Origin of the sequence: Botrimarina sp. (assembly GCF_040219535.1) — a bacterium.
In the GTDB taxonomy this organism is placed as follows: Bacteria; Planctomycetota; Planctomycetia; order Pirellulales; family Lacipirellulaceae; genus Botrimarina.
The window spans coordinates 1-48,945 of the sequence record NZ_JAVJSH010000026.1 but is presented as its reverse complement, the minus strand read 5'-3'; the positions used below and the strand labels follow the sequence as shown (position 1 = coordinate 48,945).

General features: G+C 64.3%; 37 protein-coding genes. 13 read left to right on the top strand and 24 right to left on the bottom strand.

The features are described 5' to 3' along the window. Nucleotides 1-140: 140 nt before the first annotated feature. From RIC11_RS15860 to RIC11_RS15835, 6 genes are all read right to left on the bottom strand, one after another. Nucleotides 141-269 carry a hypothetical protein gene (locus RIC11_RS15860; protein WP_350213025.1) on the bottom strand — a complete coding sequence of 43 codons (129 nt, stop codon included), beginning with the start codon at nt 267-269 and terminating at the stop codon, nt 141-143. A 291-nt stretch (nt 270-560) separates the two neighbouring features. Then, entirely contained in the window at nt 561-1,268 is a 708-nt protein-coding gene (locus RIC11_RS15855; RefSeq protein ID WP_350213029.1) for a 3-keto-disaccharide hydrolase, read from the bottom strand. An 86-nt stretch (nt 1,269-1,354) separates the two neighbouring features. Next, the gene (locus RIC11_RS15850; RefSeq protein ID WP_350213023.1) at nt 1,355-2,374 is read right to left on the bottom strand and encodes a PEP-CTERM sorting domain-containing protein; all 1,020 of its coding nucleotides are present in this window, start codon (nt 2,372-2,374) and stop codon (nt 1,355-1,357) included. Nucleotides 2,375-2,467: 93 nt separating this feature from the next. Next, nucleotides 2,468-2,815: a hypothetical protein gene (locus tag RIC11_RS15845; protein WP_350213021.1), complete on the bottom strand. Its 348-nt coding sequence runs from the start codon at nt 2,813-2,815 to the stop codon at nt 2,468-2,470. Between the two features lie 112 nt (nt 2,816-2,927). After that, nucleotides 2,928-3,932 carry a DUF1559 family PulG-like putative transporter gene (locus tag RIC11_RS15840; protein ID WP_350213019.1) on the bottom strand — a complete coding sequence of 335 codons (1,005 nt, stop codon included), beginning with the start codon at nt 3,930-3,932 and terminating at the stop codon, nt 2,928-2,930. A gap of 39 nt (nt 3,933-3,971) precedes the next feature. After that, nucleotides 3,972-6,347 carry a hypothetical protein gene (locus tag RIC11_RS15835; protein WP_350213017.1) on the bottom strand — a complete coding sequence of 792 codons (2,376 nt, stop codon included), beginning with the start codon at nt 6,345-6,347 and terminating at the stop codon, nt 3,972-3,974. 258 nt (nt 6,348-6,605) lie between these two features. Here RIC11_RS15835 and RIC11_RS15830 point away from each other — a divergent pair, with 258 nt between their 5' ends. From RIC11_RS15830 to RIC11_RS15815, 4 genes are all read left to right on the top strand, one after another. Beyond that, complete coding sequence (locus RIC11_RS15830; RefSeq protein WP_350213015.1) at nt 6,606-7,136, top strand: sigma-70 family RNA polymerase sigma factor; 531 nt, start codon at nt 6,606-6,608, stop codon at nt 7,134-7,136. Then, nucleotides 7,133-8,614, top strand: a complete 1,482-nt coding sequence (locus tag RIC11_RS15825) for a FecR family protein (RefSeq protein WP_350213013.1) — start codon at nt 7,133-7,135, stop codon at nt 8,612-8,614. The genes RIC11_RS15830 and RIC11_RS15825 overlap by 4 nt, the downstream gene beginning before the upstream one ends. A gap of 166 nt (nt 8,615-8,780) precedes the next feature. Continuing rightward, nucleotides 8,781-10,352, top strand: coding sequence for a glycoside hydrolase family 28 protein (locus RIC11_RS15820; RefSeq protein WP_350213011.1), 1,572 nt, complete (start codon nt 8,781-8,783; stop codon nt 10,350-10,352). A 119-nt stretch (nt 10,353-10,471) separates the two neighbouring features. Beyond that, nucleotides 10,472-10,945: a hypothetical protein gene (locus tag RIC11_RS15815; RefSeq protein ID WP_350213009.1), complete on the top strand. Its 474-nt coding sequence runs from the start codon at nt 10,472-10,474 to the stop codon at nt 10,943-10,945. Here RIC11_RS15815 and RIC11_RS15810 read toward each other — a convergent pair. The 5 genes from RIC11_RS15810 to RIC11_RS15790 all read right to left on the bottom strand — a co-directional run bounded on the left by RIC11_RS15810 (nt 10,883) and on the right by RIC11_RS15790 (nt 17,259). Beyond that, nucleotides 10,883-11,836, bottom strand: a complete 954-nt coding sequence (locus tag RIC11_RS15810) for an IS5 family transposase (protein ID WP_350213007.1) — start codon at nt 11,834-11,836, stop codon at nt 10,883-10,885. The two genes, RIC11_RS15815 and RIC11_RS15810, sit on opposite strands and share 63 nt — an antisense overlap. A 338-nt stretch (nt 11,837-12,174) precedes the next feature. After that, nucleotides 12,175-13,542, bottom strand: coding sequence for a sulfatase family protein (locus tag RIC11_RS15805; RefSeq protein ID WP_350213005.1), 1,368 nt, complete (start codon nt 13,540-13,542; stop codon nt 12,175-12,177). A gap of 198 nt (nt 13,543-13,740) precedes the next feature. Further along, a complete protein-coding gene (locus RIC11_RS15800) occupies nt 13,741-14,973 on the bottom strand; it encodes a Gfo/Idh/MocA family protein (RefSeq protein ID WP_350213003.1) in 1,233 nt (410 codons plus the stop codon). Nucleotides 14,974-14,997: 24 nt separating this feature from the next. Beyond that, the gene (locus RIC11_RS15795) at nt 14,998-15,207 is read right to left on the bottom strand and encodes a hypothetical protein (protein WP_350213001.1); all 210 of its coding nucleotides are present in this window, start codon (nt 15,205-15,207) and stop codon (nt 14,998-15,000) included. A 78-nt stretch (nt 15,208-15,285) separates the two neighbouring features. Then, nucleotides 15,286-17,259 (bottom strand): hypothetical protein, encoded by a 1,974-nt coding sequence (locus tag RIC11_RS15790; RefSeq protein WP_350213000.1) that lies wholly within the window; start codon nt 17,257-17,259, stop codon nt 15,286-15,288. A 42-nt stretch (nt 17,260-17,301) separates the two neighbouring features. On the opposite strand from RIC11_RS15790, the gene RIC11_RS15785 reads away from it, so the two are divergent. Next, nucleotides 17,302-18,264 (top strand): DUF1961 family protein, encoded by a 963-nt coding sequence (locus RIC11_RS15785; protein ID WP_350212998.1) that lies wholly within the window; start codon nt 17,302-17,304, stop codon nt 18,262-18,264. Here RIC11_RS15785 and RIC11_RS15780 read toward each other — a convergent pair. From RIC11_RS15780 to RIC11_RS15720, 13 genes are all read right to left on the bottom strand, one after another. Next, on the bottom strand, nt 18,261-20,249 hold the full coding sequence (locus tag RIC11_RS15780) for a hypothetical protein (protein WP_350212996.1): 1,989 nt from the start codon (nt 20,247-20,249) through the stop codon (nt 18,261-18,263). The genes RIC11_RS15785 and RIC11_RS15780 overlap by 4 nt on opposite strands. Before the next feature lie 67 nt (nt 20,250-20,316). Next, complete coding sequence (gene rhaM, locus RIC11_RS15775; protein WP_350212994.1) at nt 20,317-20,649, bottom strand: L-rhamnose mutarotase; 333 nt, start codon at nt 20,647-20,649, stop codon at nt 20,317-20,319. A 48-nt stretch (nt 20,650-20,697) separates the two neighbouring features. Next, nucleotides 20,698-22,122 carry a sulfatase family protein gene (locus RIC11_RS15770; RefSeq protein WP_350212992.1) on the bottom strand — a complete coding sequence of 475 codons (1,425 nt, stop codon included), beginning with the start codon at nt 22,120-22,122 and terminating at the stop codon, nt 20,698-20,700. Between the two features lie 165 nt (nt 22,123-22,287). Beyond that, nucleotides 22,288-23,676: a 3-keto-alpha-glucoside-1,2-lyase-like domain-containing protein gene (locus RIC11_RS15765; RefSeq protein ID WP_350212990.1), complete on the bottom strand. Its 1,389-nt coding sequence runs from the start codon at nt 23,674-23,676 to the stop codon at nt 22,288-22,290. Continuing rightward, nucleotides 23,673-25,616: a hypothetical protein gene (locus RIC11_RS15760; RefSeq protein ID WP_350212989.1), complete on the bottom strand. Its 1,944-nt coding sequence runs from the start codon at nt 25,614-25,616 to the stop codon at nt 23,673-23,675. Before RIC11_RS15760 ends, RIC11_RS15765 begins: the two co-directional genes overlap by 4 nt. After that, entirely contained in the window at nt 25,613-27,028 is a 1,416-nt protein-coding gene (locus tag RIC11_RS15755; protein WP_350212987.1) for a sulfatase, read from the bottom strand. Before RIC11_RS15755 ends, RIC11_RS15760 begins: the two co-directional genes overlap by 4 nt. Before the next feature lie 45 nt (nt 27,029-27,073). Continuing rightward, complete coding sequence (locus RIC11_RS15750) at nt 27,074-27,853, bottom strand: alpha/beta hydrolase fold domain-containing protein (RefSeq protein WP_350212985.1); 780 nt, start codon at nt 27,851-27,853, stop codon at nt 27,074-27,076. A gap of 257 nt (nt 27,854-28,110) precedes the next feature. Further along, entirely contained in the window at nt 28,111-31,089 is a 2,979-nt protein-coding gene (locus tag RIC11_RS15745; protein WP_350212983.1) for a glycosyl hydrolase, read from the bottom strand. A 139-nt stretch (nt 31,090-31,228) separates the two neighbouring features. Beyond that, nucleotides 31,229-31,690, bottom strand: a complete 462-nt coding sequence (locus RIC11_RS15740) for a hypothetical protein (protein ID WP_350212981.1) — start codon at nt 31,688-31,690, stop codon at nt 31,229-31,231. Between the two features lie 17 nt (nt 31,691-31,707). Continuing rightward, entirely contained in the window at nt 31,708-32,718 is a 1,011-nt protein-coding gene (locus tag RIC11_RS15735) for a DUF1559 family PulG-like putative transporter (protein WP_350212979.1), read from the bottom strand. Nucleotides 32,719-32,837: 119 nt separating this feature from the next. After that, entirely contained in the window at nt 32,838-34,712 is a 1,875-nt protein-coding gene (locus tag RIC11_RS15730) for a LamG-like jellyroll fold domain-containing protein (protein WP_350212977.1), read from the bottom strand. A gap of 164 nt (nt 34,713-34,876) precedes the next feature. Then, nucleotides 34,877-36,613 (bottom strand): FecR domain-containing protein, encoded by a 1,737-nt coding sequence (locus RIC11_RS15725; protein ID WP_350212976.1) that lies wholly within the window; start codon nt 36,611-36,613, stop codon nt 34,877-34,879. Continuing rightward, the gene (locus tag RIC11_RS15720; RefSeq protein WP_350212974.1) at nt 36,610-37,116 is read right to left on the bottom strand and encodes a sigma-70 family RNA polymerase sigma factor; all 507 of its coding nucleotides are present in this window, start codon (nt 37,114-37,116) and stop codon (nt 36,610-36,612) included. Before RIC11_RS15720 ends, RIC11_RS15725 begins: the two co-directional genes overlap by 4 nt. A gap of 406 nt (nt 37,117-37,522) precedes the next feature. Here RIC11_RS15720 and RIC11_RS15715 point away from each other — a divergent pair, with 406 nt between their 5' ends. From RIC11_RS15715 to RIC11_RS15680, 8 genes are all read left to right on the top strand, one after another. Beyond that, the gene (locus RIC11_RS15715) at nt 37,523-37,693 is read left to right on the top strand and encodes a hypothetical protein (RefSeq protein ID WP_350212972.1); all 171 of its coding nucleotides are present in this window, start codon (nt 37,523-37,525) and stop codon (nt 37,691-37,693) included. 59 nt (nt 37,694-37,752) lie between these two features. Continuing rightward, a complete protein-coding gene (locus RIC11_RS15710) occupies nt 37,753-41,808 on the top strand; it encodes a DUF6807 family protein (RefSeq protein WP_350212971.1) in 4,056 nt (1,351 codons plus the stop codon). A gap of 152 nt (nt 41,809-41,960) precedes the next feature. Then, entirely contained in the window at nt 41,961-43,316 is a 1,356-nt protein-coding gene (locus RIC11_RS15705; protein ID WP_350212969.1) for a sulfatase, read from the top strand. Between the two features lie 96 nt (nt 43,317-43,412). After that, complete coding sequence (locus RIC11_RS15700) at nt 43,413-44,747, top strand: sulfatase family protein (protein WP_350213027.1); 1,335 nt, start codon at nt 43,413-43,415, stop codon at nt 44,745-44,747. Beyond that, on the top strand, nt 44,744-45,937 hold the full coding sequence (locus tag RIC11_RS15695; RefSeq protein WP_350212967.1) for a right-handed parallel beta-helix repeat-containing protein: 1,194 nt from the start codon (nt 44,744-44,746) through the stop codon (nt 45,935-45,937). Before RIC11_RS15700 ends, RIC11_RS15695 begins: the two co-directional genes overlap by 4 nt. A 108-nt stretch (nt 45,938-46,045) precedes the next feature. After that, nucleotides 46,046-47,293 (top strand): sulfatase-like hydrolase/transferase, encoded by a 1,248-nt coding sequence (locus RIC11_RS15690; RefSeq protein ID WP_350212965.1) that lies wholly within the window; start codon nt 46,046-46,048, stop codon nt 47,291-47,293. A gap of 413 nt (nt 47,294-47,706) precedes the next feature. Then, on the top strand, nt 47,707-48,150 hold the full coding sequence (locus RIC11_RS15685; RefSeq protein ID WP_350212963.1) for an excisionase family DNA-binding protein: 444 nt from the start codon (nt 47,707-47,709) through the stop codon (nt 48,148-48,150). Between the two features lie 277 nt (nt 48,151-48,427). Next, nucleotides 48,428-48,742, top strand: a complete 315-nt coding sequence (locus tag RIC11_RS15680; protein ID WP_350212961.1) for a VapC50 family PIN domain-containing toxin — start codon at nt 48,428-48,430, stop codon at nt 48,740-48,742. Nucleotides 48,743-48,945: the final 203 nt, after the last annotated feature.

The window sequence follows — 48,945 nt, the reverse complement described above, 5'->3', positions numbered from 1 at the left end:
CCAGCCGCCATTGCCGATCCGACAGGTCACTGCCATAACTCGATTCCTTGAGCATGCTGCGGTTCCTCCTTGCGTGGACGCCAATCCAAAGGGGGAACCGTAGCGGCTCTTGTCATCTGGCGCTATTCCGGGACAGCTTCTTAGTCGGTGGGGCCTCGGCCCCAGGCGAGCCACTTGGCGACGGTGCCTTGGTACTCCTTGCAGGTGCCCGACGAGAGGGTCTTGGCGTTGAGGTACTTGACGGCGACTTTCTCCAAGCTGATCGACATGCTGACGGCTCCAGGCCGTCGGCGCCTGACTCCGTCCCTGGCTCCGCCCGCCGCTAGCCTCGCTCGGCTTCCTGCAGGACCTCCTGTCACTCGGTGGTAAGATCGGCAGCCCACGCTGGCTGCGCAGATGACTCCAGACTAGTCCGCCGGCGGGCCAAGTGTGCAGTTCGGCGAGCAGCCGAACTCGCTGAGACTGAGGCGCCTTCGGCACCCTACACGAATCGGTGCGCCCGCGAGTCGATCAAGGTGGAGGCCGCGGCGAGCTCGATGGCTCTGGCAGGTCACCCGCTACTAATTTGGCGCCAGCGGTCGCACGCGTACGTTGCGATACGCGACTGGGCCGTGGTCGCCCTGTAGATAGATCGGACCAGTGGGGCGTTCCGCTCGGCGCCAGTACGCGCCGGTCGGGGCATCGACGCTCGTCATCCGCTGGACAACCTCGCCGTTCAGCCGCACCTCCTCGAACACTGCCGGACTTGTTTTCTTGCCCGTGTCGTCGAACCGCGGAGCGCGAAAGCGAATCTCGAGCGACTGCCACTCGCCCGCCGGTCTAGCGGCGTTGGCGAGGGGCCGGGTCCCGGCGTCGATATGGTAATAATGAGGCTCCCGTACGGCCCGCGGGTAGATTCCACCTGCGTGAGTTGCATCGGGCTCAGAAAAACCGTGCGAATCGAACAGCTGCACTTCATACAGCCCCTGAAGCTTGACGCCCGCGTTCGAGCCCTTCGCCAGCAGAAATTCGAGTCGCAGCTCGACGTCGTCAAAGAGATGTTCGGAGACTAGGTTGCGGTCGGCTCTGGCGCCGGTCTTCGTGCTGATGAGCACACCCTCCCCGTTCGTCCCGATTAGATTGCGCGGATCGTCAGCGTCTAGTCGGGCATCCCCCGCCTCGATCCACGAGTCGTTCGGGGCAGATACGAAAAGGCGTTCCCACCTTTCCGGCTCTTCGGCGCGAACCACCAAACCGTTCAGGGGTGAAGCGATCAGGAGTCCGACCATCGCCACCCCGCGCACTCTGAACGGCGGGGGGAAGGACGCACCACCCCTCGGGCCGCGTCGCCTCCCCCCGTTGTCGTGTTGCTCGGTCACCGTGCCGCTCGCTGTCGTGCGTAGAATCCGGCGGAGACCATCGTGAGCAGCATGAGTCCCGTACCGGGCTCGGGAACGACGCTCACCTGGTAGAAGTCGCGATCGGATCCGAAGAAGTCCGAGACGCTCACAGTGCTGACCACCAAGCCCGGACCGCTGGTTGAGAACACACCACTATCGATGTAATCCTGGATCTGAGTCAGCGGCGTATCGTTGTTGGTTGCGATTTGAAGAAGCCCTTGGTTATCGATCGTGACGACCCCGGCGAAGGAGCTAACACTCGTGAGACGAAGGGCCCGCACGATGCCGTCACCGCTGATCGCGAGCAGCGAATCGACGTCGAGCTCGTCCGCCGCCTCGACCAGCCCTCCGGAAACACGCATCTGGGCGGCCGCTCCACCTCGGACGCGGATGTTGTCGCCCGCGCGAAGCGTCCCGCTTTGAAAGTCGAACAGGAAGTCCGAGATCTGCGGCCCCTGGGCGCCAAGTTCGACTTGGTCGTTGACTTCGATTGAGACGTCCCCCGAGATGACGACTGTACTGTTGTACGCCGGGGCATCGCGATCCACGTTCAGGTCGTCTCCGATGATGATCGAGACCGGGCCATTGGAGTCGTTGATGTTCAGGGTGCCGGTGTCGTCGAAGCCGATGTCAAGGTCGTTCTCGGTTTCCAGCGAACCGCCGGTAACGTCGAGTCGGCCGGGGCCCGCCGAGCCCCCAACCTTAACGATGTAGGCCTGTTGGGCGCCCGAGGAAAAGACTGGGAAGCCGGCCACCGTAGCGATCCCAACATCGGTGTCGGCGTCGGGGGCCGCGCTGGCGGGTGCGCCCACGGGCGTCCCGATCGGGTCTTCGACAACGGTCCAGTTGGCCGCCGTCGACCAATCGGAGGAAGAGGCCCCGCTCCAGTCGAAGATCTTTGCCTGGCCGGACGCGTCACCGACAAGCAGGGTCAGTGAGAGACTCGCCGCAAGAGACAGGTGGGTGCTGGTGAAAGTCATGAGCAAGGTGTCCATCAAATGAGGAGAGGAGAAAATCCGACTGTTGTGCCTGTAGCCTACGTTTGTGTTATGTCTATGCTGGCTTGTCTCAGTATGACGCGAGCCGAGTCACTCGATCGGCCCGGGGTGGACGCTTGTCGCGGTCGCTTCTTCAAGGCTTCCTTCCAACTCGAAGAGGTGATCAGTCAAGCCTTCGGGTGGAACGTCGATCGTTAACCCCGATGACGACGCAGACGCGTACTTTGCGGGTGGGACGACGGCCCCTTCCGGGGTCGGGCCTTCATCGCTGGGGATCGGAGCGAGCATGACGGCGTGTCTGCCGACGATGGCGCCGTCGGTCTTGCTGTAGGTGCCGAGTTGAAACGAGCCGTCTGGCTCGATACTACCCGTTGCGAGTCGTCCCTTCCGGGGAGACGTGTAGATGTAGCCGCTCGTGACCGGCTCGCCGTTCAGCATGACTCTCCCCGACACCGGCGCGGTCTCGAGCTGGTAAGCCGGCCGGCCACAACCGCCAGCTAAGCATGCAGCGATCATGCTAAGGAACCCGCCGCACAACCACACCCCCCGGTCATAAGTCACTGCCATCAATCACCTCGCCGGCGTCGCGGCTTGCAAGAGCAAAGAGTATGCCGATGTCGGTGCTCTCGGTCAGAAACTGCACCGATCCATCGGCCAAGCCGAAATGCGTGCCCCCGGGATGCTGCGAGCCGAAGCCGGTGTCGTTCTTAGCGTACGGTCCCGGACGCACGCCGCTGTTGATCGGGTAAGCAACGTTGCGCGTGGTGTAGAGCGTGCCGCCAGAGAGCCCCACCCACCAGCCACGGACGTTCTGAGCCTCCGGGTCACCGTGCGCTTGCTCGCCAACCGCAAACGTTTTGGATGAGCCGTCAGTGATCTTGCGAAAGGCCACTTCGAGGTCCCGAACAATCACGCCGTTGTTTGCGACGCGACCCGACGTACCACCGCCGTGACACTCGGGAGCACGACGGCTAGAAGTCGACTCTCGCAGTTCCATCGTGTATGGGCTAAGGTCCCGCTGGCTTGGTGTGCAGAAGTCGGGGAAACCCGCCTGGAACTCGGTGTTGGCGCCCATGACTCCCATGTAGTGAGGGACGACTGCCAGCTCCGAGAACTCGGCGCTTCCCGGGGGAGCGATGTTGACCTTCTGGATCGATTCGTAGCTGGGACACTGAAACTGTGTGACGGTAGTCTCGAGCAGCAGGTTGGTCGGTTGGTTAGTCCAATCGACCTCGCGATCGAGCGCGTCGTAAAGCGGCTGCAGCTCGACGTACGGCAGCAGATGGACCAGGTACCCCCAGGTGCCGGGCGTTGTGTACTCACCGCCTAGGCGATGCGAGGCGTCGGGGAAGCGTCCCGTTGCTGAGGCGTAGTTTTGGCAGGCCAACGCGATCTGCTTAACGTTGTTTTGGCACTGCGTCCGTCGCGCCGCCTCGCGTGCCGCTTGGACGGCGGGAAGCAGCAACGAAACGAGGATGCCAATGATCGCGATGACCACCAGCAGCTCCACGAGAGTAAACGCCGGACGCATGCGTGGCGGGGGAAGCGCCTTCATCCATCGACTCCTATCTTTAATGCACTCGAGCAACTCGATTCACGTACGCCGTCCAAGAGGCCCAGCCGCCGCCGTGAGCATCGCCAAGCCGAGCCCACCCGCCGCAAGAGCCGACGGTTCGGGGACAGCAGTCGCCGATGCGGAGACGACTTCGACACGCAACGCGGTCGCCGTCGTGCTGAGCTGGAATGCCAGCCCAGCGTTCGACATGACGTTGCTCGGATCGACGACGTTCAGCGACAGCGATCCGGACAGGGCGCCGGTGATCGAGCCCTGATCACCTTCGTTGTCACGCCAGACGGTATAGTCAGCCGAGTCGACGATGCCGTCGCCGTTCCCGTCGGCCGCGAGGTCGTCGGTGGATCCGAATGCGGCAGCCCAGATCGCGTAGTCGGCGTGGTCGACGACACCGTCGCCCGAATAGTCGCCCTCGGTGGCGCCAGGTGCGATGGAGACAAGGTCGAACACATCACCAAGCGTGGGCGCGTAGACCGGGTTCTCTCCGGACGATGCGGTCGGATTTACCAGCAGGTCGAGTTGCCCAGCCAGCGACACATCCCCTTGGGCGACGATCGAATCGAACTCTCCGTCCCCGGTGCCGTTGATCTGCATGACGAGTGTGGAACCGGGCGCCATCGTGAGATCACCATCGCGATTCCCGATCCCAGTCAGCCGCAAGGCGTGTGCGAAGTGCGAGCCGTTTTCGGCGAAGCCGACGATCAGCCTGCCGCCACCGCCGACTTCGATCTCTCCGATCGAGATGCTGAACGCTGCCTCCACGGCACGGTGACCGGCCTCGATGGTCGCGTCGGCATTGGCCACGAGCCTCGCATTCGGCAGGCTGTTGTGGATCTCGAGGTCGACATGCTGCGAGCCGGAGAGCGTTCCGGAGAAGCTGTTGACCGGCAGCTCCGAGGGCTCGTCCGATTGGCCCACCTCGAACTCGTTTTCGCCGACTCCTTCGTTCGGTGCGAGAGCCGTACCCACCACAGCGATATCCCCCGAACCGGACAGACTGTCCCGGTTCCGCCATCGTAGGGGGTTGCTGCCGGTCGGCGATGTGGACAGATCGACCGAGACGCTAGCGTTGGCCACGAGGCGATCTACCGCCTGCACGCGTTCGCCGGCTGCCGCGTGCACAATCTCGCCGGGTTGATTGAACACGATCGCTTCGCTCGTGGTCCGTTCGCGCGGGTCGAAGAAGACCCGATTCGCTCCTGTCGAGTTCATTTCGAGCACGTTGAAGCCCTGTTCCTCGACAATCACGACATCGTCGCCGCTACCGTTGAAGCGGACGGTTCCGTTGTGGTCACCCGCCGCGGCGAGAAAAAGCTCTGAGCCGGCGCCATTGCTCTGGACGTCGATGTCGCCGTCGCCGGTTATGACGACGTCCAAGAAGACGTCGCGGCCGGCGGCGGGCGACAGCGCGATGTCGTCACCCAGGTTGAGCTGCATGAGCTGGTCCGCGTTGATGTCGCCTACGCCAATATCGCCACTCATCGACGCCACTAACGAGCCGCCGGCCTGCAACTCCACCGACTTCAGATCGGCGAAGCTAGTCGCTAGGTCGAGCGTTCCGCCGTCCTTGATCACGACGCCGACGCCGTCGAACGACGTGCTGTTGACCGTTACGGTGTGCGTGTCATCGACGTTGTAGACGAACCCCGCCGCAGGCGGCTGGCCCGTGTCCCAGGTCGTGCCCGACTCGAATGGCCCGGACTGAACCGAGAACGCGTCGATCGGCGGCTGCGGCGCGCCGACACTCGAAAGCACGAGGCCGTAGTCGCGGACCCCTCCCACTTTCTCCGCGGAGTTCTCGTACGCCCGACCGAACGCGTAAACGTCGTTGATGGGGTCCGTCGGGCCTGCGTTGCGGTACCAGCGGAACTCGCTGCCGACGCCTTCGACGCTCGAATCGGGGTCAAGGTCCGTGAACCTCAACGCGTAGCCTGCCGTTCCTGAGGTCGCCCCAAGCGTTAGCGCGGAATCCAACACCACCTGAGCCACAACCCGCTCGTTGTTCGAGCTGAGTGCGTCGAAGGCGCCGTCGAAGAGCAAGTCTCCGGCTGACGGGGCTGCTGGGAGCGAAGACGCGTTGACGTCGGGCACCGAGAAGATCTGCAGCCCCATGGAGGAGCCCGCCGCCAGCTTGTTGCGGTAGACGATGAAGAGGCTACTGAGATCGAATTCGCTATCAACCTGGAACGTCTGGGCGAGCGTGGACGGAGCGCTGCCGGCCCGTTCGTCCCGGTCGAACACCGTCGAATCGAGGCTGGTGAAGACCTCCCCGTCCGTGGGCCAAGTGAGCGGGGCGCCCGCTTCCTCAAGGAACATCTGCGCGGCGTCTGCACGCAGGCCCGTCAGAGCAGCCGCTGTCGCGAGCACGAACGCGAACCGCCGTACGCCATAGCCCATGTTAGAGGCCTTTTTTGGGAGGATGAGGAGCTAGCTGAGAAGGCAGAGAAGAGCAGCCCGACACGCCTTGACACGCGCCCGACGCGTGAGAGACCGTCGCGGGCTGGAGAGGAAAGGGCCAGTTGGCAGCGCTCTGGACAAGAAATTCGCACAATTATTCTCGGCTGAGGGCCGTCCAGTTCGTTCGACAAGGGCCCTTTCCTAGTTGGGCGAATGGCGCGCCGTCCGCAGCTTCGTCCCGCGCAGCAAGGAACAGCTTTGGCGAACTTGGAAGAAAGCGACCGGGAGTTTGTTCGCCTGATGGCGGCGAACCAGCACCGCATCGGGGCCTACATCTTCACACTTGTGCCGAACCGAAGTGACGCTGACGAGTTGCTGCAGGAGACCCATGTGCGACTGTGGGAAGAGCGCGACCGCTTTGAGCCAGGGACCGACTTCCGTGCCTGGGCCTTGCGAGTCGCGTACTTCGAGGTTTTGACCTGGAGGAAGCGGTCGCAGCGTCGTCCACTCATTTTCAACGACGAGCTCGTAATGCGGCTAAGCGAGTCAATGATCCAGCAAGAAACCCATGCGGACGAGCAGGAAACCGCTTTGCGTGACTGCCTCGACGAGCTCAGCGGACGCAGCCGCGAGCTGCTGCGAAGGGTCTACGCGAAGGGGGAGAAAATCAAGGACATCGCCACCGATTTGGGCACTTCGGCTGACTCCATGTACAAGACCGTTCAGCGCTTGCGGCACGGACTCCGCCAGTGCATTGAGCAGCGTCTTACCGAGGGGGGTGCTCGGTGACAACGCCCAAGCACAACGATGACGCTCTGTACGACGAGGTGCACCGCCTTGTCACCGACGTTTTGCAGAGTTGCTCGGCAAGCGCCGCTGATCGACTGTCCGCGTTCCTCGCCGATGGCGGCGACGATGCGGAGCGTTGCTACACGGCTTACATGCACGAGACGCATGCCCTGCGCTCTGCGGGGTCTGAAGCGTCTCAACTCCTTCCGCCAACCAGCCCCCGTGCGCGACAAGCTGGGAACGGACTGCGGCCTTCGTCGGCAAAGCGGTTCTACGCAGCCGGGTTAGCCACGTCCGCGGCGATCCTCGCCACGGCCGCGTGGATCTGGGATTCACAGGAGCCCGAGGTCAAGACGTCCGCCGGGGCCGAAGTGGCCCACACCGACGCGGCGAGCATCGCGACGCTGGTTCGCACCTCGCAGGTGGTGTGGCGGACTGGTGAGGAGCCGCTTCCGGACCTGTCGCGTCTGCTGCCGGGGGAAGACATTCGTATCGACAGCGGACAGGTCGAGATCCTCTTCGACACAGGCGTGGAGCTGGTGATCACCGGCCGCGCCGACGCGGCTATCGAGTCTGGCATGCGCGTGGTCGGCAAGCTGGGGACGTTCTCCGCCCGAGTGAGCGAGCGAGGGCGGGGCTTCACGCTTGAAACGCCCGCAACGGATGTCATCGACCTCGGAACGGAGTTCGGAGTCGAGATCGACTCGTCCGGCGGGACCAAAGTGGCCGTTTTCCAGGGCGAGGTCGATCTTCGGTCCGACCGGAGGCAAGAAGGTCGCTCCGCCTCCGAGGGCTCCGGGCGCCAGCCCGAACGGCTGCGAGTGGGGGAGGCAGTGCAGATCGACGCCGCCGGCGAACGGCGTCGGCTGATCTCGATCGCGAGCGACGACTTCCCGACGCACGGGTTCAATCGCAACACGCACGATCTCAGGCCCGTGCTCTTCTCTGCGGTCCGTGACAACCTGCGTTCTGCGGCGAGCAAGAAGTTCTACCGCGTAGTCCATGGCGGGCTGTTCGATGATTCGCGAGCCTACGTGGATCGCAACCACGAGTGGAACGGCCTGGACAGCCACGGACTGCCGGCGCCGCTGCGGGGCGCCGACTACGTGATGCCCTTTAACGACGACAAGTTCGCGACCGACTTCGAGCTGACGCTCGAGATGGCGGGGCCTTGCACTCTGTACATCTTCTTCAACAACAACATGTCGACCCCCGATTGGCTGGTGGCGAACTTTCAGGACACGGGGATCGACCTGGGCCTCGACGAGGCATACGGGCGCTACAGCGGCGACGCATCCCTGGCAACGGGTGGCGGGATGAGCATCGACGACACGTTCTCCGTCTGGGCACGCGTAATCGACCGGGCCGGCGAGGTCCGACTCGGCGGGGTCGATAAGCCCGCTAACAAGGACGCGGGCTGGAGCATGTACGGCATCGCGGCGACGCCAGCAATCGCTACTCTCGCCTCCCGTCAGTAGCCTGGACGCCCGGCTGCGGGCACGCCTTTCCGGCCGGTTGCGGCGCCGGTGTGAGTGCGGCCTAGACGCGCACGGGTCGCTTCGGACGCCGTATCAGACGTCGGGCTCCTCGCCGCCCCGCCCCTTGAATCACTTGCACGACAGCACCCCGGTACAGCAACACCTCATGCCTTGCTTCTTGCTCCGCTCTGCCGCGCTCCTAGGACTCTTGCTTGTCGCGTCCGACCTCCCCGCTCAAAACGGTCGCTACGTTGCGCCCGAGCGGCTCGGCTCCGCCGGCGAGGGCGTCGATGTCACTAGCGAGCTTCAATCGCTCATCGACCGATGCAGCGCGGCCGGCGGTGGAACGGTGTTCGTCCCGCCGGGCGACTACCGGATCGGTACGCTCCTGTTGAGAGACAACACCTTCCTCGAGCTTTCCACGGGCGCGACTCTCTACGGGAGCACCGACATTAAAGACTACGCGGAGATCGGTGCGAGCGGCATCACGGCGCTCGTCGGGTCGGCCGGTGCAAAGAACGTCGGCATCCTCGGCCAAGGGACCATCAACGGGCACGGCGATGCGTTTTGGCGTGGAAAGAAGCGGCCGTACACCAGACCGGATCGTCTCGTCCTGCTGTTCCGGAGCGAGGATATCAAGTTACGCGACGTAACGATCACCAATTCGCCTAACTGGTGCGTCGATGTCCGCGAGTGTAACCGCGCTTGGATCGATGGCGTCACGATCCTCAACGAGCGGAATTCGCCCAACACCGACGGCATCGACCCGGTCTCTTCGAGCAACGTGCTCATCTCCAACTGCTATATCGACACGGGCGACGACGCAATCTGCCCGAAGACCCGCGGCCCCCGTCCGCTGGAGAACCTCGTTGTGACCAACTGCGTGCTCCGGTCCGACGACTCGGCGATCAAACTCGGAACCCGCTCGGACAGCGACATCCGCAACGCCGCGTTCAGCAACATCGTGATCCGCGACACGCAGTACGGCATCGCGATGTTCGCGAAGGATGGGGGCGCCTTCGAGAATATTCGCTTCCAGGGTATCCACGTCGAAACGACCCGCGCGAGGGACCCAAGCCGGCTCAACAGACGGGAAACGTACCCCATCTTTGTCGACGTCGAGAAGCGCGACGCCGATTCAAAGGTCGGCGGAGTGCGAGGGGTGGTCTTTAGCGACATCACGATCGATTCGCTCGAGGGGGCCTGCCTGTTCCTGGGCCAACCCGAGAGCCGGCTCCAAGACCTTCGTCTGACCAACATCGAGTTCACGCTGCACCACCGCAACCCGATGGCAGACAACCGAAAGCCGCGCGGAACGCGGTCGCTTCAAGACAAGGCCTCGAACGATTTTTCGACGGAGGCGGCGAGCTTCGTGTTCGCCCACGTCGACGGCCTTGACCTCAGCGGGCTTCGCTACTCCGACCGCAGTGAGTGCGCAGACCACGAGCGTCAGATCGTCTGGGGCCGCGACGTGCACAACGTGTCGGTGCGCGACCTCTCCACTCGGCACGCACAGCCTAACCAACGCATGCCCGCCCTTCGGTTCGAGGAAGCTTCGGCGATCGCGGTCGTGTCTTGCTTGCCAGGGCCGAGCGCGACCGTGTTCGTGGAGGTGGACGCCAATACAGAGCGGGTCTCGCTGCTCGGCAACGACGTCACGCGCGTTGCAGGCCTGTACCATGCGGACAGGGGCTTCGACGCCGAGCAGATTCGGGTGCGACACAACCTCGGCCACTGAGGCATGATGGCAGCTGGGCGAACCTATGAGAGGAGGCCGCGCCGCGTAGGCGGTCCATTGGTTTGGTGGTAAACGAGGGTTGTTCAGCGACCCTATTCCCATCAGAAGGAGTCCGTTGCGTGCTGGCCGAGTTCCTCGCGCTCGGGATGATCCCCGAGGCGCACCGCCCCACGCCGCGCGTACGCGACCACCGGGTGTTGGTGCGTCACCGGCAGCACGTGCAGCAACGGATCACGGCGACCAAGTCGAAGATCCGCCGCGTGCTGTGGGACTACAACGCCGACCGACCCGACCTGTTCACCAGGCTCGGCCGGGAGTTCCTGCAGCAGGCGGAGCTGTCGCCGGCCGACCGGTTCCGGGTTGAGCAACTAACCGAGCACTTGGCGTTCCTGCAGGAGAGGCTGAAGGAAGCGAACGAGCAGCTGCGATTGTTTGCCAAGCAAGGCGCTGACCAGGAAGGTCGCTACCGCGAACTGCTCCGATCGATCCCCGGCGTCGGCGAAGTAACCAGCGAGGTGGGGCCTTGTCGCCTAACCCCACACGAAGAGGGGCATGCCGAGGAGTACGAAGTGATTGAGGAGCTTGCAGCGTAGGGCGACCTCGGTCGCTTGGTTGGGGAGCGTTCGGTTCTTCAGTCGGTCGCCGAAGTTGGTCTTCATCCGACTCATTGCGGTCTCGGCGAGGCTGCGGCGGTGGTGGCCGATCGATTGCTTCCAACTCTTCTTGCCGTCGCGGCGGATCTGCCGCACGCACTCGTCCCGCTCGAGTGGCTCCTTGCTAGAGTTACCGTGCTGCTTGATCACGGCGTTCTGCCGCGGCGGGATGATCTGGTGGATCGACTCGCCCTTCAGGTAGTCCCGCACGGCCCAGCCGTCGTACGCCCCGTCGCCGTAGAACGTCTCGACGGGTTGCTCAACCTTTTCGAGCAGCGGCTCGACTTGGGAGGCGTCGGTCGCGCCGCTGTCGGTGAGCGACTCGGCCAAGATCAGGTGGGTCGAAGGATCGACCGCTAGGTGCAGCTTCCGCCACGTGCGACGCTTGCCGGCGCCGTGCTTCTTGGCCTTCCACTCACCGTCGCCGAAGACCTTCAGGCCCGTCGAATCAGCGACCACCTCGACCGGGCCGTTGAGGTCCTCGATGTCGATCGAGACGCCCAGCTTGGCCGCCCGCTTCTGCAGGCTGGTGTAGTCGGGGATCGGCACGTCGGCGTTCATCAGCTTCGCCAACGCCCGGCCGAAGCCTTCGGTCTGACGGTAGGACAAGCGGAACAACTCCCGGACGAGCAGCAGCGTCTCGATCGCCAGGACGCTGTAGACGAACGGGTGACCAGCACGCTCCTCGGCATTGTCGTGCTCCCAGGCGTCGATCACCTCGTCGGAGAACCAGAGCGTGATATCACCCCGGCACAACAGCGATTCGTTGTACTTCGACCAGCTCTTGACTCGGTAGGCGAACTTCTTCGGCTCGCTCGCGGCGGCTGGCATCGTTCGCTCCGTCGGCTGATGAGTGAGGACTCCGTCCGAAAGCGATCTACGCGGCGATCTCAGGGATAGTTCGACAAGGCCACTTCGACCCCGAGCGGTGGAGGCGACGCGCCGAATTGGTATCCGTACCAGCCGACCCGCAGCCAACCCTCTGATGGCTCGTGAACGCCGCCGCAGCAGCAGACGACAGATTCCTTCCATCGCCCCAATCTGCGGACGCATGTTCTTGAAGCACGCCTCCGTGACCCATCTTACGTGCTGGCGCGTAGTCTATCTCGAGCCGTTCCGTTGGCGCTACATCCGCTTCGAGAATGCTGTGGAATAACGTGCGGGAGTCTTCAGTAACTGACTCGCTCACCGTCCGTGAGTTCTTCCAGCTGCCGGATCAACCGATTTTTCTGTGTCTGATTGTCGGACGTGCCGCTGTAGTAGTCCTCCACCAACGAGTTTTGAGGAAGCGGTTTACCCACCATGTCCGGCAGGTGATGCAGCGCGTAGGAAAAGTCGTGCTTCTGCCGACGGTCTTGGGTCAGCCGGATCAGCTTCCATTCGTCGGCGATGAGTGCCGTGCACGACCCGATTGTCTCTCCCTCGGTGTCTCTCCCCCCGTCCCAGGTGTTGGAACGATGATTGAGGGTGCGGAGGTTGAGATAGAGGCGCCCCTCCAGCGGCGGCTTCTGCCCGGCGAGTTGGGGCATGATATCGGTTCCGTCACTCTGGAGCGCGGCGAGATCGGCCGACGGATCAACGTACCTTAGGGCGGTTGGAAGGATGTCGCAGAGGGAGACGAGGCCGTCGTAGTACTCGGGCTTCGAGCTTGAGTTCTCGAGCGTCTTCGACCAGACGACGAACGGGACGCGGATCCCGCCGTCGAAGGGTTCGTGCTTGTAGCCGTGCAGCGGATGGTTCAGAGAGAGGTCGTGTTCGCCGTTGTTGTCGCCCGTGAAGAGGATCAGCGTGTTGTCGAGCTGTCGGCGCTCCTTCAGGGTCTGGATCAGCCGGCCGATCCCGCGATCGACCGCGTGCATCATGGCCATGATGCGCTGCCGCACGTCGCCCTCTCCCTCGAGTTCGGGAAAGAGGGTCCGAAGGTCATCCCGTTTCGCCTGGATCGGCGTGTGCGGGGCGTTGAAGGGCAGGTACAAGAGAAGAGGCTTCTCGTCCTGTACGCACCGACTGATGAAGTCGACCGACAGGTCGGTCAGTGTGTCGGTGAGGTAGGCGCCCTCCGCCGGGAACTTGTAGTCGATCGTGCGTTCTCCGACGCGGTAAGTGATCGGCGAGTTCTTTCTCTCGGCGATGACTTCGCCCGCCCGACGGAAGTAGTTGGTCATCGCTTCGAGGCCAAAGAATTCATCGAACTCGAGATGGTCGGGACGATAGGGGATCGTGATCGTCTTCTCGACCTCGTGGTGGTACTTCCCGAAGTGGGCCGTTCGCATCCCCCGACTCCGCATTTGGTAACCGATCAGACGGTGCTCGCCGAGCTGGGCCTTCCGGGTTTGCCACTTGCCGGTCAGGAGCGACATCCGTGCCGGGGCGCACGTGTTGTTCCCGTAAGCGCGGGTGCAGACGACCCCGCGGCGTGCCAGCTCGTCCAGGTTCGGCGTGAACGAACCGATTGCCGTTTCGACGGCGTCACTGTCCTCGTAGAGCGCCCGATAGACGGGCAGTTCGCCGAACCCCAGGTCGTCGCAGAAGATCACGATGACGTTCGGCGCGGGCGTCGGAGCCCCGCAGCAGGCCGTCGGAGCGAAGCCGCTAAGGAACAAGGCGAGGAGGGTACGGGCATGCTCAGTGACTCGCTGTGTGTGATGCGGCTCGAAGGGGAGTAGTTGCACTAGCCGGGCGCGACCGTGGGAGTGCGGGCGTCCAGTACCCCGGCGCGTCGTACTTGAGCCGGTTTATACCGTGTCGGGTACGACGAAGGGCTTGCGGTCTTCGCGGCGGACCATGGCCTGGGCCGCCTCAACGTTCGGCCCGGCGGTGTACTGCTCGGCCTCGGGATCGAAGACGAGGCCGGTCCCCAAACGCCAGGGCGTCTTCGCGGTGTTTACCGACCAGAGGTCTAGCTGCTCCGAGAATCGCTCGAAGCACTCCATCCCAAGCTCGCCCGAGGCGCCGTGACGACCGAGTTCGTCAGCGATGTCGGACGCCCCCGCGTCTCGGCCGCAGCGGACCGCGATGTTCGCCAAGTGGGACAGGCAGGCGGAGTGGTAGGCGCTCTCGACCGGGGAGTTCACGCCGCTGGGGTCGCCGCGGTGCGCCGCGTCGATGAAGTTCTGCATGTGCGGAGCGCCGTCTTCGCCGGCGAACGTCCGGAGGACCTTCCCGTTGGGTGAGTAGAAGGCTCCGCCTCCGCGTCCGCCGCGGTATTCGCCCCCCTCGCACGTGACGTGAATCCCGACGCCCGGGTCGCGCGGGTGCCGCCCCACCGACGGCTGGTCTTTCTGGTAGAGGTTGCGCACCTCAAAGTTTACGGGGGCCTCCTTGCCGAAGTCGAACAGGGCGCACTGCATGTTCGGCGTGTCGCCGGCGTCGTCCCACCCGAAGCGGCCGCCGAAACTCGCCACGCTCTTTGGGTGTCCGGGGTCGCCGAGCACCATGCGAAGGATGTCGAGCTCGTGCGGACCTTGGTTGCCCATGTCGCCGTTGCCGGTGTTGAACACCCAATGCCAATCGTAGTGGAGACTCGTGCGCAGGATTGGCTCGTCAGCCGCCGGCCCGAGCCAGAGGTCGTAATCGACGCTCTTCGGGGCCGAGAGCGGCTCGTCTCGACGACCGATTCCTTTGCGATTGCGGTAGCAGAGCCCGCGGACTTGCTGGATCGGACCCAGCGCGCCCTCGCGCACGAGGGTGAGCGCCTCGACAACACCGCCCATCGACCGGCTCTGAAATCCGGCCGCGACGACCCGGTCGTACTTCCTCGCCGCCTCGATCGCTTTGCGGCCCTCCCAGATGGTGTGGCAGACCGGTTTCTCGACGTAGACGTGCTTGCCCGCCTGGCACGCGTGAATGGTCGTCGGCGCGTGCCAATGGTTTTGCGTCGCGATGACCACGCCGTCGATGTCATCGCGCTGCAGCACCTTGCGGTAGTCGATGTAACGGTCCACCTTCGCGCCCGTGGTGTCTTCCAAAGCGGTTGCGCTCAGCTCGACGCGCTAGCGGTCGGCGTCGCACATCGCCACCAGCCGCGCCCCCTTCGAGGCTTGCACCCACCCGGTGAGGTCCCTACCACGGCCGCCCGCGCCAATCAGCGCGAGGCGGAGGTCGCCGTTGGCCGATCCACCCCGCGCCAACGCGGGCGAGGCTCCCAGGCCGGCGGCGGCGAGGGTCCCTTGCAGCATCCGACGGCGGGTGATGCGGTGCATCGGTAGCTCCTGATGATTGCGTTATGAAGCAGCGAGTCGGCGACCTCGCGAGGGAGCTTCCCCCCGCGACCCTCGCCCTCAGTTAAAGTCCAGCATCTTTTGCCTGTCGCCCTTGCGAATCGTGACCAGGCCGCTCCCGTACTCGGATTCGAGGAACGGGCTGTCGAAGACCTTGTCCGGGGCGTAGTCGATCGGCTCGCCGTTGACGGTCGGCGTCGCCGCGTAGGTAGTGTCGAGCGAGAGCACGTCGCCGTAGATCGTCTCGCAGGTGAAGACGTCCTCGTAGAGACTCAGCTCGTTGTTCTTCACACGCTCTTTGAAGCTGGCGAGGCTGCCGGCTTCTCGCTTCGACATGACCTCAAGAACAACCGGGGTGTACTCGTCCTCGGGCGTCATCACATGGCCGGGTCGCGTGCGGAAACGCCCCCCCTCCTCCCGCACGCCTTCGAAAGACCGATGCTCTAATGTGAACCCTCCCGCCGCCACACGCACGGCGGCGTAGGCCCCGGGCGCCTCGACAAAGACGATCCCGTCCTCCGCCACGGGCTCGCTCAGGCCGCGGTCCGAGAACCAGACCATCATTTCCGCGGCGCCCTTGTTGTGTCTCAGTTTCTGAGTGACCAGGCTGCCCTTGCTCTGGACCGACCAGAACTGATTGAACGCCACGCGGTTGTCCTTCGGGCGAGGAACCGCGACGATCCGGGGGTCGTGCTCGCCCGCGAAGACGACGCCCTGCCAGCGGCTTTGCGTGCTGATGGCGACCCAATCCGAGAGCGGTCGGGCTTCGGTCATCGGTGTGCCGAGGATGAACGCCGGATCGCAGTAGCTGTACCTTAGGATACCCCCGCCGTCCGCCCGGAGTCGGTTCGGTCGGGGGTTGGGTTGATCCATGTGCGGAGTGCTGTCGCCCTGAATTCCAAGGCCCTGCACACGCTGGCGGATCTCGTAAACGCCGCGTCCCGCCGCGTCCCGCGCGATGTCGGCAACGACCGCGGGCGGACGGTATCCACTGAGCAGCGCCCCGACGTCGTGGCCGTTCAGTTTTGGCTGCTCGCCGATGGCGAAGTACAGCCAGGCGAGAACGGCATTCCCGTGCGTCCTGCTCTGCACAAAAGCGTTATTCCCCTTAACTCTGGAACCGCCGCCCCCCATGTGCCCCATCAGCTGCTCCTCCGCCCAGTACGCGAAGTACATATCGAGCGTCCGACCCGCCGCCCGCCGGACCTCCTCATCGCCGAAGTCGTAGAAGTTGTAGAATCCCTTGATCAGCGTGCTGTTGTACCCGTCGCTCCTCATCTCGACGCACAGGCCGCGGCGGGCGCGTTCAAGGCAATACGCCACGAAGTAGGTGTTCCACGCCTCGAAGTGCTCCGACAAGGTGGCGCCGTCGTCGCACCGTTTGTCGCGGTACGCGGGGAGGTCTCGAGCGTACTTCGCGAAGTGCCAGTGGCAAGTGAAGTCCATGGCGTGGTGGTTCTCGGAGCCGTAGATGTCCCACGTTCTGGACGCTTCGTACTCTGCCTTTCCCAACCAGGAGCACTTCTTGGTGTAGACCCACATGTACTTGAGCAGCCACGACTCGGTCGCCTCGCTGATCCGTCCGGCGTCGACGGCGCCCCGCGGGCCGTACATCTCAAGCAGCCGCAGAACGATTTCCGCGTGCCAGTGAAAGCTGTCTCGATCGCAGATGACCAGCGGGTTGTCTAAGTAGTACTTCGCGTTCTCTACCAGCGCGTCGTTCGCCTCATCGACCCGCTCGCCCAGGTAAAGGCACCGGGCCGCGAAGGCAACGATCGAGTACGAATAGGCTCGGACGTACGGGCCGCGCGTCTTGCTCAACGGAGGCTGCTTTCTCGCTCGCTGTAGCGGCTTGCCCGCTTCGGCGAGGAAGATGGCGTCGGCGCGGGCGCCGACGCCAGATATCACCTGCTCGGGCGATTGGGTATCCGCTTTGGTCACGCCGACAGCGGCAAGCAAGAGCCCGCCGGCAAGAGCGAGCCGCCTGGCGCGGCCCGTGATCTCGTGGTTCAGCACGCAAGGACCGTGACTCACAGTGTCCCTTTGGTATACTGTTGCTGGATTCGAGTGTTCGCCATGACGACGGTTGTCGAACGCGGTGGTCGTGCGAGTGGCCCCGCACCTTCACGCCTCTCCCTTAACCGCTCGCCACCGATGGCTGGGACCGCATCGACGATCGACCGCTTGCTGCTTCTTGCGGCTTGTCTGCTGTTCAGCAGCGTCTGTCCAGTGTTGTCGGCGTCCCCGGATATCGGCCTCGCGAACGATCGCTACGAGGCGGCCGCCGCCCGAGAGTGGCGGGAGGTGTTCCACGACCCGTGCACGGGGGACTGGAGGCGGTTTTGGTTTCTTGACGGCGAAGTCGGCGTGGTGAAGACCGGACCGAACGGGATAGACCTGACCGCCGGACCGGAGTTCAAGAACGACGCCCACCACATGGTGTTGTGGACAAAACGCGAGTTCTCGGGCGATCTGAAGATCAGCTACGAGTACACGCGGCTCGATCGGGAGACCCGGTGCGTCAATATACTCTTTATACAGGCAACCGGCAGCGGGAACGGGCCGTACTCGCGGGACATCGCCGAGTGGAGTGCTTTGAGGCGGGCGCCTGCGATGCGCGTCTACTACGACCACATGCACACGTACCACCTGAGCTACGCCGCCTACCCGAATAACTCGGACGAGACGAGCTACATCCGGGGCCGCCGGTACCTGCCCGAATCGGATGGACTGAATGGCACGGCGCTGCGTCCCGATTACTTCCCGTCGGGTTTGTTTGAAACTGGGATTCCGCATCAGATCTCCGTCATCAAGGCCGATCGTGAGTTGCTCATGCGGGTTGAGAACGAGGAGCAGACGGCGGTCTTTCGCATGGTCAACGACTCGTTGCCGCCGATTTCTGAAGGCCGCGTTGGGCTAAGGCACATGTTCACGCGGTCGGCCCGGTATCGTGACTTTCGGATCAGCGCGCCAATCGCCGCCGGCTCGGAGGGGCTTGCCGAGCCGCATGAAGAACAACCGGGCCAGAGCGGAAGCTAGTTGGAGCACGGTGTTAGCAGGCTTGCGAAGTCGAGCACTCGTTGTCGATTGCCTTTGCGGATGGTGACCACGCCGACGTTGTAGTCGGCGTGCAGGAACGGGCTGTTGAGCGTCTCGGCTGGGGAGAAGTCGACCGGAGAGCCGTTGATGGTCTGTGGGGTGGCGTAGCTGGTATCGAGCGTCAATTGGTCGCCGTAGATCGTTTCGTAATGGACGACCGCGCCTTTGAGGCGCGGTTCTCGGGAAAGAACGAGGTCCTGAAGCGCGTTGAAGTCGGTCACGTCACTCTTGGCCATGACCTCGACGATCACCGGGGCGTATTCGTCTTCTGGCGTCAAAGAGTGGCCCGGCCGGGTCTCGTAAACGATGCCCTCGATCTTGTGAGTGACGTAGGTCGGGTCGGTCCAGCAAAACCCTCCGGCGGTGGTCCGGATCGCCGCGAACGCGTTGGCCGCCTCGACTAGAACGACGTCGTCGATCTGGACCGGCTCCGACATTCCCTCCTTCGGAAACCAGACTAACATCTCTGCCGTGTCTCGGTTGTCCTTTAGTTTCTGGGTGATCAAGGTTCCCTTGCTCTGCACCGCCCACTGGGCGTTGAGGTTGCGATTGTTGGCTGTGCCACGCGCAATCGGGATGATCCTCGTGTCGTTGTCTCCGCTAAAGATCACGCCGTAAGTGCGGCTCTGCGAACTTATCGCGGCCCAGTCGGAGCGAGGCCGCGCCTCGGACATTGGGCAAGCCATGATGAAGGCAGGGTCGCAGTAGCTGTAGCGGACGACGCCACCGCCATCGGTGCGGAGGTCGTTTCGCCTCTCGCCGTGGGGGAACGTCACTTCGCCGAGTCCTTGGGCACGCTGACGCACCTCGTAGCGCCCACGACCCGCGATATCTAGGGCGATGTCGGCCACAACCGGGGGGGGGCGATAACCGGTCAACGCGCTGTTAATGTTGCCGCCGTAGACTTCCGGCCGCTCGCCCATGCCGAAGAAGAGCCACGCGGCGGGGGCGGTTCCACGTTCGAGGTTTGCTTGCAGCGCCTCGTAGAACGGGACTCGCGAGCCGCCGGCGGCCATGCGGCCGTCGATCTGCTCCTCCGCCCAGTACGTCCAGGCGACATCGAGCAGCATGCCGGCGGCGCGGCGTACCCGCGGTTCGCCGAAGTCGTAGAAATTGTAGTAACCGCGCGTGGTGGCGGTGAAGTAGTGAGAGTTCATCATCTCGATAAACGGACCCTTCTTCGCCCGCTCGACAGCGTAGGCAACGAAGTACTCGTTCAAAGCGGCGTAAAGCTCGCCGAGCGTGGCCCCATCCTTGCACTTGAGCGACTGGTACTCGGGTCGATCCTTGGCGAGCTTCGCGAAGTGCCAGTTCAGCGTGAAGTCCATCGCGTGATGGTTCTCGGACCCATAAAGCCTCCACGTCGCCGACTCCTTGTAGTCGGCTTTCTCTAGCGACGCGGACTCGCTGACGTACAGCCAGATCGGCCGAAGGAGGTACTCCTCCGCCTCGCTCGTGATCCGGCCCGCGGCGGCGCTCCCGTCCGTGCCGTACATGTCGACGAGACGCATCACCGTGTCGGCGTGCCAGTGGAAGCTGTCACGGTCGTTGATGCCCGACGCGTTGTCCAAGTAGTGCTTCGCGTTCTCAGCGAGCGCGGCGTTCGCCTCCTCTAGGTTCTCTCCCAGGGAAAGGCACCGGGCCGCGAAGCCCACAATCGAGTAGGAGTACTCCCGGGCGTACTTGCCGCGTCCCGGACCGAACGGCGGGCGGATTTCGCCGCGAATGAGCGGCTGGCCCGCTTCGGCGCGGAAGTACGCGTCGACACGCCCGTCGATGCCGGCGATGACCGCCTCGGGGTCGGGGCTCTGCTCCGCCGCTTGAGTCAAGCCGACGGAGGCGAGCGCGATCGTCGCGGCGAGCGCTATTCGTGTGGCGGATGAACGCTTGGTCGTCCCACCGATCGAGTTAGTCAGGCGTGACATCACTGCCCCCGTAAGCCGAATCTGAGAGGGTTGGGTGTTTGAGAGCGACGGCCGCTTGCCCACGGGGTCACGGGGAGCTCGAGGACTCTTGCAAGCAGAAGACCTCGGTGAGGTCTTCCGACCGCGGGCTGTTGTCTGGGTTGGACGGCATGATCTCCCGCATGTGCGCCCACCATTCTTGGCAGGCGCCCGTGTTTGCGATGTCGCTCCATCGCGACTCCTCTTCGACTTCGACGTACGCGAACAGCTGGCTGGTCTCGGAGTGGAGGAAGATCGAGTACCGATGCACCCCGTGTTTCCTCAGCACGGACTCCAGCTCGGGCCAGATCGGGTTGTGTCGCCGCCGGTACTCTTCGTGCCGATCGGGGTGTACCGACATGAGGAGCCCTTTGCGTATCATCAAGTGGTGCCTTGCTTGCGTCGTCGAGCGAGGTCATTAGGCGTTTCTCTAGAGGTTGACCTCGCGGTGCTTGGCTTCGAGCTCGGTCGCATCCAGGAACGGGTCATCCGTCTCGACGCGCCAATCGAGTATCAAGCCTTGCATCCGCCTCAGCGTTTCCCGGTGTTGCGGGTCGCGGGCGAGGTTCTGGAACTCCCAGGGGTCGTCACGCAGGTCGTAGAGCTCCCACTCGGGGGGATCCGCTTGCCGCGCCATCGCCCGCTGCCCGTCGGTCTCTTGGTAGCGATCGCTCTGAGCGATTTGGTAAGCGGTGTCGCCGTCAACGCCTGGATCGATCGTGAGTTCGCCGGCGAGCAGATTGTGGATGACCTTGTAGCGCGAGTCCCGGATCGCCCTCCTCGGAAAGAACGGCTTCCCGACGTGCTGGTGATACTCGCCCGCGAGGCTCGTGCGCCAGCTCGTATCGTCGCCCGCCGCAACAGAGCGTAGCGACCGCCCTTGGACGTGGGCGGGCGTGTCGAGTCCGGTCGCGTCGAGGATCGTGGGGAGGATATCGACCGTCGAGGTGAACGCGCCGCTCACGTGCCCCGGCTTGGCGACGCCCGGCCAGCGGACGAGCAACGGCACCCGCAATCCCGCCTCGTAGCAGGTGGTCTTGGCGCGCACGAACGGCGGGCCGTGATCGCTTACGAAGATGACGAGGGTGTCGTCGGCGTGGCCGGAGGACTCGAGTTCCTTCATGAGCATGCCAACGCCCGCGTCGAGCCGTCGGACGCAGTTGTAGTAGTTCGTTGCTTCCCGGGTCAGCGCTTCACCGTCCACCCTTTGGAACGGCCACGGCGGCACGGCGCCGACTGGCATCGGGTCCTCGGGAAGCCCGTCGAGCTGCGGTGAGAACGGGTGATGCGGATCGACGTAACTCACGACCAAACAGAACGGCTCGCCATCGCCACCCCGGACAAAGTCCCGGGAGGCCGCCGCCATCGCACGCACTTCTCTCCCGTTGTTGGGGCCGAGCTCAGCGTTGAGTTGCAAGTCGAAGCGGAACGCGGACTTCGGGTTTACGTGAAGCTTCCCGATGACCGCCGTCCGGTACCCGGCAGCACGCATTAGGTGCGGGAGCGTGTGACCTTGGAACTTCTTCGCCAGAGGCGGATTGTGGGGCTTCGCCAGACCGATGTGCCCGTGCGTGTGTGGGAAGAGGCCCGTGTAGATAGACGCTCGCGACGGGCTGCATGACGCCTGAGCCGTGTAGCAAACCTCAAACCGAGCGCCCGACGCCGCGATGGCGTCTACGTTCGGGGTCTCTATGTGCTTGTCGCCGTAGCAAGAGAGTTGCAGCCCCAGATCGTCCGCCAGAATGAGCAGCACGTTAGGGCGATCGCCGGCCGTCGCTGCGCCAGCGATCACCCACAGAGCGAGCACGAGCGGTAAAGCTACGGAGCGTTGGGCGATGTCGAGCCGGTAGGGCATCGTCGTGAGTCGTTGTTGAGATTCGCTGGTGGTTCGGAACGGCGAGCCGCGAGTTGAGCGATTCGGCAGGTGGACGGCGCGTGGCGCCGTACACGCTGACGCGACCGCCCCGGGCGGCAGCCCGGCGATTGGCAAGTCGGATAGGACTCGGGTTGGGGCGAGGAGCTACCTCGCCGGAGGGAAAGCGCCGGGCGCCACCTCGTGCAGTTCCCGAACAAGGATCGCCGCCACGGCGTCCGCGCCGGCCGGGCTGAAGTGGGTCGTGTCGCGTGGTTGAGCGTTGTAAGCGGCGCAGCGCCGCGGACCGAGCGCGTTTGCTTGGTCTACGCTCAGCGTGTAGAGATCGATGGATAGCGTCTCCATCTCGCTCGCGACGGCCATCGCGCTCTGGGCGTATCGACCGAGCGTCGCGTGGAAGGGCTTGTCGGGCTCGTTCCACCGCTTCGGGCTAATCCGCCCCGCCCCGTCGAAGTTGCGACGGGTGACGGGGCTTACGACGATTGCCTCGGCGCCGGCGGCCTCGATCCGCTCGACGTACGCCCGCAGCAATCCCTCGTAGACGTCAAGACCGTAACGCTTCTGATCGTTGTGCCCGAACTGCACCAAGACGTAGCGCGGAGAACGCGTCAGGAGTTCGTCGAGGCGGTGTGAGAGCGCTTCGAGCGTCGCGCCGTTCTTGGCGTAGTTGAGAACCTCAACGTGCCCGCTGAGCCGCGTGCGGAGCGCGGGACCCCATCCGTACGTGTCCGCTACGGTGGAGTCGCCAATCAGGCCGATCGTGACGGTCGGAGGATCGGCTGGCTCAGGTGGCGGTTCCGACGAGTCCAGCGGCTGGACCCAGATGTTCCGGAAGCGGACCGGGCTGAGGTGCTCTTGTAAGATGAGCGGGCCCTTGCCGGTGGCGTCCATCACCTCGCGTAAGCGAGCGATATAGGGCGTCGGCGGGGTGAGCATAGTGCAGTACTTCGACCGAGGCTCGCGGAACTCGGCGCCCCGCTGGACGGCGATCCCATTCAGCCACGCGTCAAACCGACCGGGAACCGTGATCTCGCCTTGCCCATTGCGGCGTGGGGCGAAATAGCGGACGTGGTACGTCTGCCACTGCTTTGGAGGCTTGGCCGGATTAACCAGCGGCTTGTGGAAACGATAGACCGATCCCATCTCACGCCACGTCAACGGATCAACGCGGTAGGAGTTGAGGATCTGCAGCTCGTAGAGGCCGTGGAAGTACAGGCCGCTGTTTCCGGTCCAGCCGTCCGGCAGCCAGAACTCTGCGTGAACCAGCGCGTCCTGGAACAGGTATTTGGATACCAGGTGGTTCGCGCCTTCGATCCTGTCTCGCAACGTGACGGTTAGCACACCGTTTTCGAGTTCCCAGTCGCCGGGCCCGCCGTCTAGGGCCACGAAGTCGCAGACGCCCGGACCGAGCAGTTGGACGGCGTCGGCCGGTCGTGTAGGAGGGGCCGGGCCGGGCTTGCCGGCCATCGAGGCGCCCCACGGGCATCCCGCCAGAGCGACGCCGAGCACGATCCGAATTGCGGCTTGCGGCCTCATAGGAGCGACTCGTGGACCGAGATGTCGTTGAAGTCAAGGACGAGGCGGCGTTTGCCCTTCTGAATCTCAATCACACCGCTGTTCCAGAGGGACTTCACGAAGGGGCTGTCGAAGACGTTGGCCGGTGCGTATTCGACCGTTTCGTTGTTGATCATCGGCGGCCTCCTGTAGTCGGTGTAGAAGGTGAGCCGGTCGCCGCCGAGCGCGTCGTACGTCAACACCCCGCCGGAGTGGACCGGCCGTGACTCGATCACGGCGTCTTGAAACGCCCTGTAGTCACGATGCTCACGCTTGGGCGACGCCTCCAGGATCACCGGGGTTAGGCTGTCGTCGCAGCAGAGCCATTCGCCGGGGGCGCCGGTCGCTGACGGGCGCCAACGGGTCGTCCCCTCGACCGCCAGCACCGCGACGTAGGCGCCGGGCGCCTGCGAGAACACCCATCCGTCACGCTCGACGCGGTCGCCAAGACCCGGGCGGGAGAACCAAATGCGCAAGGCGTCGGGAGTCTGGCTTTGCCCCTCGGCCGCCAGGCGCTGCGCGATAAGGGTGCCCTTACTCTGGACCGACCACTGTTGGTTGTAAGTCTTCGACGGGACGCCGTCGCGGCACTGGACGTACAACCGGGCGTCGGGCGCCCCGCGAAATACCACCCCGTGCCAGCGGTTCTGCGAGCTGATCATCGTCCAGTCGGAGAGAGGCCGCGCCTCGCACATCAACGCGCCCATGACGAAGTCAGGCGTGCAGTATGAGTACTTCAGAATCCCGCCGAAGTCTTGCCGGAGCCGGTAGTCGGGCGGTTGGTAGAAGCCGGGCTCGGCGAGGCCCATCCGTCGCTGCACAATCTCGTAGTTGCCCCGATCGACCGGATCGAGTGCGAGGTCGATCACCACCAGCGGAACCCGATAGTCGCTCGTAATCACGGACAGCAGGTTGCCGGTACCCCGCGGCTCGCCCAGTCCGAAGTGGAACCACGCCATCCGGCTCGTTGTATCCATGCCTGTTTGGCTTCCGTTTCCCTGATAACAACGCGTCTTCCCTCCACCCCGGACGCCGTCGATCTGCTCCTGTGCCCAGTTCGCCCAGAAGAGGTCGAGGAACATGCCAGCCGCCCGACCCAAATCTGGATCCTCCGAGAAGTCGTGGAACGCGTGAATTCCCTTCAAGGACTGCAGCGCGTATCCGGGGCTTGATACCTCGACGAATAGCCCCTTGCGGGCGCGCTCCCGCAGGTAGTCGATCGCGTACCGCGTCCACGCCCGGTGGTGCTCGGCTGGGAGGCCGCCATCGTCGTACGGCCGATCGCGATACCGTGGCTCGTCCTTCAGGAGCTTCGATAATTGCCAGACCGTGGAGAAACGCTGAAGGTCGTGGTTCTCGGACTCGTAGACGCACCAGGTGCGAGACACCGAGAGGTCCGCATCCCGTCGTGCCGAGGTCTCCTTGCAGAACGCCCAAGCCAGATCGAGCAGCAGGTCCTCGGTTTGTTGAGTGATCAATCGCGGTTCGATCGATCCGTGACTGCCGAAGAATTCGACGCAGCGGTACGCGATGTCGCTGCTCCAGTAGAAGTTGTCTTTGTCTCGTCGCTCGGCCGGGTGGGTGAGGAAGTACTCCGCGTACTCGCTCAGCGCCTCGTTGGCCGACGCGGGGTCTTCGCCTAGCAGCAGCGTCTTGAGGGCGTGGGTCGAGAGCGAGTAGCCGTAGCCGCGGACGTACGCCGGGCGGCCCCGTCCCAGCGGCGGCTGTTTCTCGACGCGTGTCAACGGCTTGCCAGCCAGCCGTGACAGCGTGGCCGCCGCTCGCGCGGAGAAGCCGTCACGAACGGCGACCAAGTCGTCGTCTTCGGGGGGCGGAGTCGGTCTCGTCCCGCTGGCGCTCACGTTGAGCCCCATCAGCAGAGCGGCCGCCATCGCGGCGGCTCTCACAGCGGCATGCGTCATTCGGCGCTCCCTTCGGCCAACGCTTCGATCTGCGCCATGAGCGCGCGCATCCGGCTAACCGTCTCGGCCCGCTCTGGCTGCGAGACCACGTTGACATCTTCGTCTAGGTCGTTGCGGTGATCGAACAGCATCTCGGCCCCCGAGTCGTACTCCGCGTAGAGGCTCTCCGGGGTCACGATGGCAGCGCCGCGAGTGTTACGCATATAGGCCGCGGCCTTTCCGGGCAGGGTCGGATCGGCCATCAGCGGTACAAAGCTCTTGCCCTGTAAGTGCCCCGGCGCCGGTACGCCGGTCAGCTCACAGAGGGTGGGATACAAATCGATCAGCTCGACGATTCCGTCCACCTCCGCGTCCGGGGTGTATCCCGGTGCGCTGACGATGAGCGGCGAGCGCAAGGAGTTGCGCAATAACGTGTGCTTCCCCCAGAAGTCATGCTCGCCGAGTTGCCAGCCGTGGTCTCCCCAAAGGACAACCACCGTGCGATCGCGGATGCCCAGATCGTCCAGCGTGTCCATCAATCGACCGACGAGCGCATCGACGTAGCTTACGCAGGCGTAGTAGCCCCGGCGGGCCACTCGGTGAAACTCGTCGGAGTTGTACTCCACCCCACGGTCGTGGTACGTCCGAATCTCTGATCCGCTGCGCAGTTCGCGTGGGGCGTTGACCGGCGCGGACCGGTTTTGGGCGATATCGATCCGCGACGCGGGGTAGAGGTCCCAGTATCGCTGGGGCGCGTAGAATGGTAGGTGCGGCCGCACGAAGCCGCAGGCGAGAAAGAATGGAGCCTCCCCGCCGGCGAGCCGCTTCAGGTCGTCGATCGTCTTCTCGCAGACTTGACCGTCGATGTAGGTCCCGTCGGGCACGTCGGGGGACTCGAAGAACGGACCCCGCTGCTTCAACCCTCCGACGTACTGCTTGGACTCGGGGTCGTGGGGCGTGGCGTGATTGTTGTCGCGCGGGCTGGTCACCAGGTTGAACGGGGGCTCCGACCAACTCGACCCGACTGTGTCATCCGCGGCGTGGAAGATCTTCCCGTTGCTCACGGTGTGGTAGCCCGCCTTCTTGAAGGCGCCCGGCAGAGTGCGGCAACCGGCCGCCTCACGCTGGACCAACACGTTATTGTCGAGGAAACGGCTCGAGGTGGCGTAGAGGCCCGACAGCAGGCTCGCGCGGGAAGGCCCGCAGACGGGGAACTGGCAGTACGCGTTGTTGAAACGGACCCCTTCGACAGCCAGCCGATCTAGGTTAGGCGAGACCACGTGGTCGGCGCCGTAGCAACCGAGCTCGGGTCGAAGGTCGTCGATCGCGATGAACAGAACGTTGAGCCGGTTCGACGGCGTTGCCGTGTCGGCGGCCGCCGCGGCGTAGCCCGGGGCTGCGAGCAGAAGGAGGGTGGCGAGGAGTTTCGTCATCGGTAGCACGGCGGTGTTAGTTGGACCTGTGACGTGGCGATTGGTTTATTCCGAGTCGGTGAGCGTCGCGATGAGGTAATCGGACATCGCCTCAGGGCCGGCGCCGCGGTACACCACGTCGCACGACACGCCGACGGCGTCGCACCGCTCCTTGAGCATCGCGCCGAAGTTGGAAGTGTGAGTGGGGTCTTTCTGGCGTCGGCCGATCGCCGGCGGCTTGTTGTAGAACACCCCGACCGGGGGATCACCGGGGCTAACCAATGCGTACGGCGAGTACTCGGCGATCCAAGGCCGGAGGCTCTCGCGATCCGCCAGGAACTGGGCGAAGTCCTTCTTCCCGAACGCGTGCCCGCCGTAGACGCTGTTCGGGGTCCACTCGACCATCTGCTTCGGGTCGAGCGTCGTCTGCGCGCCCAGGCCCGCGGCGCAAGCCAGTCGAGTCGATTGCCGAAGCACCGGGTCTGGGTTGCTCGGGTCCGCCAGGTCGTCGTGGAAGGCGAGCCAGAGGCTCGAACAAGCGCCGGCGGATCCGCCCGCCGCCCCGATTCGATTCGGGTCGATCTCGAACCTCTCCGCGTTTAGCCGCAAGAACTGCAGCGCACGCGCCGCGTCCATGAGCGGCGCCTTCACCGGGGGCGTCACGTCCTCTGCGTGCCGCATCAATCGATAGTTGATCGCGGCGACCGAGACTCCGGCGTCCAGCAGCGCGGTTACATCGACGAACCGGTGGAGTCGCTCCTTGCTGCCGCCCTGCCATCCCCCGCCGTGGATCACCATCACCAGGGGGTTCGGACCCGCGGCGGGCGACATCCAAAAGTCGAGCACGTGCCGTCCGTGGGGACCGTAGGCAAGCCCGGCGACGGTCGGCGTCGGCGCCGATGCGTCGTAAGCGGGGGCACTCCGGGAAGCGGGTTCCGTCGTGCTCGTGTCCGCCCCGAAAGTCGTCTGGAAACCCAGTAGCAGGGTAAAGACCGCGTGAGTTGTTGATCGATGGCTCATTGCTTTGACTTGTGTCGCGATCAGCACGAGAGGCTTCTAGTCGACCCCGCGAAAACGGTCCTTCGGTTCTTGGCAGCCGTCGGTCAATCCGACTCCACCGCGCGGGCCGCGGTCCTCGTGATCTTTCGATTGGGAGCGACCTGGGTCACGAGCCGTACCGGTCCCAGCAACCCGGCGTCTTCCGGTTCCCACCGGAACTTGCCCTTGTGAACGACGCGGATGTTCGTGTTGGTCAGTCGCTGCTCGGGCGGGAGCTCCGCGTCCGCCATGACGCGGTTGTGCCACGAGTTGACGACCGCCACTTCGAGTTCGTTGTCTCCGCTCTGAATCGCTTCGGTGACCTCGACACGGAACGGCGGCAGCCAGACCACCCCGAGGTCGACGCCATTAAGTCGGACCCGCGCGACGCCAACGTCCTTGATGTCGCCAAGTTCGATGGCAATCGATCGCCTGATCATCGACGAGTCGGCGACAAATGTATGTCGGTAGGTTGCGCGGCCCGAGTAGGCACGGATTCCTTCAAGCGGGTGCTCGAGCCAACTGGCTAGCTTCTCGAAGCGAACCGGCTCGACCGGTCCGCCCCAGCGCGAGTCGAACTGGACGTCCCAGGGCCCGGCGAGCTTGTCGACCTCGTGCCACTCCGGGTAGTTCGGCGCGCCGTTCATGCCAGCGCTGGCCGGCTCGTCGAAGACGACGAACACACTGCCGTGCGGTTCGAGCGTCAGCGGCACGGTGGTCGTGCGTATCGACATCTCGAAGCGATCCGCCGGGCGTGTCGAGCCGGTGGCCGGGTCCCAGAACTCGGGTCGCCGGCCCGCAACACGGAACACGAGCTCCGCGCTCGCTCGGCGGCCGGCTTGGTTGCTGACGAAGTACACGTCGTGACCGTCGACCGTGTAGTGCACGTACTCGAACCCCGCCGCTTCGTCTGTACCGGCAGGGGCGAAGTCGGGCGAAACGCCCTCCTCGAGGAGGAGCTCTCTTGACGAGCAGCCCCAAGCGAGGCTCCCGGCCCCGACGGAACGCCGGCCGCGCTCCGGGGGCCGCTCGCCCCAAAGGCTGTCGGCCAGAGCCGCGAACTCACGTTGGGCATCGCCCCCGCCCACCAGGCTCACGAGGCGTTCCGGCTTCGGGCCGAGGACGGTTGCGCCGTTGTGCAGCAAGGCATTGACCTTCTCTAGCGCCGCGAGTGAGAGCACCTTGTGATCGGGCAGCACGAGGAGGCGGTAGGACGTCCCACCGGGCGTGACGATGCGGCCACCGGCCACCTCGAGTCGCAGTAGGACGTCCTCGTTCGTGATGTCGTAGTCGTACCCCGGCAAGGCGCCGGCGGGATCGGAGCCCTTGTAGCTCGCTATGTTGGGCACGTGATCGCCGTAGTAATAGAGGACATCCGCGACAAACTTCCCCTTCTGGGCCAGGTGCTGGACACGATTGATGTAGTCCATGAACGGGCCGGACTCCTCCCACCACGTGACACGCGGGCTGACGTGCGTCCCGGCGAAGTACTCTTGGCCGGGCAGCCCCATGTAAGCGGGCGAGCACGTGAAGGTGTGGAAGAACACCGTGTTCAGACCAGAGCAGAACGCGTAGTCCATCGCCGGCTTCTGGTCACGCCACAGGCAGTCGTTCCAGTGAGGGCCGATCGTCGTAAATGACTCAGCGCCGACGAGCCGCTTTCCGTAGATGTGCGCTGCGGAACTGGACTGCTTGACGTAGAAACGATCGCTATCGGCCGGTCGGTGCGGCGACGGGGCCCAAAACTCGGTCATAACCAAGTCGCTGTGGCCGTAGTTCTTGATGCCGTCCAGCGGACCGGCGTGCGGGCCCGAGCACTCCGGGTGAATGCCGAGCCCGTACTCGGCCGCCCGCTCGGCGAACACCCTGTAGTGGTTCTCCGAAATGCAATGGCCGATCGTCTTGCGAAAGTCGGCCAGGAATGCGTTGCTCGCCGCCCGAGTGCCGATAATCTTGCCAGCCAGAACGGGCAGATACGGCTTGAGGTCATAGCCATTGAAAGAGCGAAACTCTTCCGCGAATCGCGGCGACCAGTTCATCGAGCCGCACTCCCAACTGTCGGTCTCGAGATGCGTCAGCACCGTTCCGACCAGCGGACCCGCCGCGTCAAGCACGGGCGCCACCGAGTCCGCCCAGTACTTGTTGAACGCCTCCTCGCTGAGGTAGTCGATCACCAACCCCTGCCAGTCGTTGCTCGCCGTGGAGACCTCAGCCAGCGTCAACGTGTACCCCACGCGGAGCACGACCCAGTCGCCGTGCGGCGCGTCCCAACGCAACACGCCGCCGGCATCGACGAAGCGTGTGACGTCGAGCACTTCCTCAGGCTGAGCGTCCCACTCGCCAGCGGTCGGCGGGTGGTCGTCGAGCAAGTATCGGCAATCGGGCGCGGCCCCACCCGCCTCGCGGGTCGCGGCTTTCAAGTCCAGGTCGCGTATCGGCGGCCGATCCTCCGGTAACTCTCGAAGTGGCCACGCGAGCACGCAGATTTCACGGTAGTAATCGCCCTGCCGCGGTGGCACTGGCAGTCGATGCTTAACCGGCTGTCCTCCCGACACGGTCGTCTCGGACCAAGTGACCCGCTTCGCGGCGTCGTCGGGAGGGACCCGCGGTCCTCCCACGTTCCAGCCGCTTTGGATCGAGAGGGCGAGGGTCAAGTTGAGTCGTTCGGCTTCACGCAACGCGTGCAGGTACAACTCGGTCCATCGTTTCGAGCCGAACATCGGTCCCGCCGGGGCCGTCGCGTTGCCCTTCTGTCCCGACCCGTCGGCATCGAAGATGACCGCCCCGCTGAATCCACGATCGGCCATCGCTTCCAGGTCGGTGGTGATCGCCTCCTCCGTCACGTTCCCGTTGAGCCACCACCACCAACAGCGGACGCCAGACTCTCTGGGGGGATCGAGCCACTCGCTCCGGAGTTGGTCAAGCTTCGCCGACGCGGGGCCGCTCGCGACCGGAGGCTCATCCTTGTCTGTTGCGTTTGCGGAGGACCAGCCTGCTGCGGCGAGGGCCAGCGCAACGCCGCTGATGCGAGCTAGCGTTATCATGGGTCGACGTGTCGCTTTGGAAAGGCCGCGTACGTTTGTGTGCTGCCGGAACCAACCTGAGTTCGCTTAGTCATGAGGTGGTCCAGCGCGGGTTGCCGTGGATCGTTCTTGCGCGAGCGGCGCAACGCCCGGAAGGTCGTCAGAAACGCTCGACAAACGGTTCTCCGCCATCCCATGTCAACTCGATCAGCAGGGCGTCGGTGGACTCGTTGACCTCGCGCTCGATCCCAGAGGTTCTTGGGTTCGCGTACTTCATAGGGGCGTGCCAACGCTGCGCATCCTCGCCGATTGGTTCCGTGCCTTTCACCTGCACCTGGTACTTGCCTGGGATGATGCCGTCGCCCGGCTCGAAGCAGGTGAGGAAGAAGCGGCCGTCCGAGTCGATCGCGCCGGCCGCCGGTCGGCCGCCATCGGGCACGAACAGCACCGACCCGTGCTTCAGCGGCTCGCCGTCGATCATCACTCGGCCGGAGGCCTTGACGCGGGTCGGTCGTCCGTCGGAGCAGCCGAGCATCAAGGACGCCAACGACAGGAGGCCGATAGCCGCCCGTCTCGCCGACACGTGGTTGCAAGAACCGTTCGCGCGCTTGAGGTCGTTCACCTCTGATTGCCTCAGAATCACCACTGCAGGTCCGGGATATCATTGTTTCCGCGAGTCGAGAGTTGCTTGTACGCAAGGTGGTCGATGTTCTCTTGGACAAAGATCACGTGCCCGTCCGCGAATGCGAAGAGTGCCCCACCCGGGTGCCTACTCGCGAAGCCGGCGTTCGTCCCGGGGCTCAACAGCCCGTTCCCGGAATCGATGCCGGAGGGGAAATTGAGCGGTGTGGTCGTGGAGCGGATCGTCTGTCCCCGGCCCCCGTTCGTCCACTGGTTGATCGACTTCCTGAAGTCACCATCGATCGACTCTCCGAGCATCAACGTCTTGCTGGTCCCGTCCGTGATCTTGCGGAGCTCGATCTTGCGGCCGTACATGAACAAGCCGTCGTTGGAGTACTTTAGAAAGATGCGCTCCCCGTTCAGGCCGTCGCACCGCATCCCGGGTCCGCACGTGCCAGCGACTACCGCGTAACTGCCGGTGGCCGTGTCGTATCCCTCGTACTTGTAGTCCTGACCGAAACGCTGCATGTCGGCACTCGGGCAGACCAGCGTGGCGGGCTGTTGTGTCAGAGCCTGTTGAATCTCGGGGTATCTGTCCAACCAGCCGCTCGGATTCGGCTGCCAAATCGCGACTTCGTCAACGCGGAATTGGTCGTAGAGGGCTGATTCCTCAAAGTAGGGCAAGATCTGCACGAACGCGCTGGCGCCGTGCCACGTCATGTCAAACCCGAGCTCGTTGGGGTCGCTGCCGCCGGCGGCCTCGCAGTTGCTGGTTTTCCAGCCCGGTGGCTTGGAACTGCTGTCGCACCCCAACCTCCCGCTGGGCAGGGCGCCTTTGGCGTCGGCGTGCATCAGCATCGCCAGCGCGAGCTGCTTCTGGTGGTTGGTGCATTGGGACCGCCGCGCGGCTTCCCGTGCAGCCTGAACCGCTGGCAACAGCATTGCCACGAGGATGCCGATGATCGCGATCACCACGAGCAGCTCGACCAGCGTGAAGCCGGCGTTGGCGCCGTGCGTCTTCTTGTTCATCGCTTCTCTTCCATAAAGGTGGGTGTGCTCATTTTACTCCTACCTCTCTCTACACTCGGTGTCGGCTGCCTGGGCGGGCCACCCCGGCCGCCCAGGCAGGACGCGGACTCCGCCACGCACTAGCCAACGCGGCGCCGAAGACCGACGCACGCGAGGGCGAGCATCACGAGCGTGCCCGGCTCGGGCACGGCGTTCGTGGGCGGCGCCGCGGTCGCGCCGAAGTTGGCCACCCAAACGTCGTAGTCGAGCGTGTCGACCACCGCGTCGCCGTTGCCATCGGCCGCGAGGAACGAGCCTTCCTTGCCGACCGAGTCTCTCCACACGGTGTAGTCTGCTGCATCGACCACGCCGTCGCTGTTGTAGTCTCCGGCAATCGCGTCGGGGACACCGGTTCCCACGAAGACCTCGTCAATCAGGCCCGAGAACCACTGCACGTCGTTCTCTTTGTTTCCGATAGTGATGCTATTGGTGTCGTTCTTGAGCGGCCCAGGCGCGCTAACCCCGACCAACTCACCGTCTAGATAGAGCGCCTTGTTACCGTCGGCGTCGTGCCACGCTTTCACGTGCCGCCAGTCCCCTTCGGCGCCGAGCGGATCTGAAGTGATTAAGTCGACAGTGTTGTCGGTATTACGCGTGAGCCATTCGAGTTGGCCGTTGTTGTTGATCCGGATCTCAAAGACACTCCGGCCTCGCACCAAGACCTGCGTGCCATTCATGTTGTCGTCCTCCTTGAAGTGGAAGTCGACGTAGACCGAGTCGAGGTCTTCGGTCACGAAGGGGTCGATGTCGTCGCCCTTCCACGCCACGATGCCGATCGCCTCATCCTCTTCGGATCGATTGAAGCGGAGCGCCTCTCCGAACACTCCCTGGTTTCCGGTCGTCAACTCCGGGGCGTTCGCCGTGTCGAAGAAGGCGTCCGGCATCGTCGGCGGTTGAATCGGATCGCCGAGGAAGAGCGGGTCGCTGAAGCCACCCGAGGCGTCCGGGACCGCGGTTCCGTTCCAGAAGAACTCGTTTGCCCCGCCCTCGCTGAAGGGATCGACCAGGCGCGCGCCGGCGTCCGTCGAATCCATCTGCCAGTAGACGATTGCCTCACCGATCGGCGCCGTCGGCAGCGGCGGGTGGGTGAAGTCGAGCGATACGGTTAGTGCGTCAAGGTTCTGGACGACGGCGTTGTTTGAAGGACCCGAGTAGTCGGTCTCGTACAGCAGGCCGCCCAACGCTTGGATGTCCGTGAAGGTGGAGCCGAGAACTCCTCCGCTGCCAACCGGGTTCAAGTCGCCGCCGCCAACTTCCTCGACAAACAAGCTGGTCGCCGTGTCGTACGGAAACCAGATTTCGGTGGCGGGATTGAAGGTCCGCGCGTCATCCTTTGAGGCAGATGCCCACCCCGTGACGTACCAGTCTTCACCGTTCTGCACCGTCGCGCGAACGCGGCGAGTTGGGGGGTTGACCGAGTTCTGGAAATTCCAATCGATCGTGAAGCCGTTCGGATCGTCGGTGAAGCTGACAGTCTCCCCCACCGAGGCCCCGTTCAGGAAGTTGTTCTTCCGCACGTGCGGAGCGAAGGCGAAGCTCTGCGCAGCCGCTCCGTTCGCCGCATTGCCCGCCTGCAGTCGGTCGAGGCCATCTTCGTAGCGGTAGAGCTGAAGGCCGGTTGCCGTGGTTGTATCGAAGCTCAGCACCTCGACACCGCTGGCCCAAGTGCCTGACTTGTTCGGCCCGTCAAGACCATTAGTGGGGACGTCTACGAAGTTTCCCGCGTGGTCGATCGGGATCAGGAAGCGAGCGTCGTCGGTCATCCCGTCACCGTCGAAGTCGCCGGTGCTGGTTTGAACCTCGCCGCCTTCGTCGAGTGAAGAGTTCTGCCGGTTCATAGAGACATCGCCGCTGAGGTCAACTGCCAGGACGGTCATCTGGGCGATGGCCGAGTGCGTGGACGCGGCGATGGCGACAACGCCGATGGCAAACGCTCGTTGGGAAGTCAGTAACATGGGTGAGTACTCTTTGGCACGGGGGATGCGTCGCGGCGTCCGGTAAGGGCGTGCCAGCGACAGCCAAATCGGCTGCCACGCATCGACGCGAAGACAAGTACGGGTTTGACAAGGGGCAGCGAAGAGCAGCGAATCGTTGCTGGTGGTTACGAACCTCCCGGTTACTAGCGGGTTTCGATGCGCGTGATGTCGGCGGGGAGTGTTCCTAGCACGACTCGTCGGTTATGGAAGCCGCGAGGGGACTCTCGACGCAGGTTGGTGGCTCCGGCGCGACTGTCGTGCGAAGTCGGGGCGGCAGTCGTCGCCGGCTTGGTGTCCTCGCCGCGAACCGATGCGAGCTCGGAGCCCCGTCCGAACGCGTACCACTCAACCCGCAGGGCCATGTGGTTCGGTACGACGACGGCCTCGTAGGTCTCGCGATCCACCGTCGTCCCGTTGAACACGTCGATCTCGATCGTGTTGCGGCCGTCAACGAGACCGTCAGTCACGTTGACAAACCGGAACTGCTGTCCGTCGAACCGCTGTCCGCTTACATTGTCGGTCCATGATTCGACACGGACCGACTGGCCGTTGACTCGGACCGCCTGGATTCCGTTGTCGGCCAGGAAGCGGCCGAACAGCCTGGTTGTGGCCAGGTCGTAGCCATCCAGGTCGAAAGCGGTAGCGAACGTGTACATCGAATTGGGGGCGGCCGACTCCCAGCCAGGAATCGACACCCACTGAGACGAACTCAGCTCGTTGTCGAGGTACCGCTTGTACGGCACGCAGACCCGGGCATAACAAGCGCCGTCGAACGCGTCCGCGGGGCCCGCAATGACGCGCCAGTGCGGGTCTTCATCCCCCTCGGCAAGGCCGATCCCCGTGTTGTACAAAGTCACGGGCCGGTACGGCGCCGGGCCGTCGAACCGGGGGTCGTCGGGCCCGGCCTTGCTGGGTCGCTTGAAACTCCGTCGGTTGCCCTCGCCATCGACCGCCAGCCCTTCGCCCTCCGACAGCAAAATGCTCCGCCGATCTCCTTCCGGAGTCTTGCGAGGCAGAGCGCGGACCATGCCGGACAGCACGCTGGTCTTCGTGGCGAGGCCGTCACCGGCCGAAACCGAGAAGGTCGTGCCGAGGTCCACGACGTCCATCGCGTCGGTGACCACCGTGAAGCCCTTTGCCCACTCCGCGACATCGACCAGGATCTCTCCTTGGCTCAACCGGACCTGGTCGTTCGACGTGAACGTCAGCGAGCACGGCCCGGTCGCCTTGATCTCCGCGCCGAACCCGACGCTGATGTGGGCGTTCCCTTCCTCCAGGTGGAAGGTCTCACCCTCGTGCATCGGCTCACCGACCGACAGCTGCTTCCCTCGCCAGATGGCGTCGGAGTGACTCGCCAGGGTAGCTACCGGGGCGGGGGGGCGACTGACCGATTGCAGCACGATCGGATCATCCGCTTTGACTCCCAATTGCTGCCCCGGAGTCTCCTGAACCCCGGTAGTCACCTCGGCGGAACCCGCGTCGGCGACGGCAGGAGGCTTGTCGGCACGCTCGCCCTTCGGCAGCCCGAGACTCAGCACTAATGCTGCTGCGACCCCCCAAGGCGCTAGTCGCCAACAGTAAGCGGCGAAACGTGTCCGGGCCCCGCCTGATATTAGTCCGCTTTCGACATCCACGTCGCCGGCCGGCGGATCGAGTTGCGCCCACCGCGACTCAAACTCTTCCCAGTTTGGGCAGGTCGCGACGGCTTGGTAGTTCAGCAACCCGTGCAGCCGAAGGAAATCCGCGAAGAACTCGCGGGCAGCGGCGTCGTCCGACAGGATGGCCTCGAGACGGTCGTGCTCGGCGTCGGTGAGTTGGCCATCGACGACGCGCTGGATCAGGACACCTAACTCGTCCGATGGCTCGTAATCGGCGGTCATCCTACGCCCCCTTCGACGAGCTTCAGCCGCTGCTGGATGCACTCCAGCAACCGCTTGCGGATGCGGTAAAGCGCCTGCGAGACTGCCTGAACGCTGCGGCCCAACTCGGCGGCCACCTCTTCGAGCGGCTGCTGCGCGTAGTACCGCTTCCTGAGAAGACTCGCGCTGCGAGCAGGAAGGCGCCCCATGCAGTGCTCAAGGGCTTCGACTCGCGCGGCGTGGGCCGGCTGGGCGTTCGCCTCGGCAGCGGCCATATCGCCGATCAACGCCTCGGAGAAGAACACGCGACTCCTTTGATTGCGTTTCCGGTAAGTCAGCACCTGGAAGTAGGCCACTTTGCAGGCCCACGGCAGGAACTCCGCATCGACAGGGGCCGATTCCCGCTTCGCCCACAACGCGATGTTCGTTTCTTGAAGCACGTCTTGAGCGTCGGTCCAGCGATAGAGAAGCGACAGAATAAAACCGAGGATCTCGCCCTGATGACGGGCGATGAGTTCGACCACGCGGCTGTTCTCCTGCTCGCTCAACCTGCTGGTCTTCGGATGGGGGACGAGAGGAAAAGTTCGAGTGGAAAGCCGCCCGCGGGGCGCGCTCGTTAGGGAGAAGGGCCGACCCACGTCGAATCCAACGCGCAAAGTTCGGGAAAACTCGAAATCCGAGAAAATCCCCCGTCGGATCGTCGTTCTGGGGCTGGGGTTTAGTGGCGATCGTCAACGGCGCCGAGAGCGGGCGACGGGACGCGATCTCCTCCGCGCGGCAAAGAAACCGAGCTTGGCGCCGCGGTTGTCTCGCCATCGGCTCCGTCGTTCTCTGAGACACCGTCGGGCTGAGACACCGTCGGGAGCGGCGGCGAGCCACACGAGTCCCGTGGAAGCGTCATCGACGCGTGTGAATTCGAGGCGCTTAGCCTTGCCAGAGATCACCACCCCGATCATGTTGGCGACTGGCGTTACTCTGAGCGAAGTGGCACCGCCGACAACAATCCGGCTCTTTCTTATCACGACGCTCATCGGCGTCAAGACGTCGCACAAGACGCACGCGGAATGGTGCACCACCACCCCGATTTCGCCGTTCACGTGAAAGCGTGGCTAATCTTAGCCGCGAGCGCGACCGTTGGCGGCGTGTCGAGAGCCGACGACGTGACCGCAAGACAGCAGGAGTACCTCCACCGATTCTACAACACGTACAGCGCGAGAGTCTTTGCCGGCAACGCCGACCCGGGGCAGGTCGCCAAACAGACGTTCGGCGTCGCTTACTCGGCGTTCTCGTTGAACAAGTCGCCTGCCGAGATCGATCAGGCCAACGCCGCCCTCGACAGTTACCTGACGGGCAAGGCGAACTTCTGGGACAGCCAGACAGGCGACTCCGCGGAGATCGATCCCTACTGGGAGTTGCCAACGCTGGCCTCGCTGATCGCCGACCCGGCGCTCCACCGACACCTCACGGCCAGCAACGAGGCGAAGGCTAAGGCGTTCCTCGTCAACTTCTCGGAGTGGGACGACCACCACGATCGACCTTCGCTGGACGCGCCCCACCGAGGCCGGATCTGGGGCAGCGACAATCACGACATGCACACTCGCTCCGTCCACTGGATCACGGCCCAGTTGACCAAGGACGACCCCGCGTATGTGGATTACGTCTTTCCCGGCGGCGACACGCCCGAGCAGCGTTACGGCAAGTGGACGAGCAACCTGCTCGACTACTTCCAGACTCGTGCCGGCCAGGGCCAGTCGGTCGAGTTTGGCTCGTCGGTCTACCAACCGACCTACCACAAACCGGTCTTCCACGTCGCGCAGCACGCAGAGGACCCGCGGCTGAAAGCGATCTCGCGCGAGTACCTCGATCTGCACTTTGCCGATCTTGCCCAAGAGACCATCGAAGGGATTCGCGGCGGCGCCAAAGTCCGTGTGCCGAAAAACCGCAGTCTCGACGCGACGCAAGAGCGCAGCGCCCAGTACCTCTGGCCGTTCGTCGGCGAGCCGAGTGAGGGCTTCGGCGTCTTGCCCGACGGGATGCACCTCACACGGCTGTTCGGCGGCGCTGCGACCACGGACTACCGCGTTCGCCCCGAGATCGTCGAGCTGATCACCAACGACGAAGCGCGTGGCAGCTACACGTACGTCTCCAATCGTCCCGGAGAGGGCGTACGCACCGTCGATCCCGAGGGTGGGCTGGTCTACAGCGCCTCGGCCGGAACGCAGTCGTCGATCCTGCGCACCACGCGCGTGACGCCCGACTACGCCCTCGGTTGGTTCACGATCGACGAGAACAAGACCTACATGGCCATCCACAACCAGAACCAGTGGATGGGCGCGGTCACCGACGCCTCGCCCGACAGCCGCATTGTCGTGAACCTCACGGCCGAGGTTTCGCAGTTCAACGAGCTGCAAGCGGTCGGGCACGGCGACGCGGTGCTCATCCGCAAGCAAGCCGACGGCCCCCCCGGCCAAGACCCGCGGGTGTATGTATCGAGCGACTTCGTCTACACGCAAGAAGCCGACGGTTGGGTCTTCGGCGACGATGGCAGCGGCTCGTTCTTCGCCATGAGGGGCGTCCTGCCCGGCGGCGCTTCCCCCTTCACCGTCGAGGACGCATCCGGCGAGTTGGGAACGGGCGATTATCTCCGATTCAACGATGAAGCGACCGTTGTCGTGCTGCAGATGGGGCGTGCGAGCAGCTACGCGGACCTCGCCGCGTTCAAGGCGGACGTTCGCGACAACGCGCTGAGCTACCAGAACGGCGCCGTCACCTACGACGCCGGCGCCTCCGGGCAGCCGATCGTCCTGTTCGATGATCGACGCGTCCCTCAGGTGGGCGGGCAAGCCGTCGACCTGACGCCGGCGAAGGTCTACGACAGCCCGTATCTCAATGCCGACTACGGCAGCAAGACGGTCCGGGTGGGGAGCCTCGACGGGTTCTCGTTCGACCTCGACTTCCGCTACGAACCGGTCGCCCCGGTCCAGTCCTACGCGGTCCCGGCCGATTCGGTGCTCGCGGGTGGGGTGTTGAGCCCCGGGTATCGCGAGATGGTTGGCGTCACCGCGTTTCGTTCTGAGTCGGCCGAGGCTCTCGCGTACACGATCGATCCAACCGGCGTCCTGCAGATCGACTTCGACGCGTTTCACAACGTCGCGGATCGGTTGGTCGTCGATGGCTCGCTACTGCTCGGAGGTGAGCTGCGGATCAACTTGATCCGAGAGACCCCAACAGGTCCAGGCGTTTATCGGCTGCTCGAGGCCGACTCGATCTCTGACTCGTTCGACACGATCACCCTGCCCGCTTTGACCGAGGGGCTGTTCTGGGACACCGACAACCTGTCAATCGACGGGACCATCGCGCTGCTCCAGGCTGAGTTGTCGGTCCTCGGTGATGCGAACACCGGCTACGGCCCGTCCAATCCAGACGACAACCCGCACGTCGATCCAGACTTCCGATCCGATCTAGCCGCGATCTCCGCCAACTGGGGATTCAAAGGCCTCGACGAAGGGGGCAACAACGACGTGCGCGCCATGACCTTCGAGTTCGACGCGCTCGACCCCGGCCTGATCGAGAGCGTACAGGTCCACGCCCGCGTTAACGGCCTCAGTGGCTACGAAAACGACAACATGGCGCTTGACGCCGCCGACAATCAACGTCGCCTTTCCTCGATGGCGGGCTTCGAAACCGACGGGGGATGGATGAACCTCGTGTATAAGTTGGACCCGAGCGAGTTCCCCCTCCTCAGCGACGGGCAACTCAATCTGGCGTTCTTCGACGACACGCTCGTGGACTGGGTCGAACTCTCGTGGGTGCTCGCTGCCGACCTCTCTACGGGAGTCCCGGGCGACTTCAACAACGACGGCGTCGTCGATGCGGGGGACTACACCGTGTGGCGCGACAACGTAGGGGCCGAGGACGAGTCGTCCCTCAATGGCAACGGGAGTGGCTCGGACGGTGTGGACGGGGCTGACTACGAGCTTTGGCGGCAGAACTTCGGTGCCACCTCGGCCGAGTTGGCTTCGCTGCTCGCGGGCGTGCCTGAGCCATCTGCCAGCGTCCTAGCAGCGCTCGGCCTACTGGCGTTGGGCGACCGACGGCGCGGCGTTCGACTCGAGGCCATGGAAACCATGAATCAGCCACGTGACGCTTGGTTGGGCTGCCTTCATCCGAGGACGCGAAGCCAGCAGTTTGGTGAACACGAGTTGACGCATACGACTAGCATCAGGGCGACGATTCGTACCGCGCCGGCGGCGGTGCTTGCCTGCTGCATGAGTCTCTCCAGCGCGGGCCAGGCCTTCGCCGACGACGCCGGACTGGAGCCGCGGACCGACGCGTCGATCGAGGTGGTCGTCTCGGGCGACGGAATCGACATCGCCGATCGCGGGCGTCCCGTGCTGAGGTATCAGCTTGCCGAGACGTCGTTGCAGGGACGGTTCCCGCGGTCAAACTACATCCACCCGCTGTACGACCTCGATGGCGCGGTCCTAACCGAGGACTTCCCGTCGGATCACCCGTGGCACCGCGGCGTGTTTTGGACTTGGCATCAAGTGCTCATCGGCGACAAGCGGATCGGCGACCCGTGGGCCTGCAAAAACTTCCAATGGGACGTTTCCGAGGTGGAGTCGACGCCCCAGGACGACGGGTCGCACCTTGTCCGCGTCACGCTCCACTGGAGGTCACCCGAGTGGCGACCAGCGGGCGTCATGGAGCCGTTTGCGGAAGAGACCGTCGCTCTGCGGGTCTACCCGATGTCTGACGGTCGCCAGGTGATCGACTTCGTCATTCGCCTGCTCGCATTGACCCCGAGCCTGGGGATCGGTGGGGCGGACAACGCCAAGGGGTACGGCGGATTTTCCTTGCGAATCAAGAACCCACTCGACTTGCTCTTCCGCGGGGAGCAGGGCGCCGTCCGAGCGGACCGCACGGCGGTCCACGCGGGCCGGTGGCTGGATATCCGGCCCCGGGACGACGGCGTCCACAACCACGTGATGGTGCTGACTCACGAGGACCACCCGGGCGGCGTGACGCCTTGGATTCTAAGGAACCACACACGGGCGATGCAAAACGTGGTCTATCCCGGTCGGCAAGCCGTGCCCGTTTCGGACGACCCCGAGTCGCCGTTATCGCTCCGCTATCGACTGATCATTCACCGCGACGAAGTCACCACGGACCAGATCGAAACGTGGCAGGCGGAATACGACGCTGGGGCTCCATGAGTTCTCCAGGTGCACCATCCGCATCGACAGAGTTCGCTCCCCGAGGAAGCACCGTGATTCATCGCTCGCTCACGATCGCGACCTTAGTCCTGGCGGCGCCGCTGCTCGCGTCCGCGAACCCGGGAGGCAAATCGGACCGACCGAACGTTCTGATGATCTGCGTAGATGACCTCAGCGACTGGGTCGGCGTGCTCGGGGGGCGCCCGCAGGCGCGGACCCCTCACATCGATCGCCTCGCAAGCGAAGCTCTTGTCTTCACGCACGCCTACGCGCCCGCCACGTCCTGCGCTCCGTCGCGAACCGCCACCCTGTACGGCATGGCGCCCCACAAGAGCGGCGTCTACGGACACGACGACGTCCACAAGTCGGGCGCCCAACTGCCACAGACTCAGCTGCCGCTGAACTCTGTGTTCCAGAATAACGGGTACCGCACGGTCGGTTGTGGCAAAGTGTTCCACGGCGCCTCGTCCCACCGCCGTGGCTGGGACGTCTACAAGAAGGACTTTCCCGGAGTCGCGGCGGATCCGATCCCGCTCGGTCCGAACATCAAACTTGAGTGCGGGATTCAAGCCACCGACAACGACAGCGAGACCTCCGACGGCAAGCTGACCGACTGGGCGATCAGTCAACTGCAGGAGGAGCACGATCGGCCGCTCTTCCTCTGCCTTGGTCTGCGTAAGCCGCACCTGCCCTGGGATGCGCCCAAGAAGTATTACGACCTCTACGACCTCGAAAGCATCTCGCTGCCCGTGACGCCGGAGGACGACCTCGACGACCTGCCGGCGGCGGGCAGACGATTCGCCGCGAACCACGTTGGTTACGGCGCCGGGAGCGACCACCCGTCGGTGGTCAAGACCGAGGGTGCGTGGCGCAAGCTGGTCCAGGCTTATCTGGCGACCTGCTCCTTCGCCGACGCGAACGTCGGCCGCATGCTGGACGCTCTGCGGAGCAGCCCGCACGCGGACAACACGATCGTCGTGGTGTGGGGCGACCACGGCTGGCACCTGGGCGAGAAGCAGCGATGGCGGAAGTTCTCGCTCTGGGAGCGCGCCACGCGCACGCCGCTGATCATCCGGGCCCCAGGCACGCCATCGATCGGAGAACGAGTCGATGCTCCAGTAGGCCTGCAAGACCTCTTTCCGACCCTGGTTGATCTCTGCGGACTCGAAATCCAGCAACCGCTCGACGGTCGCAGCCTTTCGCCGCTGCTGAGCGACCCTTCGCTCGGCTGGGACGAGCCGACCCTCATGACCCACGGCCCTGGCAACTTCGCCGTCCGCCGCGGCCCCTGGCGGTTGATTCACTACGCGGACGGGAGCGAGGAACTCTACAACCTCGGTAGCGATCCTGGTGAGTTCACCAACCTCGGACGCGACTCCGCGTTCGACCCCCGGCGCGCTTCTTTGCGCCGGCATCTGCCGGAGCGTTGGCTCTACGTGATGGGGCCGCGATTCGAGGCGTTCCGAGACGCGTTCGCGCGATCTCCGGACGATCGTGAGGAGTGGTGAGCACACGCCCGGCGATTGCAGCAGGCCGACCCGATTGCCGACTCTCGAGATAACCCCGTGCCGAATCGAATCACCCACTCGCATTGGATCGCCGCCATCGAAGCGCTAGCCGTCCTGGCTTGCCGTTTGGCTTGCTCCCAGGCGGCCGCGGCGCCCAACGTCCTCTTGCTGTACGCGGATGACTGGCGTCATGACACGCTCGGCGCGGCCGGCCACCCGGTTGTGCAGACTCCCAACCTCGACGCGCTCGCGGCGGGCGGGGTGCGTTTCGAGCACGCCTACGTGACGACCTCGATCTGCGGCGTCAGTCGCGCGTCGATGCTGACCGGCCAGTGGATGTCCCGCCACGGCGCACAGGGCATGGTCCCGTTCGAGACGCCCTGGAAAGACACGGTGGTCGCCCGATTGCGGAACGCCGGCTACGGCGTCGCCCACGTCGGCAAGTGGCACAACGGCAAGAAACCACCCGACGAGTACGACCATAGCGTGACCTACCACGGCAAGCACTGGTACCAGGTCGACGGCGCCAGGACGCACGTGACCGTCCGCAACGAACGCGACGCGGTCGCGTTCCTTCGGAACCGCCGGAAGGATCGGCCTTTCTTCCTGACGGTCGCGTTCTTCGCGCCGCATGCGGAGGACAAGAGCCCCCAGCAGTACCTGCCACAGGACTGGAGTGAGGAGCTCTACGACGACGCCGTCATCGAGAGCCCTCCGAACAACTCGCTTGAGTCGTGGCGGCGGCTCCCTCCGTTCTTCAACGAGAAGAACGAGGGGCGGCGACGCTGGCTATTGCGCTTCGACACCGCCGAGAAGTACCGCGCGATGATGACCAACTACTACCGCTTGGTTACCGAAGTCGATCGTGCTTGTGGCGTCGTCCTCGACGAGCTGGCAGAGCAGGGGGAACGCCAAGAGACGCTGGTCATCTTCACGGGCGACAACGGCTACTACCACGGCGAGCACGGACTCGCGGACAAGTGGTACCCGCACCAGGAGAGCATCCGCGTTCCGCTGGTCATCGATGACCCTCGGATGCCGGACCACTCTCGCGGCACGACGCGGGACGAGCTCGTCCTCAACGTAGACCTCGCGCCGACGATCCTCGCGGCGGCCGGCGTCTCGGCGCCGGCCTTGATGCAAGGTGCCGACATCGCGCCGCTGTATCTCGGGTCGGGCGAAGCGCCTTGGCGTACCGAGTTCTTCTATGAGCACCCGACCTACCACAGCGCCGACTTCATCCCTGCGTCGGAGGCGCTCGTACGCAAGGACTGGAAGTACCTGTACTGGCCGGAAGCGGGCTACGAGCAACTGTTCGACCTGAAGAGCGACCCTCGGGAAGAGAACGACTTGGCTCGCCGTCCCGAATTCGAGGATCAGCTCGTTCGAATGCGTACTCGATTTGACGAGCTAAAGGAGGCGGCAAGATGACTCACGGCCTTAGTGTCCAACCGTTGCGATTTCTTGGCGGCGTGCTCGTTGCCGCGGTGGCGGTCGTCGCCGTCGCGGAGGGGCCGGACGATCCCGCGACCACGAAGATCGCGATCGACGCCTTGCTGCCGGCCCACGACCACGACGTCGTCGCGGCGTTGGTGGAGGCGATTGGTCGATTGGATCCGACCGGGGGCGTCATCTATCTTGAAACCGGCGGCGAGTACGAGGCCAAGTCTCGCACGCCAATCACACGCGCCGAGGGCGACGCCGAGATCATTATCACCACGCGGAGCGGCGACCCCGCGACGATCAACCAGCACGAGAGCCCCGGCGACCTGCTCGCGCTGAGTGGCGTCCGCAACCTGCGGATCGAGAACCTCCGACTCGTCGGCAGCCGCGCTTCCGGTGGAAACGGCGTCGTGATGAGCGACTGCAAGGGAGTCACCCTCCACGATGTGGAGTGCCGAGACGCGGGCGGTGTCGGCGTCCGCATCACTAATTCAACAAAGACGAAGCTTATCCGCGTGACCGTGAACAACGCGAAGGCCCATGGTGTGCGGATCGCCGATTGCACGGACCTCACCCTGGACGACGTTTCGGTCGTCGACGCCGGGTTCTACGGCATCGGCGTGCAAAACGGGACGCAACTGACGCGTGGCCTCAAGATCTTGAACTCGAGGATCATCCGCAGTGGCGGTGACGGCGTCGACATCAAGGGCCAACGCGAGGAAGGCCCGCCGCTGGTCGTGATCGACGGGCTCGAGGTCATCGACAGCGGCGGTCGCAAGAGCGCAGCGCTCGACCTGCGGGGACACGTCGCGGTCAAAAACGTGCGTATCCGCCTCCGCCCGGGGAGCACCGGGCTCCGCTTCCGCTTGGGAGCGGACATCGGCACTCACGAACCGACCAACGGCTGGGCCGGCTACGGTTCCGCCGAAGGCGTCACGATCGACAGCGACAGCCCGGACGGGATCGGCATCGTGGTCCAGAGTGGCGGCGTGACCCTCAACGACTGCTCGGTGAGCGGGCCTGTCGAGAAAAAGGTCGAGGTCTACGAGTGGGCGAACAAGGAGCAGCCCGTCGTGCTGCACGAGCTATCAATCAACGGCGAACGAATCGCCGATCGAAACCAATTCCTCGCGTCCGGCGGTTCGATTTCCAAGCAACCGACGCTCGTCTTTGAGTAGGGAACCTCGCCGTGAGCCCGGCCGCCGCGACCCATCCCATCGGCTCCAAGGAATCGCAACATGGGACGCTCCGTCCTCGCCACGACTGTCGTGGTGATTGGGCTCGCCGTGGGCGCGACCGCCTCGGGCGAACGTCCCAACGTCGTCCTGATCATCAGCGACGACCAGGGGTGGGCCGACTACGGCTTCATGGGACACCCTACCATCTCGACCCCGAACCTGGACGCGCTCGCGGCCGGTGGCGTGGTCTACGATCGAGGCTACGTGACCGCGCCGCTGTGCAGTCCCTCGTTGGCGAGCATCGTCACCGGGCTCTATCCCCGGCAGACCCAAATCCGCGGCAACGATCCGGTTGGGGAAACCAAGAAGATGGACCCCGAGGTCCGCGCCGCGCTCCGCGAGCGGATGTACGCGCCCATGCAAATCCACGAATCGTTCGTCAAGCGACTGCGGTCCAACGGCTACGCCACGCTGCAGACCGGGAAATGGTGGGCCGGCGACCCACGCGACCACGGCTTCGAGCAGGCCATGACGCACGGCGACACGCGACGGGGCGGGCGGCACGGCGACGACGGGCTCGCGATCGGTCGATCGACGATGCGGCCGATCACCGAGTTCGTTGAGCGCGCGGTCGACGACGAGGAGCCTTTCTTCATCTGGTACGGGGTCTTCCTGCCGCATTCCCCGCACAACGCCCCGGAGCGGCTTGTCGCCAAGTACCGCGATGTCGCTCCCAGCGAGGCGATCGCGTGGTACTGGGCGAACTGCGAGTGGCTCGACGAGACCTGCGGCCAGTTGCTGGACTGCCTGAAGGAGAACGGCGTCTACGACGACACGCTGGTCGTTTACACGTGCGACAACGGCTGGGGACAGGACCCCGAAGTGCGTCACAAGGACGACGGGCGATCCAAGCGCTACCCGACCGAGATGGTAATCCGCACACCGATCATTGTCTCGCACCCGGCCGAACTGCAGCCAGTGCGCGACAAGAGAGCGCTAGCCAGCAACATCGACATCGCCCCGACGATCCTGCACGCCTGCGGGATCAAGCCCGCCGACGGGATGACCGGGCTTGATCTTCGAGACCCCGATCTCCTTCGGAAGCGGGACCGAGTCTTCGTTGAGGCCTACGAGCACGACAGCGATCTCGATCACCTCGACGATCCGGATCACGGGTTGCTAGCCCGAGTAGTGATTGAGGGCTGGGGCAAGCTAGTCGACTACGGAAGTCGCGTCGAACTCTTCAATCTGAAGCCTGACGTAGACGGCCGGTTGGATCGCCAGCAGATTGATGCCTACAGAGGCGCAAGACTAGCTGGAATCCTGCAGCAGTGGCTGGACGCCGACCGCCGATGACCGGCAAACGTCGCGAACTTCGCATTGCGCCGGCGATGCGCGACCTTCGCTGTCCACGCCACTGAGGTTCATTAGTTCTGCCCTGGGAAACAGTCGCAAGTGTGAGATACGGGTGAACTGGTCAACTCAGGAGGACGGTTAGCAGACATCTCGATCCATCACGGATCGGCCTGAGCAGGGGCACAGGCTGCATCGGCCTTGCGCAGATATCCGGCCACCTCCCTCGTGCGTGCGGGCGAGGGCGGCCGGCTGTCCGGTCTCTCAAGCGGTTTCTCGATCGTTCGTCGAAGTCGCAACCCGCTTTGTACATGAGACTTAGAGCGATCTGCGTCGTTTCGCAAGTTTCGCTTATTGCGTTTGTTGCGTTTAGGCGATAGTCTTGTAGGACAAAGAGAAGAGCTAGGAGGAACCTCATGTCGGCACTGATTCAAGAGCCGGTCACCCCGTCGGTCGACGACGTTCAGCTCGCCAAGCTGTCGAGCCGTCGGCTGGTCCCATTTCGGGACCGCCCGCTGACCGTCAACATCGCCGATACCAACGAGCAAGTTGAACTTCCGGCGGCTGCGGTGCGTCTGCTGGTCGATCTGCTTTCGGCGATGGCGGACGGCAACGCCGTGACGCTCATGCCCATCCACGCCGAACTGACGACCCAGCAGGCGGCAGACCTGATAGGGGTGTCTCGCCCGTTCTTGGTCAAGCAGCTGGAGGACGACGTCATCCCGTTCCGCCGGGTTGGGACGCACCGCCGCGTGCTGTTCAAGGACCTGATGGACTACAAGCGCGAAATCGACGAGAAGCGGACGAAAGCCCTCGATGAGCTGGCCGAACAAGCTCAGGAGCTTGGCATGGGGTACTGAGCCCCCAACGACCTTCAGGGACGATGGCGACTTTCACAGCCCTCTACGACGCGTGCGTCCTCTACCCGGCCCCGCTCCGCGACCTGCTGATGCGGCTGGCCCTAACCGATTTGTTCCGCGCCCGCTGGACGGTTGAAATCCACGAAGAGTGGATGAGGAACCTGCTGGCGAACCGCCCCGACCTGACGCGTGAGCAACTCGAGCGGACCCGCGACCTGATAACGCGGGCATCCGCGACTGCCTCGTCAGCGGCTACGAAGACCTCATCGATGGCTTGGTGCTGCCCGACCCGGGTGACCGCCATGTACTCGCCGCGGCGATACGCACGCGGGCGTCGGTCATCGTTACGTTCAACCTCGACGACTTCCCGGCTTCGAGCCTCGCCAAGTACGGCCTCGAAGCAGAGCACCCCGACGAGTTCATCACGCACCTGCTCGGCCTCAACCCCGCCGCGGTTTGCGGGGCCGCCAAGGCCCAGCGAGCCGCTCTCAAGAACCCACCCAAGACCGTCGACGAGTTCCTCGACGCCTTGGCGAAGCAACGCCTGCCCGAAACGGTCTCTCGCTTACGTCTTTTCGCGGACCTCTTGTAGCCGGAGCGGCGGCCCCGTTCATCTCCAACTCCGCCTTGAAGAGGGGTGAGCTGCACCAGGGTGGGAGTTATCGTCGAATGTTGTGGACGGCGTAGGTTGAAGAGGGCGGCGGGTTCGTGGAGAAGGGAGGCATCTGACCTCCAACCCTTCACCGGAACCCACCGCCATGAGCGAAGCTACCGCGACGACGATCTCGTTTCCAG

Excerpts from the sequence above, each read along its gene's own strand:
- RIC11_RS15835 (WP_350213017.1), bottom strand. The coding sequence starts at position 6,347 with ATGGGCTATGGCGTACGGCGGTTCGCGTTCGTGCTCGCGACAGCGGCT.
- RIC11_RS15795 (WP_350213001.1), bottom strand. The coding sequence starts at position 15,207 with ATGCACCGCATCACCCGCCGTCGGATGCTGCAAGGGACCCTCGCCGCC.
- RIC11_RS15850 (WP_350213023.1), bottom strand. The coding sequence starts at position 2,374 with ATGGACACCTTGCTCATGACTTTCACCAGCACCCACCTGTCTCTTGCG.
- RIC11_RS15755 (WP_350212987.1), bottom strand. The coding sequence starts at position 27,028 with ATGACGAAACTCCTCGCCACCCTCCTTCTGCTCGCAGCCCCGGGCTAC.
- RIC11_RS15855 (WP_350213029.1), bottom strand. The coding sequence starts at position 1,268 with ATGGTCGGACTCCTGATCGCTTCACCCCTGAACGGTTTGGTGGTTCGC.
- RIC11_RS15780 (WP_350212996.1), bottom strand. The coding sequence starts at position 20,249 with ATGTCACGCCTGACTAACTCGATCGGTGGGACGACCAAGCGTTCATCC.
- RIC11_RS15685 (WP_350212963.1), top strand. The coding sequence starts at position 47,707 with ATGTCGGCACTGATTCAAGAGCCGGTCACCCCGTCGGTCGACGACGTT.
- RIC11_RS15765 (WP_350212990.1), bottom strand. The coding sequence starts at position 23,676 with ATGAGGCCGCAAGCCGCAATTCGGATCGTGCTCGGCGTCGCTCTGGCG.
- RIC11_RS15760 (WP_350212989.1), bottom strand. The coding sequence starts at position 25,616 with ATGACGCATGCCGCTGTGAGAGCCGCCGCGATGGCGGCCGCTCTGCTG.
- RIC11_RS15695 (WP_350212967.1), top strand. The coding sequence starts at position 44,744 with ATGACTCACGGCCTTAGTGTCCAACCGTTGCGATTTCTTGGCGGCGTG.
- RIC11_RS15840 (WP_350213019.1), bottom strand. The coding sequence starts at position 3,932 with ATGAAGGCGCTTCCCCCGCCACGCATGCGTCCGGCGTTTACTCTCGTG.
- RIC11_RS15705 (WP_350212969.1), top strand. The coding sequence starts at position 41,961 with ATGATCTGCGTAGATGACCTCAGCGACTGGGTCGGCGTGCTCGGGGGG.
- RIC11_RS15860 (WP_350213025.1), bottom strand. The coding sequence starts at position 269 with ATGTCGATCAGCTTGGAGAAAGTCGCCGTCAAGTACCTCAACGCCAAG.
- RIC11_RS15735 (WP_350212979.1), bottom strand. The coding sequence starts at position 32,718 with ATGAACAAGAAGACGCACGGCGCCAACGCCGGCTTCACGCTGGTCGAG.
- RIC11_RS15810 (WP_350213007.1), bottom strand. The coding sequence starts at position 11,836 with ATGCCAGCCGCCGCGAGCGAGCCGAAGAAGTTCGCCTACCGAGTCAAG.
- RIC11_RS15785 (WP_350212998.1), top strand. The coding sequence starts at position 17,302 with ATGACGACGGTTGTCGAACGCGGTGGTCGTGCGAGTGGCCCCGCACCT.
- RIC11_RS15745 (WP_350212983.1), bottom strand. The coding sequence starts at position 31,089 with ATGATAACGCTAGCTCGCATCAGCGGCGTTGCGCTGGCCCTCGCCGCA.
- RIC11_RS15730 (WP_350212977.1), bottom strand. The coding sequence starts at position 34,712 with ATGTTACTGACTTCCCAACGAGCGTTTGCCATCGGCGTTGTCGCCATC.
- RIC11_RS15770 (WP_350212992.1), bottom strand. The coding sequence starts at position 22,122 with ATGCCCTACCGGCTCGACATCGCCCAACGCTCCGTAGCTTTACCGCTC.
- RIC11_RS15725 (WP_350212976.1), bottom strand. The coding sequence starts at position 36,613 with ATGACCGCCGATTACGAGCCATCGGACGAGTTAGGTGTCCTGATCCAG.
- rhaM (WP_350212994.1), bottom strand. The coding sequence starts at position 20,649 with ATGATACGCAAAGGGCTCCTCATGTCGGTACACCCCGATCGGCACGAA.
- RIC11_RS15845 (WP_350213021.1), bottom strand. The coding sequence starts at position 2,815 with ATGCTGAACGGCGAGCCGGTCACGAGCGGCTACATCTACACGTCTCCC.
- RIC11_RS15820 (WP_350213011.1), top strand. The coding sequence starts at position 8,781 with ATGCCTTGCTTCTTGCTCCGCTCTGCCGCGCTCCTAGGACTCTTGCTT.